The 54,576-nt window shown below is 64.5% G+C and carries 59 protein-coding genes and 1 pseudogene (2 of these 60 cut by a window edge); 22 read left to right on the forward strand and 38 right to left on the reverse strand.

Going from position 1 to position 54,576, the window contains the following annotated elements:
• On the reverse strand, positions 1-829 hold the 5' portion of the coding sequence (locus AC5P6E_RS05275) for an acyl-CoA desaturase (protein ID WP_262102639.1). Its footprint begins 122 nt before the window's first position; 829 of the gene's 951 nt are visible here — the first part of the coding sequence; it begins with the start codon at positions 827-829; the stop codon falls past the left edge of the window.
• Positions 830-910: 81 nt separating this feature from the next.
• Positions 911-1,678, reverse strand: a complete 768-nt coding sequence (locus AC5P6E_RS05280; protein ID WP_109814625.1) for a hypothetical protein — start codon at positions 1,676-1,678, stop codon at positions 911-913.
• Positions 1,679-1,811: 133 nt separating this feature from the next.
• Between AC5P6E_RS05280 and AC5P6E_RS05285 the strand changes: the two genes are divergently transcribed.
• The 3 genes from AC5P6E_RS05285 to AC5P6E_RS05295 are packed head-to-tail and all read left to right on the forward strand — an operon-like array spanning position 1,812 to position 3,810.
• Positions 1,812-2,435 (forward strand): sigma-70 family RNA polymerase sigma factor, encoded by a 624-nt coding sequence (locus AC5P6E_RS05285; protein ID WP_019337472.1) that lies wholly within the window; start codon positions 1,812-1,814, stop codon positions 2,433-2,435.
• A complete protein-coding gene (locus AC5P6E_RS05290; protein ID WP_019337473.1) occupies positions 2,432-3,106 on the forward strand; it encodes a ChrR family anti-sigma-E factor in 675 nt (224 codons plus the stop codon). Before AC5P6E_RS05285 ends, AC5P6E_RS05290 begins: the two co-directional genes overlap by 4 nt.
• Positions 3,107-3,117: 11 nt before the next feature.
• Positions 3,118-3,810, forward strand: a complete 693-nt coding sequence (locus AC5P6E_RS05295) for a Rossmann-fold NAD(P)-binding domain-containing protein (RefSeq protein ID WP_317614314.1) — start codon at positions 3,118-3,120, stop codon at positions 3,808-3,810.
• A 2-nt stretch (positions 3,811-3,812) separates the two neighbouring features.
• On the opposite strand, the gene AC5P6E_RS05300 is transcribed toward AC5P6E_RS05295, so the two are convergent.
• Genes AC5P6E_RS05300 through AC5P6E_RS05310 form a run of 3 tightly spaced genes read right to left on the reverse strand, consistent with a single transcriptional unit; the run spans position 3,813 to position 8,906 of the window.
• Positions 3,813-6,212, reverse strand: coding sequence for a hybrid sensor histidine kinase/response regulator (locus AC5P6E_RS05300; RefSeq protein WP_043395700.1), 2,400 nt, complete (start codon positions 6,210-6,212; stop codon positions 3,813-3,815).
• Positions 6,205-6,672: a response regulator gene (locus AC5P6E_RS05305; protein WP_010485778.1), complete on the reverse strand. Its 468-nt coding sequence runs from the start codon at positions 6,670-6,672 to the stop codon at positions 6,205-6,207. The genes AC5P6E_RS05300 and AC5P6E_RS05305 overlap by 8 nt, the downstream gene beginning before the upstream one ends.
• Entirely contained in the window at positions 6,669-8,906 is a 2,238-nt protein-coding gene (locus AC5P6E_RS05310) for an ATP-binding protein (protein WP_100445642.1), read from the reverse strand. Before AC5P6E_RS05310 ends, AC5P6E_RS05305 begins: the two co-directional genes overlap by 4 nt.
• 251 nt (positions 8,907-9,157) lie before the next feature.
• Between AC5P6E_RS05310 and AC5P6E_RS05315 the strand changes: the two genes are divergently transcribed.
• On the forward strand, positions 9,158-9,451 hold the full coding sequence (locus tag AC5P6E_RS05315; RefSeq protein ID WP_010485774.1) for a hypothetical protein: 294 nt from the start codon (positions 9,158-9,160) through the stop codon (positions 9,449-9,451).
• Positions 9,452-9,467: 16 nt separating this feature from the next.
• Here the strand turns inward: AC5P6E_RS05315 and AC5P6E_RS05320 are convergent, their stop codons facing one another.
• Positions 9,468-9,953 (reverse strand): TspO/MBR family protein, encoded by a 486-nt coding sequence (locus AC5P6E_RS05320; RefSeq protein WP_029550759.1) that lies wholly within the window; start codon positions 9,951-9,953, stop codon positions 9,468-9,470.
• Between the two features lie 74 nt (positions 9,954-10,027).
• Positions 10,028-12,223, reverse strand: coding sequence for an AsmA family protein (locus AC5P6E_RS05325; RefSeq protein ID WP_317614316.1), 2,196 nt, complete (start codon positions 12,221-12,223; stop codon positions 10,028-10,030).
• Here AC5P6E_RS05325 and AC5P6E_RS05330 point away from each other — a divergent pair.
• The 3 genes from AC5P6E_RS05330 (at position 12,222) to AC5P6E_RS05340 (ending at position 13,631) form a co-directional block, all read left to right on the forward strand.
• Positions 12,222-12,518 carry a hypothetical protein gene (locus tag AC5P6E_RS05330; RefSeq protein WP_495230742.1) on the forward strand — a complete coding sequence of 99 codons (297 nt, stop codon included), beginning with the start codon at positions 12,222-12,224 and terminating at the stop codon, positions 12,516-12,518. The two genes, AC5P6E_RS05325 and AC5P6E_RS05330, sit on opposite strands and share 2 nt — an antisense overlap.
• Positions 12,519-12,813: 295 nt before the next feature.
• Positions 12,814-13,011 (forward strand): hypothetical protein, encoded by a 198-nt coding sequence (locus tag AC5P6E_RS05335; RefSeq protein WP_495230743.1) that lies wholly within the window; start codon positions 12,814-12,816, stop codon positions 13,009-13,011.
• Between the two features lie 239 nt (positions 13,012-13,250).
• Positions 13,251-13,631: a DUF3653 domain-containing protein gene (locus AC5P6E_RS05340; protein WP_495230744.1), complete on the forward strand. Its 381-nt coding sequence runs from the start codon at positions 13,251-13,253 to the stop codon at positions 13,629-13,631.
• Between the two features lie 486 nt (positions 13,632-14,117).
• Here AC5P6E_RS05340 and AC5P6E_RS05345 read toward each other — a convergent pair whose 3' ends face one another.
• From AC5P6E_RS05345 to AC5P6E_RS05385, 9 genes are all read right to left on the reverse strand, one after another.
• Entirely contained in the window at positions 14,118-15,410 is a 1,293-nt protein-coding gene (locus AC5P6E_RS05345; RefSeq protein ID WP_495230745.1) for a zonular occludens toxin domain-containing protein, read from the reverse strand.
• Positions 15,411-15,414: 4 nt separating this feature from the next.
• On the reverse strand, positions 15,415-15,813 hold the full coding sequence (locus AC5P6E_RS05350) for a hypothetical protein (RefSeq protein ID WP_301655370.1): 399 nt from the start codon (positions 15,811-15,813) through the stop codon (positions 15,415-15,417).
• A gap of 235 nt (positions 15,814-16,048) precedes the next feature.
• Positions 16,049-16,342: a hypothetical protein gene (locus AC5P6E_RS05355; protein WP_495230746.1), complete on the reverse strand. Its 294-nt coding sequence runs from the start codon at positions 16,340-16,342 to the stop codon at positions 16,049-16,051.
• A gap of 578 nt (positions 16,343-16,920) precedes the next feature.
• A complete protein-coding gene (locus AC5P6E_RS05360; protein ID WP_495230747.1) occupies positions 16,921-17,190 on the reverse strand; it encodes a hypothetical protein in 270 nt (89 codons plus the stop codon).
• A gap of 197 nt (positions 17,191-17,387) precedes the next feature.
• Positions 17,388-17,522 carry a hypothetical protein gene (locus tag AC5P6E_RS05365; protein ID WP_049396927.1) on the reverse strand — a complete coding sequence of 45 codons (135 nt, stop codon included), beginning with the start codon at positions 17,520-17,522 and terminating at the stop codon, positions 17,388-17,390.
• A 307-nt stretch (positions 17,523-17,829) separates the two neighbouring features.
• Entirely contained in the window at positions 17,830-18,132 is a 303-nt protein-coding gene (locus tag AC5P6E_RS05370) for a single-stranded DNA-binding protein (protein ID WP_495230748.1), read from the reverse strand.
• 15 nt (positions 18,133-18,147) lie between these two features.
• The gene (locus AC5P6E_RS05375) at positions 18,148-19,245 is read right to left on the reverse strand and encodes a replication initiation factor domain-containing protein (protein ID WP_495230749.1); all 1,098 of its coding nucleotides are present in this window, start codon (positions 19,243-19,245) and stop codon (positions 18,148-18,150) included.
• Positions 19,235-19,411, reverse strand: coding sequence for a hypothetical protein (locus AC5P6E_RS05380; RefSeq protein WP_495230750.1), 177 nt, complete (start codon positions 19,409-19,411; stop codon positions 19,235-19,237). The genes AC5P6E_RS05375 and AC5P6E_RS05380 overlap by 11 nt, the downstream gene beginning before the upstream one ends.
• Positions 19,408-19,686 carry a hypothetical protein gene (locus AC5P6E_RS05385; RefSeq protein WP_495230751.1) on the reverse strand — a complete coding sequence of 93 codons (279 nt, stop codon included), beginning with the start codon at positions 19,684-19,686 and terminating at the stop codon, positions 19,408-19,410. Before AC5P6E_RS05385 ends, AC5P6E_RS05380 begins: the two co-directional genes overlap by 4 nt.
• A gap of 137 nt (positions 19,687-19,823) precedes the next feature.
• On the opposite strand from AC5P6E_RS05385, the pseudogene AC5P6E_RS05390 reads away from it, so the two are divergent.
• Positions 19,824-20,165: pseudogene (locus tag AC5P6E_RS05390) on the forward strand (DUF3693 domain-containing protein); the annotation flags it as partial.
• 94 nt (positions 20,166-20,259) lie between these two features.
• Here the strand turns inward: AC5P6E_RS05390 and AC5P6E_RS05395 are convergent.
• Complete coding sequence (locus AC5P6E_RS05395; protein ID WP_495230752.1) at positions 20,260-20,676, reverse strand: hypothetical protein; 417 nt, start codon at positions 20,674-20,676, stop codon at positions 20,260-20,262.
• Complete coding sequence (locus AC5P6E_RS05400; RefSeq protein ID WP_495230753.1) at positions 20,673-21,191, reverse strand: hypothetical protein; 519 nt, start codon at positions 21,189-21,191, stop codon at positions 20,673-20,675. The genes AC5P6E_RS05395 and AC5P6E_RS05400 overlap by 4 nt, the downstream gene beginning before the upstream one ends.
• 58 nt (positions 21,192-21,249) lie before the next feature.
• On the opposite strand from AC5P6E_RS05400, the gene AC5P6E_RS05405 reads away from it, so the two are divergent.
• The 3 genes from AC5P6E_RS05405 (at position 21,250) to AC5P6E_RS05415 (ending at position 24,218) form a co-directional block, all read left to right on the forward strand.
• Positions 21,250-22,134, forward strand: coding sequence for a site-specific integrase (locus AC5P6E_RS05405; RefSeq protein ID WP_495230754.1), 885 nt, complete (start codon positions 21,250-21,252; stop codon positions 22,132-22,134).
• 228 nt (positions 22,135-22,362) lie between these two features.
• Positions 22,363-23,424, forward strand: coding sequence for a ComEC/Rec2 family competence protein (locus tag AC5P6E_RS05410; protein ID WP_495230755.1), 1,062 nt, complete (start codon positions 22,363-22,365; stop codon positions 23,422-23,424).
• Positions 23,421-24,218 (forward strand): hypothetical protein, encoded by a 798-nt coding sequence (locus tag AC5P6E_RS05415; RefSeq protein ID WP_224329347.1) that lies wholly within the window; start codon positions 23,421-23,423, stop codon positions 24,216-24,218. The genes AC5P6E_RS05410 and AC5P6E_RS05415 overlap by 4 nt, the downstream gene beginning before the upstream one ends.
• Before the next feature lie 402 nt (positions 24,219-24,620).
• Here AC5P6E_RS05415 and AC5P6E_RS05420 read toward each other — a convergent pair whose 3' ends face one another.
• Positions 24,621-26,054, reverse strand: a complete 1,434-nt coding sequence (locus AC5P6E_RS05420; RefSeq protein WP_253134755.1) for a ComEC/Rec2 family competence protein — start codon at positions 26,052-26,054, stop codon at positions 24,621-24,623.
• 278 nt (positions 26,055-26,332) lie between these two features.
• The gene (locus AC5P6E_RS05425) at positions 26,333-27,043 is read right to left on the reverse strand and encodes a hypothetical protein (protein WP_495230756.1); all 711 of its coding nucleotides are present in this window, start codon (positions 27,041-27,043) and stop codon (positions 26,333-26,335) included.
• A 165-nt stretch (positions 27,044-27,208) separates the two neighbouring features.
• Between AC5P6E_RS05425 and AC5P6E_RS05430 the strand changes: the two genes are divergently transcribed.
• The 3 genes from AC5P6E_RS05430 (at position 27,209) to AC5P6E_RS05440 (ending at position 29,247) form a co-directional block, all read left to right on the forward strand.
• Entirely contained in the window at positions 27,209-27,964 is a 756-nt protein-coding gene (locus tag AC5P6E_RS05430; protein WP_495230757.1) for a tetratricopeptide repeat protein, read from the forward strand.
• A gap of 455 nt (positions 27,965-28,419) precedes the next feature.
• Positions 28,420-28,776 (forward strand): hypothetical protein, encoded by a 357-nt coding sequence (locus AC5P6E_RS05435; protein WP_019336587.1) that lies wholly within the window; start codon positions 28,420-28,422, stop codon positions 28,774-28,776.
• Positions 28,777-29,247 carry a hypothetical protein gene (locus AC5P6E_RS05440; protein ID WP_019336586.1) on the forward strand — a complete coding sequence of 157 codons (471 nt, stop codon included), beginning with the start codon at positions 28,777-28,779 and terminating at the stop codon, positions 29,245-29,247.
• A gap of 61 nt (positions 29,248-29,308) precedes the next feature.
• On the opposite strand, the gene AC5P6E_RS05445 is transcribed toward AC5P6E_RS05440, so the two are convergent.
• From AC5P6E_RS05445 to AC5P6E_RS05480, 8 genes are all read right to left on the reverse strand, one after another.
• Positions 29,309-29,977, reverse strand: a complete 669-nt coding sequence (locus AC5P6E_RS05445) for a nucleotidyltransferase family protein (RefSeq protein WP_019336585.1) — start codon at positions 29,975-29,977, stop codon at positions 29,309-29,311.
• On the reverse strand, positions 29,953-31,014 hold the full coding sequence (locus tag AC5P6E_RS05450; RefSeq protein ID WP_019336584.1) for an XdhC family protein: 1,062 nt from the start codon (positions 31,012-31,014) through the stop codon (positions 29,953-29,955). Before AC5P6E_RS05450 ends, AC5P6E_RS05445 begins: the two co-directional genes overlap by 25 nt.
• An 8-nt stretch (positions 31,015-31,022) precedes the next feature.
• Positions 31,023-33,227 carry an aldehyde oxidoreductase molybdenum-binding subunit PaoC gene (gene paoC / locus AC5P6E_RS05455; protein WP_019336583.1) on the reverse strand — a complete coding sequence of 735 codons (2,205 nt, stop codon included), beginning with the start codon at positions 33,225-33,227 and terminating at the stop codon, positions 31,023-31,025.
• Positions 33,227-34,177: an FAD binding domain-containing protein gene (locus AC5P6E_RS05460; protein ID WP_019336582.1), complete on the reverse strand. Its 951-nt coding sequence runs from the start codon at positions 34,175-34,177 to the stop codon at positions 33,227-33,229. Before AC5P6E_RS05460 ends, paoC begins: the two co-directional genes overlap by 1 nt.
• A complete protein-coding gene (gene paoA / locus AC5P6E_RS05465; RefSeq protein WP_019336581.1) occupies positions 34,174-34,821 on the reverse strand; it encodes an aldehyde dehydrogenase iron-sulfur subunit PaoA in 648 nt (215 codons plus the stop codon). The genes AC5P6E_RS05460 and paoA overlap by 4 nt, the downstream gene beginning before the upstream one ends.
• A gap of 268 nt (positions 34,822-35,089) precedes the next feature.
• Positions 35,090-35,821 (reverse strand): hypothetical protein, encoded by a 732-nt coding sequence (locus AC5P6E_RS05470; RefSeq protein ID WP_019336580.1) that lies wholly within the window; start codon positions 35,819-35,821, stop codon positions 35,090-35,092.
• A gap of 81 nt (positions 35,822-35,902) precedes the next feature.
• Positions 35,903-36,379 carry a nuclear transport factor 2 family protein gene (locus AC5P6E_RS05475; RefSeq protein WP_057504099.1) on the reverse strand — a complete coding sequence of 159 codons (477 nt, stop codon included), beginning with the start codon at positions 36,377-36,379 and terminating at the stop codon, positions 35,903-35,905.
• Between the two features lie 62 nt (positions 36,380-36,441).
• Positions 36,442-37,011 carry a TetR/AcrR family transcriptional regulator gene (locus AC5P6E_RS05480; protein WP_049409782.1) on the reverse strand — a complete coding sequence of 190 codons (570 nt, stop codon included), beginning with the start codon at positions 37,009-37,011 and terminating at the stop codon, positions 36,442-36,444.
• A gap of 169 nt (positions 37,012-37,180) precedes the next feature.
• On the opposite strand from AC5P6E_RS05480, the gene AC5P6E_RS05485 reads away from it, so the two are divergent.
• Both AC5P6E_RS05485 and AC5P6E_RS05490 read left to right on the forward strand, forming a co-directional pair.
• Positions 37,181-38,134: an alpha/beta fold hydrolase gene (locus tag AC5P6E_RS05485; protein WP_317614326.1), complete on the forward strand. Its 954-nt coding sequence runs from the start codon at positions 37,181-37,183 to the stop codon at positions 38,132-38,134.
• A gap of 237 nt (positions 38,135-38,371) precedes the next feature.
• Entirely contained in the window at positions 38,372-38,683 is a 312-nt protein-coding gene (locus tag AC5P6E_RS05490; protein ID WP_010485735.1) for a hypothetical protein, read from the forward strand.
• Positions 38,684-38,728: 45 nt separating this feature from the next.
• Here AC5P6E_RS05490 and AC5P6E_RS05495 read toward each other — a convergent pair whose 3' ends face one another.
• The 3 genes from AC5P6E_RS05495 to AC5P6E_RS05505 form a co-directional block, all read right to left on the reverse strand.
• Positions 38,729-39,028 (reverse strand): hypothetical protein, encoded by a 300-nt coding sequence (locus tag AC5P6E_RS05495; protein WP_043395776.1) that lies wholly within the window; start codon positions 39,026-39,028, stop codon positions 38,729-38,731.
• Positions 39,029-39,291: 263 nt separating this feature from the next.
• Positions 39,292-39,561 carry a hypothetical protein gene (locus tag AC5P6E_RS05500; protein WP_495230758.1) on the reverse strand — a complete coding sequence of 90 codons (270 nt, stop codon included), beginning with the start codon at positions 39,559-39,561 and terminating at the stop codon, positions 39,292-39,294.
• A 56-nt stretch (positions 39,562-39,617) separates the two neighbouring features.
• Positions 39,618-39,833: a hypothetical protein gene (locus AC5P6E_RS05505; protein ID WP_044570206.1), complete on the reverse strand. Its 216-nt coding sequence runs from the start codon at positions 39,831-39,833 to the stop codon at positions 39,618-39,620.
• 153 nt (positions 39,834-39,986) lie between these two features.
• Between AC5P6E_RS05505 and AC5P6E_RS05510 the strand changes: the two genes are divergently transcribed.
• Positions 39,987-40,268 carry a hypothetical protein gene (locus AC5P6E_RS05510; RefSeq protein WP_495230759.1) on the forward strand — a complete coding sequence of 94 codons (282 nt, stop codon included), beginning with the start codon at positions 39,987-39,989 and terminating at the stop codon, positions 40,266-40,268.
• Here the strand turns inward: AC5P6E_RS05510 and AC5P6E_RS05515 are convergent.
• The 3 genes from AC5P6E_RS05515 to AC5P6E_RS05525 all read right to left on the reverse strand — a co-directional run bounded on the left by AC5P6E_RS05515 (position 40,265) and on the right by AC5P6E_RS05525 (position 43,919).
• Complete coding sequence (locus AC5P6E_RS05515; protein WP_241883866.1) at positions 40,265-40,585, reverse strand: hypothetical protein; 321 nt, start codon at positions 40,583-40,585, stop codon at positions 40,265-40,267. The genes AC5P6E_RS05510 and AC5P6E_RS05515 overlap by 4 nt on opposite strands.
• Before the next feature lie 79 nt (positions 40,586-40,664).
• Positions 40,665-43,316: an excinuclease ABC subunit UvrA gene (locus AC5P6E_RS05520; RefSeq protein ID WP_495230760.1), complete on the reverse strand. Its 2,652-nt coding sequence runs from the start codon at positions 43,314-43,316 to the stop codon at positions 40,665-40,667.
• Positions 43,317-43,676: 360 nt separating this feature from the next.
• Positions 43,677-43,919 (reverse strand): hypothetical protein, encoded by a 243-nt coding sequence (locus tag AC5P6E_RS05525; RefSeq protein ID WP_231298714.1) that lies wholly within the window; start codon positions 43,917-43,919, stop codon positions 43,677-43,679.
• Between the two features lie 311 nt (positions 43,920-44,230).
• On the opposite strand from AC5P6E_RS05525, the gene AC5P6E_RS05530 reads away from it, so the two are divergent.
• Positions 44,231-44,623, forward strand: a complete 393-nt coding sequence (locus AC5P6E_RS05530; protein WP_109814582.1) for a response regulator — start codon at positions 44,231-44,233, stop codon at positions 44,621-44,623.
• Positions 44,624-44,747: 124 nt separating this feature from the next.
• Here AC5P6E_RS05530 and AC5P6E_RS05535 read toward each other — a convergent pair whose 3' ends face one another.
• The 3 genes from AC5P6E_RS05535 to AC5P6E_RS05545 form a co-directional block, all read right to left on the reverse strand.
• Positions 44,748-45,194 carry a Rap1a/Tai family immunity protein gene (locus AC5P6E_RS05535; RefSeq protein ID WP_260364724.1) on the reverse strand — a complete coding sequence of 149 codons (447 nt, stop codon included), beginning with the start codon at positions 45,192-45,194 and terminating at the stop codon, positions 44,748-44,750.
• A gap of 46 nt (positions 45,195-45,240) precedes the next feature.
• On the reverse strand, positions 45,241-45,870 hold the full coding sequence (locus AC5P6E_RS05540) for a hypothetical protein (protein ID WP_495230761.1): 630 nt from the start codon (positions 45,868-45,870) through the stop codon (positions 45,241-45,243).
• Positions 45,871-45,967: 97 nt separating this feature from the next.
• Entirely contained in the window at positions 45,968-46,951 is a 984-nt protein-coding gene (locus tag AC5P6E_RS05545; RefSeq protein ID WP_495230762.1) for a LacI family DNA-binding transcriptional regulator, read from the reverse strand.
• Positions 46,952-47,107: 156 nt separating this feature from the next.
• Between AC5P6E_RS05545 and ptsP the strand changes: the two genes are divergently transcribed.
• From ptsP to AC5P6E_RS05565, 4 genes are all read left to right on the forward strand, one after another.
• Complete coding sequence (gene ptsP, locus AC5P6E_RS05550) at positions 47,108-49,618, forward strand: phosphoenolpyruvate--protein phosphotransferase (RefSeq protein ID WP_495230763.1); 2,511 nt, start codon at positions 47,108-47,110, stop codon at positions 49,616-49,618.
• A complete protein-coding gene (locus AC5P6E_RS05555; RefSeq protein ID WP_248853486.1) occupies positions 49,615-50,571 on the forward strand; it encodes a 1-phosphofructokinase family hexose kinase in 957 nt (318 codons plus the stop codon). The genes ptsP and AC5P6E_RS05555 overlap by 4 nt, the downstream gene beginning before the upstream one ends.
• A gap of 87 nt (positions 50,572-50,658) precedes the next feature.
• Positions 50,659-52,362 (forward strand): PTS fructose transporter subunit IIC, encoded by a 1,704-nt coding sequence (locus tag AC5P6E_RS05560; RefSeq protein ID WP_099559343.1) that lies wholly within the window; start codon positions 50,659-50,661, stop codon positions 52,360-52,362.
• Between the two features lie 83 nt (positions 52,363-52,445).
• Positions 52,446-53,699, forward strand: coding sequence for a carbohydrate porin (locus tag AC5P6E_RS05565; RefSeq protein ID WP_495230764.1), 1,254 nt, complete (start codon positions 52,446-52,448; stop codon positions 53,697-53,699).
• 112 nt (positions 53,700-53,811) lie between these two features.
• Here the strand turns inward: AC5P6E_RS05565 and AC5P6E_RS05570 are convergent, their stop codons facing one another.
• Positions 53,812-54,576, reverse strand: partial view of an aldose epimerase family protein gene (locus AC5P6E_RS05570; protein ID WP_495230765.1) — the 3' portion only. Its footprint extends 81 nt past the window's final position; the window shows 765 of its 846 coding nt (coding positions 82-846); the start codon falls outside the window, past its right edge; its stop codon occupies positions 53,812-53,814.

Raw genomic sequence — 54,576 nt, forward strand, 5'->3', positions numbered from 1 at the left:
GGCGCACAGTGCCGGGAAAGAAATGATGGTTGTTGTGCCAGCCCTCACCGAAGGTGAGCAGCGCCAGCCACAGGTTGTTGCGGCTGTCGTCGCGGGTCTCGAAGCGGCGGCGGCCAAAGCGGTGCGCCAGCGAATTGATGGTGACGGTGGCATGGAACAGCACGATGGTGGAAATGAAGAAGCCCCAGACCAGCAACTGCGGTCCCGAGGTGTGCAGGCCAGGCGCCCAGTGCTCCAGGGCGGCGCCCAGTGCGTACAGCGCTGCGGCCAGCACGACCGGCACTGCGGTATCGAAGCGGTCGAGCCAGCGCAGCTCGGGGAAGCGTGCCAGGTCAGGTACCCGCGACAGATCCGTGGCGAAGGCTTCGCGGGTCAGGAACCAGCCCATGTGGCTGCGCCAGAATCCGCCTTCGCGCGGCGAGTGCGGATCCAATGGCTGGTCGGCGTGACGATGGTGGTGGCGATGATGGGCAGCCCACCACAGCGGACCGCGCTGCACGCTGGAGGCGCCGATGACTGCGAACACGAACTGCACCGGACGCGATGCCTGGAAGGTGCGGTGCGAGAAGTAGCGGTGATAGAACGCCGTGATGGCGAACATGCGCACTGCGTAAAGCGCGGTGGCCATGACGACCGCCGTCCATGACACGCCTACCCAGATCACCGCGATGCAGGCCAGGTGCATCAGTGCAAAGGGTACCGCGCGCATCCAGTCGATGCGTCCTGGCTGTTCGCCGGTGGTCTCTGTGGCGTTGCTGGTATCGACCCACCGCTGCAACGTACGCAGCAGGCGCCAGCGTCGACGGGGGAGGGGCGCTACAGAGGCCATGGCGGATCTCGGCGGGTGTCTTGGCTATCTGTACGCAGCAGAGCGTGCAGTGGATGCGACGCGACGCGGAAAATTTCGCCTTCACCCGGGCGTCACGGTGCAGCCGTCAACCAAGGGCTGGGTCCATACCCGCTGCCAGTCGCTTGCCGGGCGTTCGGCAGCTGGCGAGCTGAAGCGCACCGTCACCTGCGGGTAGCTGCCGCGGGCATCACGCAGGTTGCTGGTGCCGCGGAATTCCAGCAAGCGACGGTCGGCGTTGGCATAGACCAGTGACAGGCGGGGCGCGACGCCGCCGTACCAGGTGTCCAGACTGACGCCGATCGATTGGCCATCGATACCCTGCCAACGTACCGGACCGATGCGCCGCACCTGCACCGGGAAATAGCGCTGCCGTCCCGGCACCAGGAAGGGCAGGCTGATGCGTTCGCCGCGCAGCAGCGCCGGCCAGTGCGCGCGCACCGCGGCGTCGAACCCTGCATCTATCACCGCGTCCGGTGGCAGTTCAAGCTGGCGCCGCCGCAGCTCGCTGGCGGCATCCTCCTTCCAGGCAATCGACACCGAGTCGCCAGTGGCATCGACTACAGCAGCCTGGCCGCTGCGGCGGTCTTCCAGCGAGTAACCCCGTGCCTGCGGGCGGGCACTGGCGGGCAGATGCTTGCGGGCGAAGGGTTGGCCATCCGGGCACTGGTACAGCACCCAGCGCTCGGCTCCCTCCGTTGCCTCTCGCCGCCAGTGCACTTCACGGTAGAGGATGTCGCCCTGCGCGGAGGTGGCCACGCCCTCGCTTCGCAGCCAGGGTGCCGCCAGCGCGGCGTGAGGCAGGCACAGCAGCAGCCAGGCAGTGCGCATTGGTCGTGATCCGGAAGGGAGGGCTCAGGGCGTACGGCAGCGGCGGCCGGTTGGATGCACAGCGCCGGCTGCATCCAATTGCTGCCCCTGCGCGTACAGAGGACAGACCTTCACCCGCCCGCTGCGAACCCAGATGTACCCTGACGCCGCCAGCACACTCCTCAACTTCGATAGCGCACGCACCGTGTCCAGTTCCCAGCAGCCGAGCAGCGAGCCGACGAACTGGGCCGGTGACATGGACGGCGTGGCGCGCCTGCGCGACCGCGACTGTTTCATGCGGATCTACGACTACTTCATGCCGCGATTGTGCGTGTACCTGCGCGGCCTGGGTGCACCGGATGCGGTTGCCGAGGAACTGGCGCAGGAATGCCTGCTGCGCCTGTGGCTGCGAGCGGCCGACTACGATGCGGCCCAGGGCGCGCTGAGTACGTGGCTGTACCGGATTGCGCGGAACCTGCATATCGATCGCATCCGTCGCGAGCGAAGCTGGATGCAGGTGCAGTCAGCGGTGGAGGATGCTGCCACACTTGACGTGATCGAGCGCAGCAGCGCCGAGCAGTTCGCAGACCAGGCACGGCTGCGCCAGCGCATCAACGAGTTGCCCGCGGTGCAGGCGCGGCTGGTGCGGATGTCCTATTTCGAGGCCAAGAGCCACAGCGAGATCTCAGAGGCGCTGGGCATGCCGCTGGGGACGGTCAAATCACACCTGCGCCGCGCGTTTCTGCAACTACAGGCCAAAGTGGGAGGTGCGTCGTGAACCCGCATCACCACTTGCACGAATCCACCCTGATGAGCTATGCCGCCGGCGCGCTGCCGGCGCCATTGAGCATCGTGGCCGGTGCTCATCTGGAGCAGTGCCCGCATTGCCGTCACCGCCTGCGCGACGCAGAGGCGATCGGCTCGGTGCTGCTGGAGCAGACCCAGCCACCCGCAGCCGACACGCGACGCGAACAGCTGCGTGAGGCGATGCTGATGCAACTGGCCGCGGAAGCGCCGATGGCCATGGCTGGGGTCGCACGCCCCGTGCCGAAGGAGCGGCCCGAGGCCGATCCGGACCATCTTCCTGCTTCGCTTCACCCGTATTTCGGTGCGTCGCTCAGTGGCCTGCGCTGGCGCTGGATGGCGCCGGGTGTGCACTGCATCCGTGCAGAGCAGATGCCTTCGCTGATAATGCTGAAGATCGCCCCGGGCAAGTGCCTGCCGATGCACAGCCACGGCCGCAGCGAGCTGACCCAGATCCTGCGGGGCTCGTACAACGATGCGCTGGGGCTGTTCGCGCCCGGCGACGTGGCGGATCTGGATGAAGACGTGGAGCATCAGCCGGTGACTGCGCCCGGGGTTCCCTGTATCTGCGTGTCCGCGTTGGATGCGCCGTTGGTGTTCAGTGGCTGGCTGGCGCGGAAGATCCAGCGTTTCGTGAAACTCTAGCGGGGGCGACGATGGTCGGGACGGGCGCATTACGGATTCTGTTGACCGGTGCCGCAGGCCTGGTCGGGCAGGGTGTGGCGTTGGCTTGCCAACGCTCACCACATGTGTCCCGCCTGACAGCGCTGGTCCGCCACCCGGGAAGTCTGAGCGGAGCCGGCAGCGAACTGATCGTTCCGGACTTCCTGCGTATCCAGGGGCGGTTGGAAGAACTGGCCGGATTCGATGCCTGCTTCTATTGCGCCGGCGCACCACCGGTCGGCACCACTGAGGCCGAATACCGGCGCGTGACCTTGGACACGACATTGGCGGTGGCCCGTGCCTGGGCGGCTGCGAATCCCGAAGGGTTTTTTTTGTATGTATCCGGTGCCGGTGCGGACCCTCGGAGCCGGCTGATGCCGTTGAGGATCAAGGGCGAGACCGAGGTCGCATTGCAGGCCCAGCCGGTGCGTACCGTGATGCTGCGCCCGGGCGGCGTGCGGCCGGTATCGGGAACCGGCACGCGCCACGCGGTGCTCAAGCCCTTGTACTGGGGTGGCGCGCCGTTGATGAAACTGGCTGGCGCACTCGTCCCTTCACTGGTCACCAGCAATCTGGCGGTGGGCCAGGCGATGATCGCACTGGCCGGAAGAGAGCATCCGCCTGCGACGGTGGAGTGCGCGGACATCAACCGGATCGCGGCAGGCATGCGTGATCCGGCCGCGTGAGCTCAGTGCGCGGCAGCGTCCAGCGCGGTGCGTACCGCCTGCGCAAGGTCACTGCGGGTAAACGGCTTCGGCAGCAGCGCTGGGAACCGCCCCTGACTGCCCACCGCTTCGTGGTCGCGTGGATAGCCCGATGTGAAAAGCACGGCAATTTCTGGCCAGCGCTCGCGGACCTCGCGGACCAGCTCCCAGCCCGACATGCCGGGCATCACCACGTCGGAGAACAGCAGGTCGACCCTGGTGTCCGGCCGCTCCAGCAACCGCAGTGCGGATGGTCCGTCATGCGCTTCCAGTACGCGGTAGCCCAGCAGGCGCAGTGAATCAACCGTGTGCGCGCGCACATCGTCGTTGTCCTCGGCCACCAGGACGGTTTCCTCGCGCGGCGCGTAACCGGCCAGGCCAACCTGCGGCGCACGTGCTTCGCAGGGCAGGGCCAGCGGTGAGCGCGGGAACATCATGGTGATACTGGTGCCGCCGCCTTCCACCGAATCGATCAGCACGTGGCCGCCGGACTGCTTGACGAAGCCATGCACCATCGACAGACCAAGCCCGGTGCCGCGGCCGACCTGCTTGGTAGTGAAGAACGGTTCGAACACGCGCGCCAGGGTAGCCGCGTCCATGCCGTGGCCGTTGTCGCGCACCCGCAGCATCACGTACTCGCCCGGCGTTGCATCCGGGAACAGGGCGGCGTAATCGTGGTCGAGGTGGCTGTTGTCGACCTCGATCACCAGCCGGCCGCCATGTGGCATCGCATCGCGGGCATTGACCGCCAGGTTCAGTACGGAGGCCTCCAGCTGGCTGACGTCGATCTCCACGCACCAGATGTCCTGCGCGCTGCGGATCTCCAGCTGCACCAGCTCACCCAGCGCACGCTGCAGCATGTCGTGCATGTCCAGCAGGCGCTCGTTGAGGTTGGCGGCCTGGCTGTGCAGCGGCTGGCGTCGGGCAAAGGCCAGCAGGCGCTGGGTCAGGCTGGCGGCACGGCCCACGCCCTTCAGCGCATTGTCCAGCGCACGGCTGACCATCGCACCGGGTTCGCCTGCGCGCTCGTTGAGCAGCATGGCGTGCTCAACGTTGCCGGAAATGACCGTAAGGATGTTGTTGAAATCATGCGCGATGCCGCCGGTGAGCTGGCCGACCGCCTCGATCTTCTGTGACTGGCGCAGCGCATGTTCAGCCTGCAGCCGCGCGGTGGTTTCCACCGCCTCGGAAACCACGGCTGTGACCACGCCTTCGGTATCCAGCAGCGGACGGAACGAGAAATCGAAGCTGCGCCGGCCGGTCGGGAGCTCCAGCTCCAGTGCATGCAACGAACTCCGGCCCTGTACGGCTGCGGCGACGGCCCGGTCGATCAGCGCGCCGATGCCATCGGTTGTGCCGAACCAGATCGATTCGCCAAAGCGCTGGCCAATGACGTCCCCCTTGTCTGCCAGCACCGCGGCCAGTGACGCGTCATTGGCATCAACCACGCGTCCGGACAGATCCAGCAGCACCTGATGCTGGAAGCTGGATTCGAAGATCGCCTGCAGGCGCCGCTTGCTGGCCCTCAGTTCGGTGGTGCGCGCCTGCACCTGTCGTTCGAGTACCTGGTTGTCCTCGCGCAGCGCCAGTTCGGCCTTCTTCAACAGTGAAACATCGCTGCCCATGCAGATGTAGCCGACCACGCTGCCATCGGCGGCTTGCTCAGGCACGCAGTCCATCTGCACGAACCGTGATTCGCCGCTGCGGTGGATCAGTTCGACCTGGAAGCTGGTGCGTTCGCCCCGCAATACCCGCTCCAGGCTGGGCAGGGCGTGCTCGAAGGCAGAAGTCCCGCTGACATCCCGTGCCGCGCGCCCCAACAGTTCTGCAAGGCTGAATCCGTGCCAGTCCAGAAACGCCTTGTTGGCAAACCGGTAGCGATGGTCCTTGTCCAACTGGGCGATCAGCGCCGGGACGGCATCGGTTACCTGCTGCAGCTGGGCCTGGCTTTCGTTCAGCGCGGCCTGCGCATTGGCCAGCTGGGTACGCTCGTGCGCCTCCTGGCGGGCGCGGCGGATCGCATCGGGCAAGCGTTGCAGGCGTTGCTTCACCACGTAGTCGCGCGCACCGCGCGTGAGTGCCTGTACCGCCAGTTCCTCGGTCAGCGTGCCGGAAACAAAGATGAAAGGCGTCTGCGGCACGCGTTCGCGTGCCAAGGCAAGTGCTGCGTCACCATCGAAGCCTGGCAGGACATGATCGGCGAGGATCACGTCAAACGCACGGTTGTCGATGGCCTCGATGAACGCATTGCGGGTCCACAGGCGCTCGGCCTCGAAGTCGAGGCCGGCGCGCTGCAACTGTGCGCTGATCAGCTCCGCATCAAGCGCGCTGTCCTCCAGCATGAGGATGCGCAGGCGCTCGCTGCGGCGCGATCCATCACGCATTGTGCTGCCCCGAGCCGTTGGGCCGATGCGGCGGCGGCTGGTTGGTGATGCCCCAGAACATGCCCAGCCCCTGGATGGCGTCGAAGAACTCCTTGAAGTCGACCGGCTTGACCACGAATGCGTTGACGCCCAGTTCGTAACTGCGAACCAGGTCCTGCTCTTCACGCGAAGAGGTCAGCATCACCACCGGCGTGCTGCTCAGATCCGGGTCGCTACGCACCTGTTCCAGCACCTCCAGGCCGTTGACCTTGGGCAGCTTCAGGTCCAGCAGCACCACCACCGGGCCGCCGTGCATGGCGCCGGCAAACTTGCCTTCGCAGCGCAGGTAGTCCAGCGCTTCGGCGCCGTCGCGTACATGGATGACATCGTTCAGCAGCTGGCAGCGCGACAATGCGGCCAGAGTCAGCTCTGCATCCTTGGGGCTGTCCTCAACCAGGAGGATCGGCCGCAGGTCCCTCATGGGTGATCTCCTGTGGAACGGGGTAGGGTGAAGTGAATGGTGGCGCCCTTGCCGGGCTCGCCCTCGGCCCAGGTACGGCCGCCATGGCGGCTGATGATGCGGCGTACATTGGCCAGGCCGATGCCCGTGCCTTCGAACTCTTCGACGTGATGCAGGCGTTGGAACACGCCGAACAGCTTGTCCACGTAGCGCATGTCGAAGCCGCAGCCGTTGTCGCGCACGAAGAAGTGGTCTTCGTCGTCGCTGCGTTCGTGACCGACCTCGATAACAGCCTGGTCGCGCTCGCGGGTGAACTTGATCGCGTTGGCCAGCAGGTTCTGCCAGACCAGGCGCAGCATCGTCGGATCGGCTTCGACCTCCGGCAGCGGTGCGAGCGTCCACTGTACGTCGCGGCCGGCGTAGTCCAGGGCCAGGCTCCGGCGCACATCCTCGGCCAGCGCGGTCATGTCCATCCGCACACGCCCCAGGGTGGAGCGCCCCATCTGCGAGAAGCTGAGCAGGTCATCCACCAGTGTTCCGGCGGACTTGGCCGATTCCACGATCGTGTCCAGGAAGCGGCGCTCGGTATCGTTCAGGCGCTCGCCCGCCGAGCTGCCCAGCAGTTCGGAATAGCCGACAATGTGACGGAACGGAGCGCGCAGGTCGTGGCTGACCGAGTAGGAGAAGGCTTCCAGTTCCTTGTTGCTGCGGAGCAGCTGCTCGTTCAGTTCGGCCATTTCCTCGGCCTTGCGCAACACGATATCGACGATGGCCGTGCGCATCTCGTGTGCTGCGTCGCAGTCAGCATCGCTCCACGGCAGGCTGCGCTGCTGCACGGTCTCCTTCCAGGCCTCGAACGAGTTGCGCGGAGACAGCGCCACGCCCGGTGCTGCTTCCTTGCGGGGATCGCCACCCCAGCGCACGGTGCGCACCACTTCCGGGCGGAACCACATCAGGTAACTGTCATGCAGCTGCGAAATGGACACCGCCAGCAGGCCGCTGGCGACGTCGGCCAGGTGCGCGGCAGGCGACCAGTCGGCTGCCAGGTGATCGGTGCAGTAGGTTTCCTGGCCGGCCTGCTGCGTGGCCAGCCAATTCGCCAGGGCCAGCACGTCGCTGGCAGAAGGGCACTGGCCGACACGCAGGCAATCGCCCTTGTGCACGATCACCGCGCCGGCCGCGCCAGTCAGCGAAAGCAGGCTGGCCTCGTCGTCGCGCAGTGCGGCCATGAAGTCCTCATCACCGGCCATGCGTGCCAGCAGCTTGACCAGCACAGAACGCCGGGCCACGCGCTCTTCGATCGCACGCGCACGCTCCTTCAACGCAATCTGCAGCGACAGGATCTGGCCCATGAACTCGCAGGCAGTACGCACGTGGTACGGCAGGCGGCGCGGCTGCACGGTGTGACAGGACACCAGGCCCCACAGCCGGCCTTCATGCACCAACGATACCGACATCGACGCACCAGTTCCCATGTTGCGCATGTAGTGCAGGTGTACGGGCGAGACGCTGCGCAGCACGGCCAGGCTCAGGTCGGTGGGCGGCGCGTCGCGATGGTCCTCGGCCCGCATCAGCGGGGCAGGGGTGTAGTTGTTGTCCGCAATCAGGCGGACCCGGTTGCGCCGATATAGTTCGCGGGCCTGCGCGGGAATGTCCGACTCAGGGAAGCGCAGGTCCAGGTAGGACGGCAACAGGCCGTTGCCATCCTCAGCCACCACGATGCCGTTCCAGCCGGCATCGAACTGATAGACCAGGGTGCGGTCAAAGCCGGTGAGCCGCCGCATGTGCGCGGCCGCAAGCCTGCACAGGTCTTCCACGGTCGCCGCCGATTCAATGCCGGTCATCAGCTCGCGGATGGCCGGATACAGTTCTTCCAGTGAGCCCGGTTGGCCGGGAACCGGTGCTTCCAGTTCGACCAGCAGATCGTTGGCGGAACGGTGCACCAGCAACTGATGCCGGCCGAGGCCATCCAGATGCACGGCACCGACATGGGCACTGCTGCCGATCACGGCCTGCTGGAACAGGCCCTGGAACGGCGCCAGCACGCCGCCAAACACCTCGCTGACATGCTGCGTCAACGGTTCGCCGAACTGCTGCAGCAGGCCGGGATGGCTGATGGCGCGCTCGCGCACCTGCAGGGACTGCGGTTCAACGACCAGGAGCACACCATAGGGCTGGATCGCGCCGGGGGTGTGGATCGGTTCGCGCGCGCAACTGGACAAGGCAGTGTCGTGCGCGGACTCAGCAGAAGGCATCAAGGGCGGGACTCATCATTCGTGGATGGCTGGAAAGGCCCAGTGGTACATCCGGTACCCCTCAATGGTGAAGCAAAATCATGCATTCGCCTACCAGTGTATGCGTGTGAAGCGTGCTTCTGTCCAAGCTGAATTCTTCATGTGGGGACGAGGTCGAGCACTTGCAGTTTTCGCGAAGAATACATCTCCGCTGCACATCAGCTCGACAGGTCATTGCCTAGAGTGGATCCACTTCCCTGAGCGACCGCCCCGTGAACCTGCAGCCCGCGCCCCTGTCCCCGTACCGCATGCTGGCTGACAGCTGCCAGTTTGAACTGCTGGATGTGGATGCGCTGCAGGACCCGGCCAGTGGCCGGCTGCTGCACCTGTATTCGCTGGTTGCCCGCTGCCTGTCCTGCGAGACGATCTTCAAGGCGGAAGAAGGGCGGGGCCTGGTCAGCCATACTGCTGCACGGGTGGTGCGGTGCCCCACCGGCTGCGGCCAGCAGGCATTCAAGCCGGCCCTGCTGCGGACCTGGCGCCCGCAGGCCATTGCCCAGGCGTGAGCGGCAGGCGACCTTGTCACAGCAGTCCGGGATTGGCTCGCCATACCGCAAAGTTTAGCGCCGAGGCGAACGAAATCCAGGCCAGGTAAGGAAGCAGCAGCACCCCCGCAATCGGGCGGGTGCGCGCGAACGTCACGATCGTCGCGCACACCAGCACAATCAATACAAGAATGTCGGCGAAGGCAAGCGCGCCCAGCCTCCAGCCGAAGAAGAGCCAGCTCCACAGTGCGTTGACGGCCAGCTGCACCAGATAGAGCACCAGCGCGGGTCGTGCCCCACGCCAGCCACGTTCGCGCCAGGCCAGCCACGCGGCAATCGCCATCATGGCGTAAAGCAGCGTCCACACCGGGCCAAAGACGCTGGCCGGTGGTGCCCACCCGGGGAGGGCAAGGGTGGCGTAGAAGGTGGCCGCCGATGTGGATGCCCACGCGCCCAGGGCGGCCGCCGCGAAGGTGATCGTCACCCATCCCAGAAGACCGGAAATCTGTGAACTCCGCTTCATACCGTACAGCTCCCTGATGCGCATGCTCCCGTATACGCACAGAGGCCGCGAATGGATGCAGGCTGCGGGCCCTCTCAGTCTGAAGAGCCGGCGGCGCTCGTGCCTTGGCTTGCTGGCAGCAGGGAAGGCTGTTGATCAAACCACTCACGTGCCTTGGACAGATGCCATTGGCGCCGGTCACCGTCCAGCTCGATGCCCGCCCCCAGCAGTCCCCAGCGCAGGTAGAGATCGCCGCGTTTGCGCTGTTCCAGAAGATCCAGCCGCGCGCGTACCGACAGGCGATCATTCTCGGCCTGCAGTCCATCGATGACCAGATGGCCGGGGCGCCAGCGCAGCGTCGCCTGTGCCTGCACCTGACCGGAATCGAGGAGGGACAGCGTCCAGCGTGGGTAGTCGGTGCGCTCTGCGAACAGCGCGAGCAACGGACGGGCATCGCTGAGATCCAGATCCGTGGTGGCATCCACCTGGAATGGCGACTGCGCATCGATACGGCCACGTTTGAAGGCCGCGCGGCCTTTCCAGGCGGTTGGGCGCTCCGTACCCGCCACCTGCACGTTGCGTAGCTCGACCGTGGTGCCGGACAGGTCGAAATGGCGCTGGTTGAAGTCACCGCGGCGCAGTATTGCGTTCACGTCGACGTCGCCGCCCATGTCCAGCCCCGCCACCTTGGCACTGGCGTTGCGCCCCAACAGCCGGGCCGTGCCATGGCCAACGCGGCCATCGGTATCGAGGGTGGCATCACCGCTGAGTGAGCCGGTGCCGCGCAGCAGGCGCACCTGTTTTGAACCGAGATAACGGTTGTAGGCCGACAGATCTGGAATGGTGGCTTCGCTGAAGCTCAGGTGCGCGCGCACGCCCTTGCGCAGCTCCTGCAGGCGACCGTCGCCGGTCAGATCCAGCGCCAGATCACGACCATCGAACAGCCGAACGTCCTTGGCATCGGTGGGACGCGCGGTGAAGCGGGGCAGGCGGACGGCAAGCAGGGCCAGATTTGGAGCGCCTGACTTCAGTTCCCCGTGCGCGCTGGCGGCACCGGCAAGCCGGACGCCGGCGACCTCGGCAACTGCTTCGGCAGAGGGAATGTCCACCGTGCTGCCTTCGCTCAGCTCGCCGTTGCGCAGCCGCAGGTCGGCCTTCAGTGTGCCGCCGCCGTCCAGTTGCAGCCATGGCTTGCGGACGAACAGGGCAGGGATCCAGTTGAGTGAGGTGAACGTCCATTCGCCGCGCACCGTGCCGGAACTGCGCTCCAACAACTGAGCGAGGTCCTGGAAGGGGATATCACGGCCTGTGATGTGCAGGTCCGCGTCCACTTCGCTGCCTGAGCCGGGCTTTGGCGGCAGGCGGGCCTGCAGGCGCAGGTCGTTGGCCACGTTGAGCTGCAGGGCCAGCACGCCGCGATCGGGGGCGCCGTCACCCAGATAGAGCGGCACCTGCCACAGCGCGTGGTCCCTGGGCTGCAGTTGGCCGTCGATCAGGTGCAGCGCCAGCTGCAGGCGGCCGGGCACGGGCGCGCTGGAGATCTTCGGCTTTGTGACATCCGTATCCATGCGCAGTCCCTGGCTGCGGGCGTCGACCTCGAGCTGGGCATGCAGCAGCTTCAACTTGGCCAGGCCGGGCGCCTGGTCGCGATAATGGCGCGGATAGCTGAAGCGCGCGGTGAGATCCATGTCGCCCAACAGCTGCACGCCGTCATAGCTGGTGTCTGCCTTGCTGAACGAGACCTCGGAATCGAACAGTTCGGATGGGCCGCCACGCAGCTGCTTCAGGAACCCCACGGTACCCTCGCCCTTGCCGATGATCAGCAGCTTGCCGAAGCGTGCGCTGCGGATGCTGTCGCTGTGGATGGCGTCGAAACGCAAGGTCCAGCCCTGGTCGCTGCGCGGCGGTGAAGGAATGGCTTCTTCAACGCGGCTGATCTCGGCGGAAACTCCGGTGGCCTGCAGCCTTGGCACCCGCACCTCGCGCTGGAACAGGGGCAGCACCGCCAATCGGGCGCTGGCGCGGTCTGCATGCAACACGTAGACGGTGTGGTTCACGTGGCCGCGCATGTGCACGTTCCAGGCGATCACGTGGCCGGGCAACAGCGTAATGGCCGGCCCGGTGGTCATCACGAACTTGTGCGGCTTGCGGTTGGTGACCTGGTCGAACAGTGGCGTGTTGAGGAAGATGTTGCCGGCCAGGAGGTAGGCAACATACAAGCCCAGCAGGATGTAGATGGCAATGCGCCGTCGCCGGGGCAGGTGATGTACGGGCGCAGGAGGAGGGGACATGAACCACTCGAACAACGAGGACCCCCGCACTATTGCGAAGTGGGCGGCGGCAGGGTGTGAAGCCGGCGCGTCGCGCAGATTCGTTGTGACCTGCCACGCTAAATCAATTGCAACTCATCGGGATGCCGCCGGGCTTCATACAATCCTTCGCATCGAGGAAGGCCTGCGCCGGGAGATCCGCGAAGAGCTGGGGCACGCGCTGCAGATCGGTGCCGTTCAACCATGGACCTTCCGCGACGACATCCGCACCAAGCTCTATCCGGACGGTTCCAGCGAGCAGATTCACATGATCTAGCTGATCTTCGACTGCGAAGCACTGAACCGTGACGTTACGATCAACGAAGAGTTTGATGCCCATGCCTGGGTGGAACCGAAGGATCTGGGTGCGTACGACCTCAATGCGGCGACCCGGATCACGCTTCTGGCGAAGGAGCTGCTTTCGAGCTAGTGCAGAAAGGGGCGCCAGGTTGAGATGGAGGGCCTGCGGCAGCGGACTGCCATAGACCATTAACGTGACGCGTCACGCCGGACGGAAATCACGTTCCTGTCAGGGCACGTGACCGGCCGATGCAATTGGAGGCGGGAGAACGATGAAGGTCCTGCTTTGGGCACCTACAGCTTTGTTTGCCTTGCTGTCATTGAGAGCGTTGGCTTTCGTTGCCTATCAAGGACTGAATGGAGCCGCCTTTGAAGAGGAAGAGATCATTGTCGCGGGGGTCGGCTTGGTCTGCGGCTGGATCGCCTGGGTCATGCACAAGACTCTGATCGGACGATGGAGGAAGCCGTAGCTGCCAGGCCGCGAGGGGCACGCTGGGGAGGCTGGCTTCTCTTGGCTTGGCATAGCAAGGCCGGTGATTGAGGCGAGCGGTACGCCAGCGTCCTCGGGGATGCTTTTAACATAATATACATTATGCGAAATGCTGTATCGGGCTGTGGCTGCGTTCGTGTCCTCGGCGTGGCAATGGCTGGGCCTCTGGCTCGGCTCTTGCCTGCGTCCTCAGTCCCCGGCCAAGGATGAGATCGCGGCATGATTGAGTTCGACCCGCACCACCGTATCGACCTGACCGGCCCTTGGGCCGGTTTTTCTTTCATCGGTGATCGTCTGATCACGCCCGAAGGCCGCGAGTTGTTGCCCGAGGATCTGGCGTGGCTGTCGCTCACCGCCTGTCAGGCGCAGGAATGGCGCCGGATGATGGAAGCTGCCCGCTCGGCGCCGTCGATCGACAGTTCCAGAAATGTGCGCAATCGCGTTGCCGGCATTCGCCATCATCCTGCCACTGTCGTCAATCTGCGGGACGTTGTGAGCCAGCGCAAACAGCGTTCGGCGGTGGTGATGGCTGGTCCTGACGCCGAGCCACCTGCAGCAGACCTACCGGCGCCGGGGCCAAGGCGCCGCGAGCGCGTGTGAAGCGTTGCCGTAGGGGCGCTGCCCCTACACCCCGGTTCATTGCTCGCGGCAGCGCAGCCATTCGCCCTTGGCGTTTCGCAACTGTTCCCAGCCGTTGTTTAGGCGGCGCATTGCGGTGCCCCCCATACAGGCAGCGCCCAGCTGCTTTGCCTCGGCACTCCCGTAGGCTGGCATGCGAACAATCTCGCTCGATGGCGTTGGTAACCCTTGGCGACGCGCCTCGCCCTGTATCAGGGATCGCTCAATTTCCGCGCAATAGAGCCGGATGCGCGGATCAAGGTGTTGCTGGCATTTCAGCGGCTCAGCGCCAAGGTTGCTCGCCTTCGGTGTTGGCGGCGTGTACCTGGGCGCTGGCTGTGGACCGGTCGCCGAGCGTAGTTGTTGCGCCTGCGCAGGTGCCCACAGCAGCAGTAGAGCCAGCACTAGGCCTGATCGAATGTCCATTTCGCCCCCAAGGTTCGGGGGCATGGTATCCCATTGCGAAAATCAGAAGCTCGCCGGGTATGGAGGCGTCTCTGGGAACGTGCCCAAGGGGCGCTTCCCAACTGCAATTAGGGTGCTCCCGTTCGCCGCGGCGGTGGTCGGCTGTGTCTCGCTCGCGCTCGTCACAGGCGACCCCGCCGCAGCCTTTATGCGCGCGGTCGTAGCATCGGACTGCTCGCCAAACGGGTCCACGGGCCAAGTCGTGGCGATAATCTCATGCCCCTTAGCGCTCAGTAACACGCCGAATTCGGTTCGCTTGACAGACCAGCCCAGCGCCCACAGCTGCTCAGTGGTGAATCGGTCGAGTACTTGCCCGCCGCCTGACGCGCGAAACTCCACGATATCGCGCTGGCCGTACCACCCGGCGTGCCTCGCCCTGGCATTGGCCGCCATGTCCAGAATGTACTGAACGCCCGCAGGAAGCTTCTCCTTCGTCTTGGGCGTCTCGACAACCTTTGTAACCACCGTGGCCGGCTGAGCACCCGGCGCGTGCGCTATCGCGGGAATTGCGGCCTTCTGCGTCTTGACAACCTCCTTGAGCTTGCTTTCCTCGCCCGTTGAGCCGTCTGAGAAGAAGAACCGCAGGAACATCACCACGCCAATGACAAGTGCGAGGCCCATTACGATTGATGGGCCGCGCAGGGTCTTCCACAAAGTGCGCGTGTTTCCCTTGTAGACCTCATTGGACTCAATGCCCGGCTGTACGCCGTGGTAGAGCTCCCAGATGGCCGGATCGTACTTGCGGACCTCTGTGCCCACCGTTTCGTATTTGCCGGTGCCAGTGGCCGCATAGAACCGCACCGAGTACCGCTGATCGGACCCCAGCGCGTCAAGCTTGGTATACGTGTTCTTCTTCGCCATGCGGCGGATGATCAGGCGGTGCAGGTCTTTGCAGTCCTGCGAAATGATCACCATGTCCAAGCTGATATGGCCGTGCTTGGCAAAGAAGTTTGCAGTGCGCTCGGGCAGGTTGGCGCGGTTGGTCGGCCAGTATTCGTGTGCCTCATCGATCACGATCAGTGCGTGCTTCTCGATATGCGGAAACGAAATGGCGCCATCGTTGTCGGTGTCGCATACGCACCAATCAACCACTTCCTTGTCGCCCATCACGTGCACCAGCTCGCGCACCTCTTCTTCAGACATGCCCAGGTGCGCGGCGATCTTGTCAAGGCTCCCCCCTACCCCATTTAGGCGCACGTAGACATGGCGCTTAGCGCGCAATGCAGGAAGGATGTGATGCAGAACCGCCTCGTAGCTCTTTCCGCTGCGCGGCAAGCCTTCATGGCCGAAAATCATTTCGTTACGTCCACTGGAAGAGAGTGAGGAACACCCGCACAAGGCGGAATACAAGTGCAGCCGTCAACACAGCGATAGCCTCACCGACGCGCAACTGGGCGACGATGAAGGCGGTCCACGGTCCCGCAGCGTTGAGCATTGCGCAGAAGCTGATCTGTGACAGGAAATCAGGCGCTGGAATCAGGTACACGATGGCCTTGACGAACGACAACACAAGCTCGATGAAGTCGGTCTGCAGATCCGTCATGAAGTCGGAGAAGTCCGCCCACAACGACGTGATCTGTTCCTTTGCCCACGTGGTAAGGGCGGTGACCGGCCCTACCCCATCGGCATATGCCCAAGAGGCAGACAGCACCAGCACGAGTAGCGCAGCGCCAAGCACGATCAGATGATTGCGTTTCATAGCAGTGCCCACCTCAGCGCGACGATGCCCATGCCCGCAAGAAACACAAACCCGGCGTACTGGAAAAGTTGTAACAGGGGGCCGGAGCACAGCGCGCCAAGGTCGAACTTTCCGGCGTACTGCCCACCGTCCCACGTCGCGGTTGGGCAGCTGCCACCGCCGGTACAGCTACCGAAGAAGCCTTTCACCTTCGATAGGATGGGAGCGCCCTCAATGGCCGCCTTGAACTCCGCGACTACCTTCTGAACCGTCTTGCCTGACTTCTTGTAGAGGCGCCCTGTTGTCGGCCCCGGCGCACCGCCGTCACCACCTTCGCCTGTTCCAGGACCCGGTCCGGGGCCAGCGCAGCCATCAGGATCGGTGCAATCCCCGTCCCCATCCCCGTCCCCATCGCCGCCCCCATCTCCACCACCGTCCCCGCCGCCGCCACCGCCACCATCTCCACCGCCGTCCCCGCCGCCGTCACCGCCGCCGTCACCACCCCCATCTCCACCACCATCTCCACCACCGTCTCCACCACCGTCTCCACCACCCTCGCCCGGATCGGGCGTGGTTGGGGCCGGGTGGTCGTCTGTCGTACACGTGGCCCCGGTAGGCGTAAAGAGGCGTCCTGTTGGCGACTGTGCGTAGAGCGAGCCGCTGTACGCACAACCATTGCTGCATACGCTGTCAAGGCCCGTGCTACCGCCACCCTTCCAGCCAGTCTCCTCCGGGCGCTTCGCGCAGGTCAGGTCCTTGGGGTAGTAGCGTGAAATCACGACGCGGTTGATGCCGCTGTTGCAAGAGTTGATGGCAATGAGGAACTGGGCGTAGCCCTGGCCTCCCGCAGTCGGACAGAACTGATATGTCTGACTGGGCCTATCGAGCTTTGATTTTGCGACTGCTGCGGCTGAGGCGGCAGCAGCAAATGCCACCCCTTGGTCAGTACAACCCTGATCAACGTCGGGTAGATAGCTTGGACTGCACGCCTGTCCCCAGGCAGCATGAGAAAGCGCAATGGAGAAAATGAGAATCAGCCATCTCATTGCGCGGCCTCATTGAACGCTAATGCGACAGCATGCCCCGTCAGGCCTCCGATAAACGCGAATACCATGCACACCAGCATCGTCAATCCTCCTTTTCCGGTTGGCCGCAGAAGATGCATTCGCCACCGTCATAGTCATGGCCGGTGTCAGCGCACACGACCTCTTCAACCTCTCCCGCCTCATCGTCAGCGTGTTCGTCCGCGTCCTGGTCCTCGCGGTCCTCAAAGAAGCCTGCGATCTTGTCGACACACCATCGTCCGAACCAAGGGAGCGCCATCAACGTGCCGGCACCAACAATTGCTGCCACCACCTGTGCGATGGATAGCCCGAGGAACACCCCACTGAAGTCCATCACCCGCCCCTAGTAGTCAACGACGGCACGGCACTCCGTGCACCACAGATTGCCGTCGTCCAACACGATCACTTCATCGCCACCACACTCTGGGCACCAATCGTCCTGGCACTCATCGGCGCTCACGTCATCGGGCTGTGTCTGCATAGGAATCGGGGCCGGTTTCCCAGCCCCTCCCCGTCACAATTCTCCCGCGATCAGCGGAAGAAGGTGGCGACCTTGTTGGTCGCCCAGCGGGCGAAGCCCGGGGATGCCTTGATGGCACCTGCGCTGATGATTGCGCTGACTGCGCTGGCGGCTGCGAGGCCGGTCAGAATGTCACCGAAGTCCATTGCACTGCTCCTTTGTTGTGCGCGTTGTGCGCGTTAGATGGGGTGGTCAATCCCGCTCTGTACTGACCGACTTCACGACGGCGCCCACGATGTAGCCCAGCACGTTCAGTGCGAGCACCAGCGTGAACACCCCCGAGAACCAACCAGTGGCCACTTCCGGTTCGGGCCACTGGAATAGATCGATGAGGATTGAGGCCTGTGCGTGTTCTGCCGCCGACACAAGCACATACCCACCACACTGCGATGCAGGCTCCCCGGTGGGTACAAGCGTCCCCTCAGCTGTCAGAGACACGCACACGGCCATGGCTTAAGCCTGAGCAGCCGGGCGCACGGGCGCCTTCGACAGCGGACGCAGCACGGTGAACTTGCTCAGCGAGGCAACGCCCTTGTTGACCTGCAACATGGACTCGATATCGAGCTCGTATTCACCTTCGGGGTAGCCGGGCTGGCCCTTGTCCAGGCGCACATCGAACGGATAGGCAAAGCCGCCGGTTTCCAGCTTGGCCTTCTGCTTGCGGGTGGTGTACTCGACGTTGTCACCGGCATCGTTCTTGAAGCTGCCGCCGCGCTCATCGATTTCGTTCTTCAGGACAGTGACCTTGACGCTCATGTGTAGTTACCCCTTTCAGGTTGGTTGTATGACCACGCTTGTGGCCCAGTTCGCTGCTACGTCTCCTGTTGCCCACTTCGGCAGCTTTGGCGAAGTGCAGGATTTGAAGACCGCCACTGCCACTTCTTCATCTGGGCAGGTGCGGAACACGAAATTGACGAAGCCGCCGTATTGGCGCTTGAAGTGGCGACATGCGCTCTTGAACGTCGCAACCGCCGCCGCTTTAGTGACGTCAATGCGGGAAGAAATGCAGCGCAGGAAGCGCAGCACGGGATACGCCCCCAGCAGGTACGCGGCAGGGTCGCGGAGTAGATCGAGCGGCAATTCCTTGCGATTGGACGCGCGGAACTGTGCTTCATAGCGCACCCACGGTGAGGCCTTGTCGCCCAGCTCCCGACCCTTCTCATAGACGCGAAGCTGCTTCTCCGACTTCTTGCCGCCGACGTACAGGGTCTTGCCGTCCCCGCTGTCGTAGTCATCAACCAGCTGCGCCTTCGGGCGCTGACCACGATTGTCGAACTCGCCTTCGTCGTACCACTTCTGTGCCAGGCGCAAGGGGTACTTGCCCATTAGATCGTCGGCACATACGTCTAGACGGGTGATCCTTCCGCCGCAGCTTTCGAGCTTCGCTCGAAGCTCCAGCCACCGCTGCGCATGGCCGCAGCGCGCTGCGGCTATCGATTTGCACCCTTCGCCAGTTAGCTCGATGCGAGCCGTATACGTGCCATCAGCGCGACGGCAGTTGTCGCCACCCAGCTCGATCATGCCAACGAACTTCTTTTCGGCATTGATGATCTTGACGCGCCACAGGTAGAAGCGCCCTCCCCCGGCCACTTCATCCAGCTCAAAGCCCAACCCAGCGAAGAACCAGCAAAACATCTGCAACGCGACGACACGGGCGTTATCGGCGCTGTAGTCGATCCAGTTGCGGACCTCTTCAAACGAGTCGCCGTCGCGGAAGGCGAGTTCGTTGAGGACCGCGAACATGTCGACCGAGGCGGAAAACCAGTCGATGCCGACCGTCAGGGTTCCATCGGCGTTCCTGAATTCACTGACTCCCCTGTTAGACGAGGGGAGTCCCGACCCGGCCAGCACCGCGCGATCACCGGCCATTGGAACGGTCCTTGCCGAGCTTCCACAGCCGACGAAGCGCCAGCCATGCCTGCTCGATCACGATGGAGAGCAACGCCGCTCCCAGCCAAGCGGTGATGAGCGCGGCGCACGCCGCAAGACCCATATCGAACTCCGCCAGTTCGGCGAATGAGGGATACCTGCTCATGCGGCGCGCTCCTGCTCTTCGGCAAAGGCGGCTGCGGCCAGCAGATCGCCACGCTTGGTGGCGGCGATTTCGGCCTGATACAGCGTTTCGTGATTCGGGGTCCAGCCGGTTGCGGCCAGTTCGGCGCGTGCCTGGGCTACGAAGGCCGCTCCGTGTGCGCTGCGACGGGCGGACTCTCCACGCCGGTCGAGGCACCACGAAACGAGTTTTGCGCTGCCAATGGATACGGCAACGATGGCCGCCAGCAGCACGAAGGCAATGAACGGATCGATCATCCCTGCTCCCCTGCCCCAAGCCCCAAGAGAACCCGCCAGCGGCCTTGGGGTGCCGGTGGCGGGTGCAATCCAAGGTCCTTGAATCGCGGACGTGATTCAATACCCTTGAATTCCAAAAATCAAGGGCCTTGGATCATATGGACGTCAACTCGCTGCTGGACCAAGCGAAAGAGGCGTGCGGAGTGAGCTACGACAAGGACTTAGCGCCGCGTCTCGGCGTTCGGCCGTCCGCGATCAGCAACTATCGGAAGGGCGTTTCTCATCCGGACGCCGTGGTTTGCGCAACTTTGGCGGGCTTGACCGGTGTTCCATTGGCTCGCGTGCTCGGCGTTATTGGCGAAGCGCGCGCGATCAGTCGCGAAGAGAAAGCCGTTTGGCGGAAGCTTGCAGCCACCGCAATGGCGTTGTGCCTTGCGGTAGGTTTTGCCCTGCCCCACAAGGCTCAGGCGGCCGTCACGGGCTTTGAAAAGTCCACGGTCTATACATTATGCGAAATTATGGATCGACCGAGTACGCGCCTTCGTCTCCCCCCCTCAGCTGCTCCAATTCATGTCCTATTGTCGGCGCCCGCGGTCACAGATCCAGCGCTCGTTTGTGCGCAAGCGCCGCCTTCGCGCGCCAGCCCATTAGCGCTCCGCCCGCCGCAAAAGCGATCGCGTAGTGCACGCCGACGTTGGGTGCAGTGCCAACCAGTGCAATCACGCCACTGACCAGCCCGAGCACGGGATACACCATCCCCACCAGCAGCACCCGCAGTGAACGGGACCGTTCAATGCCCGCCACACCGGCGTGACGCCAGCGCACGAAGCCGTCGTGGAGCAAGGCTTGGCTGAGCGCGGCGATCCCGCCTAGCAGCACGCCGGCCAGAACGTGATAGAGCTCGTTGGAAATCCGGGCATGCAGCGCTGACATGACCGGAAAGAGCGCGATGAAGAGCACGAGCATGGTCATGTCGGCTGCGTGCGCGCGTCGGGAAATGGTGGGTGTCATCGGGTTTTCTCCTTCTGTCGTGCGATGAAGTATTCGGTGGCGTCGGGGTTTTCCCATAGGGGGCGCACGTGTGCTCGGTCAGCCTGCTGCTGTGCGGCCAAGGCATGGTCAGGCGACCAACCGTGACGCGCTCGCCAGCCCTTGGACGGACGATAAAAGTTGGCGTGCTGCAGCTCAATAAACCCTTTGCGTCTGAGGAAGGTGGGCAGCCTGGGATTCTGCACGCGCTCCACGAACAGGGCTGGCCACGGAATCAAGGTATCGCACAGTTCTACGAATTCGGTCAGCCAACCCCGGCCTTTGAGGCGCGGGTTGAGCTGGATATTGCTCAGGGTCAGCACTGGGACGTCATCACCCAGTCCGGCCAGCACCTGTCGCGCGTGCTTGATCCAGATCCGGGTGCCTGCGCGCTTGAGCTCAACAGAGTCGGGGATCTCGTCAGCCTCAACCAGTGAAATCCATTTGAAGAGCTGCAGTTCGATGCTAGGGATTTGGTTCAACTGGGCGTTGCTCATCATGGAACAGTTACCTTTGCGGGTGGTGCAGCGATCAGGATCTGTGGCGACAGATAGTATGAAAGATGTTTCTACAATTCCCGCGTTTGCCGCGCACGCGGCGCGCTACGGCATCGAGTTGACCTTGCCCGTACCCGAAGCCACCGTTCTTCAGTTCGTAGTGGATCACGTACAGCGCCGCTCGACCGACGGCGAACTGGCATGGGAGCTGCCACCAGCCGTCGACCAGGCCTTGGTAGCGGCTGGCCTCAAGGCCAAGCTCGGCCCGTGGACCTTGGCCACCGTGCGCCGTCGTGTTGCCGTCCTGTCCACGGCGCATCGGCTCAAGCAGGTGGCCAATCCCTGCGAGCAGCCGGCGATTCGGACCGCCATCACCTTGGCCGAGCTGGAGACCATGTTGGCCACCTGCGACGACAGCCTGGAAGGCATTCGTGACCATGCCCTGCTCTGCTTCGGGTTTGCCAGCGGTGGACGCCGGCGCAGCGAGATCGCCGCAGCCGACCTGCGCGACCTGCGTCGGATCGGCGAGGCGGGCTACATCTACCGCTTAGAGCACAGCAAGACCCAGCAGGCCGGCGTCACCGCTACCTCGACGCCGGACAAGCCGGTGCTTGACCGGGCGGCGTTGGCGCTCCAGGTCTGGCTGGAGGCGTCTGGAATCACTGAGGGGGCGATCTTCCGGCGGCTGTGGAAACAGCGCGTGGGCCCTGCTCTCTCCCCGGCTGCGGTTGGCGAAATCGTGCAACGGCGGGCGCGACTGGCGGGGCTGGAGGGAGATTTTGGCGGTCATAGCCTGGGATTCGTGACCGAAGCCTGTCGCCAAGGGGTAGCGCTTCCAGCGATCATGCGGCTGACCGAGCACCGATCGGTGTCGAGTGTTGTCGGTTACTTCCAATTCGGTAGCGCCACGGCCAACCCAGCCGCCCATCCTCTAGAGGATTGACTGCCGATTTTGCGGCAAGCCGAGATGATGCCAGTGTAAAACCGGACGCTACCCCAGCAGGAGGTGTTCCGAGTCTGATCAGCCGCGGGAACGAGGCGGATCTCCCTCTAACCATCCGTCACGCCAGCGCGGTGGCGCCAGCGGCACCTCATCCCCATACATTCATACGGCGTGAATGAGTCATGAAAACCTGATAAATTGCAACCAGCGCAATAGCCAAGGTAGGCCATGGTTTACGAAATTGACTTTCTTCCTGTCGGTGAAGGCTCTGGGGATGCGATCGTTGTTCGTTACGGGCATGCATCTACCGGCTACTGGTTGCACGTTGTCGACGGTGGCCGGACAGAAACAGGCGACACCATTATCCGCCACATCGACACGTTCTATCCCGGATATCACATCAGTCATATGGTGGTAACGCATGCAGACAACGATCATGCATGCGGCTTGGTTCGCGTAATGGAAAAGAAGGTCGTCGAGCATCTCTGGATGAACCGCCCCTGGCTTTACGCGGCAGAGATACTTCACCACTTCCACGGCAACTATACTCTGCAAGGCTTGATCGATGAGATCAAATCTAGGCACTCCTACTTGGTGGAGTTGGAGCAGCTTGCGATGGAGCAAGGAACGCAGATTCACGATGTTTTTCAAGGTGACAAGATCGGTCAATTCACCGTACTGGCGCCGTGCAAGCAGCGCTACATCGACTCTATCCCTGACTTCGGCAAGACACCAGACAGATACTCTGCCGAAGCAACTGCAGATGGTAAATTCGGCCTACTAAGAGCACTATTGGAAGGCGGAAAGAAGCTTTTGGAGAATTGGGATGTTGAAACGCTCGCTAAGAGCACACGAACTTCAGCTTCCAACGAGAGCTCCGTCGTTCAGTACGCAAGCCTCGAAGGGAAGGGTGTGCTTCTGACCGCGGATGTGGGACCTATCGGTCTAGAGGAAGCGGCAGCGTATGCAGCTCAACTTGGGTTGGATAGACCTAGGTTTGTTCAGGTGCCGCACCATGGCAGCCGACATAACGTTACTCCTGCCGTTTTGGATTCATGGCTTGGCTCCAAGAAACCGCCCGGAACCGTTATTGGTACTGCATACTGTTCTGTGGGATCCAATAAGGCTGACTACCCGCGCGCACAGGTAACCAATGCGTTTATACGCCGGGGGTTCAAGGTGTATGCTACGCGCACAAAGTGGCTCTCGCATTCACACGGTGGAGGCCACCCGAATACCGTCCCTGCGGTTGCAGAAGTCTTCTCTTCCGAAGTCGAGCCTGTTTCATGAACGGCCTCAGCGCCTTCGACACCTACGCACTGAGAGCCCGACTGTTCCCTGCGATCATTGCTGCCGCGCCGGCGTTTGCCGCGTTGGCTCTGCTTATTTCGTGGAAGAGCTTTGGGCTCTCACAGGTAGTGTCTTCAATTGGTCTTTTAGTCCTTACCTATGCAATTGCTGATGCCGCCAGGGCGCGTGGCCGAGCCATAGAAGGAGCACTCCACAACGAGCGCGGGGGGTTGCCCTCTGTCACCCTGTTTAGACGCAGTGACCTCACCATCAGTAGTGGATCCAAGGACCGTTATCGTGTCTTTCTCGGACATGTGCTTGGCATTGATGTTCCAACTCCGGCGCAAGAGCAGGAATATCCTGAGATAGCCGATGATTTCTACGCTCAATGCGGCGTGTGGCTGCGCCAGCATACTCGTGATAGTCGACGGTTCCGGCTGCTATTTGGCGAGAATGTTACCTATGGATTTCGGCGCAACCTGCTGGGCGTCAAAAGAATCGCGCTTTTTTTAAATGCCCTCGTTGTGCTCTGCTGCATCGCTCTGCTTTGGCGCATTGGATGGACGCTTGATACGGGTCAGGGAAGTCGCATCATAATGGTGTTGCTCGTAGCAATCGCGCACGCGGCATACATGCTATTGGCCGTTAATCGAGATGTGGTATGGGATGCGTCCCGTGCGTACGGACGCGAACTCATCCTGAGCTGTGAAGCCTTTCTGCCGCGCCCAGAAAAAGCCATTAAGGCATCCGTGCCTGCACGAGTACGCCGTCGCGGCGGCCGAGCGGATGGCTAAGGCACACGTAATCTGTGTTTCCCGGAAAATGGTCCGACCCTAACGCAATCGGAAATGAGCTCTTGCATACGTCGGCGCCCAGGTGCCCCGGCTATCCTCGTCCATCCCGCGAATCCGCACTGCGCGGCGCCGATTGTCGCACTATCAGGCACATGGCAAGCGCTGGCTCCAGCGTTGCAAGCGTAGGTCGACGCCTTCCGGCAGCGGCAAATCGGTTTAATGCTTAACCCCGATAGATCTTCCTAATCCCCCGCCCCACTGATTTCCGCCACCGGTCGGAAGCGAACACCTCCGTTTCTCTAACCGCGGCCCTCTGGCCTTTATGAGTGAAAGCCATCGACGCTTTTGACTATCAAGCTCTATTCGGCCACACACTCCCAAGCCTAAGCGAGACGTTTGCGCTCAGGTTTGCGGAATCGACATGGTCTTTCCACACGTAAGCAGGTGAATCGGAGCGCTCGGCATGCCGAGCCAGCCCACTCGCGCTCCGCCGATGTGATCAACCAAATGGACAGCGGTAGCAAGCACGTCACCATCTAATCCGGCAACTGTACTCCCCGGGTCCGATGGCAGCATCGGGGAGACCCAGCTACCATGCTTCCAGCCTTCGCTCTGATGCACGATGACCGATTCGATCGTAGGGTGTTGCACTTTTGTCTTGCCATGCGTGTTCCCTGGCCCGAACGAGTACAGCAACCTTGCGTAGTCGTGTGCAGGCCTTGCCGGCGGGACACTCTTTGGCGACATCTTCGCGCCATGATGCGGCGCCACTATCACCGAGATGTTCTCAGGAAGATCGCCTGGAATCAGGTTGTATGGCGCATCTCCCATTAGTAACCAAGTTCTGTCGAGTTCCTTATTAGTTACGATAAGGACTAGCCCGGATTCGTTCTTGTTGTTCAGAGCGCCTTTGCACTGTCTGATCTCGAGCTGAGGCGCCCCCCACGTTACGGTCCCGTAAGGAGGAAAAATCAGGAGCTTCCCTCCGGCGGCAAGAATCGATGCAGCGAATGTGGCGTGGCTTTGGCTGATGGTCTGACATGGAACTATCCACGTCAACTTCAGCAGGTCCGTATCCAGCGTTGCCGCAGTCCAATGGTCTGCATCCCAATGCGAGAGGATCACCAAAGGCTTATCACACGTACAGAACTGAATGCCTGGCGGACACGTTTTCTTGTTCCCGTACACGCCACAACCCACATCAAAGTAAAGACGCGGAAGACCGCACTTGCAAGTCAGCGCGTTCGCCGACCCCTGTCCTATGTCAAGCATCAGCAACTGCTCAATCGGACATCCTCTGGGGAGTTCAGCGGAAATTTGAGCTTCTGTGGCCTTCGGCCACAAGCTCATGTCGAATACCCTGTCCAGAGCGGTAGCCGGGACCCCTTTTTGGGTCAGGCTTTCTATCCATGCTTGGACCGGATTGGCAAAGGCGCCTGCGAATACGAAGGCCTCTATCTCACCTCGCGGAGCAAGCTCGATCTGAACCCACTGCGCGCCATCCCTCAGCAGGCTTACATACTCGTGCGAGGTGGGGACGGTTATCTCGATCCGATAGAGAGGCACTTCGTCTAAGCCGGAAACTATGGGGTTATCGGCGATCTCACCTCCACCTTCGAACAACTGCGTCCAATAGCGCTTTACTTCCTGTTCTGCCCTATTGAGGTCCAGCGGGCCACCCTCCCTGAACCCTCGCCAGCTTGCGTCCATCGCATCAAACGCGATCGTCACTTCTTCAGCCTCATCGAAGTAGATGGGCTCGAACTGATCGACCCTCGCATATGCCGTCTGCGGGTATTCGGACTCCGTGGATTCGGTGCTAAAGAACCTATTCATGCATCAACCTCCTTGTGATTGCCTTCTTATCGTCAAGCCACATCGAACTCAACCCAGAGATTAGGCTCGTGACGAACAGACAGGATTGATCCGGGTGGAACTTCGAAATTTGGGCTACCGTTTGGGGAACTGATCCAGCGATCAGGGTTGCACCCCGTCACCACGGCCACTTTTGAGTCCTAGGTGGCTTTACCTACCCTCGATAAACATCCCTTATCGCTACTCCCCGTGCTGAAGTGCACAGCCACTCTCAGCTTGGCGCTTGCCGAGATCCAACCCTATTGGGCTGCCGGAACAGGAATCACACCCTTTCGCAGAATCTCCAATCTCCCAACATCGCCAACAGGCACAAGCACTGTAGCCTTCCGCGCCGGTTCCCACAGTGCATAGCTGTCACCAAGACGACCAATCAGGCTAAGGTCGCCCTGCACCTTTCCATCAACAGTCACAGTCGTCACGTGCTTGCCGCCGCCAGAGGAAATCTTCTCGGCACGCTGGGAGCCAAGCATGCTTGACGCTATCGAGACGTAGACCAGCATCACCAAGGCGTAGATCAGCCAAGGGGAATCTTTCACTGCGGTGGGCACCACCGGCGAAAGATGCACGATCAACGCACAGATGACCGTCAGAAGTACCCCTATCAGAAGAGGCCACGTGTTCGACCACCAAAGCAGCATCCCTAGGGCAGTGAGGAAAAGCACTGGAAACAGCCATGCGAACAGCTTGCTTTTGGAGCTGCCGCTCGTGACCTTTATCTCCACCCAGCCGCCAAACAGCGAGGCCAGCAGCATGAGAAATAACACCATGCCGATCCCCGCAAGCCCTGCCAGCGCAAGCTCACTCACCGCAACAAACTGAAAGGGATCCAGGCCGAAGTGCCCCCAATACGCCTTCAGATAGAAGGCCCCTTGAATCAACCCGAACGTGACGAGCGCCGAACCCCATCCAGCAACATCAGCCATGGTTAGCGTCTTTTGCGTACGTTCCATGTATCCCCTTCCATCGATGCAGCCCCGCCACATAGTGGCATGCTGCGCTCCGCTCTGCAGAATCCATCCTATTAACGTGACGCGTCACGCCCGATCACCCCGCCCATTGGCGCCCCACCCCTCCCCCACTATAGTTCCACCCCTTACAAGGACGAGGCACCCCACATGCCCTATATCGGAATCGGACTCCACGTACTGGCCGCCATCTACTTCGCGGTGCACGCCATCCGCTCGGGCCAGAGCCTCTACTGGCTCATCCTGCTCTTCTCGTTCCCGCTGCTCGGCAGTGTCGTCTACTTCCTGGCGATCTATTTTCCGGAAGTCCGTCACTCGCGCGGCGCCCGGCAGGTCGTCCGTTCCGCCAAGCAGCTCATGGACCCGGGTCAGGACCTTCGCAGCGCCCGTGCCGAACTGGCGCGCACGCCCACCGTGCAGAATAGGGTTCGCCTGGGCATGACGCTGCTGGATGCCGGCCAGGCCGAGGAAGCCAGAACCCTGCTTGAACAGGCAGCCAGCTCGCTGCTGGGCGACGATCCTTACATCCTGACCGGCCTTGCCCGTGCCCGGCTCGAGTCCGGGCACGCGGCGCTTGCGGTGGAGACGCTGGACGGCCTGTTCGCCCGCCACCCGGATGTGCGCCGCAAGCCGGAACAGACCCTGCTTTACGCGCAGGCACTGGCGGCTGCCCAAGCGCCCGGCACCCGTGCCGCGTTCGAGCGGGCCGTGGAATGCGGACACGATGCCGCCGCTCGCTGCCTCTACGCCGAATGGCTGATGGCGCAGCCGCAACCCGACGATCGCGAGCAGGCCCGCAGCCTGTTCGCCAGCATCGTCGACGATGCGCAGCACTGGTCGCGCCATGCACGGAGCCACAATGCCGCATGGCTGGAGCGAACCAAGGCGGCGCTGAAGGGTTACTGACGCCAGGCAGCCTTTGGCAATTCTGTCGTATCCGCCTCGTTCACGACCTCGCCGGGCGGATGCCGACACTCTGCCGGCTTGCACCACTGACACCGACGACAGCCTTGCAGCACAAGGCTCCCGCCTCATTGCGCCGCATGCAACGATTCTGAAAATGTTGAATGTGGTGACGGCATCAGCCTTACTGCATTGGCATCGCGCACAGCCGGGCGTATTCCTTTCCTCGCCACCGAAAACAGGTGGCCGGGATTCGAAACCCCGGTAGTTCGCTGAAGTAAACGCTTGCCAGCCGGCATCACCCTGTGTGGTGCCGGCTGGCAATCCGTCGGCCGGCCATGGCGGGCGGTGCGTGGAGGCCTTGTGCCTGCCGGTTCAGCGAACACCGGGTTTCGAACCACGCATCGTCCGCCACCTTTATCGGTGGCGGCTTCTGCATGCACGCAAGGAGCCCCGCCATGACCCAGCCCCACTCCCCTGCCCCGCACCCGATCCACGACGCGCCCGCCAACGGCCCCGCGTTGGACCCGAACACCCTCATCGCCCTGCTGCACAGCATCGGCGCCGGCGCCGCCTCCGATGGCCAGCCGTGGCCTGAACGCCATCAGATGCCGGGCCGGCGCATCGCCTTGGCGGACACCGACTGCTCGCTGGCCGGGCTTCGCGTGGTCCTGGAGATTCTGCTGGCCGCGCAGCGCGCCCGCGAGAACGGCGAACTGGAGCAATACGTCGGCCCGCGCGTGATGGAGGGCCTGATCATGGCCGGAATCGGCCTTACCGCACACGCCAGTACCCGACTGTATCCGGAGGGTTGAGTGGCGTGGTGCCGCTGGGCGGCCAACGCGCTCTGTCTTGTGGTGGTGGTTGCGGCACAGGCGCTGTGGCCAGCGCCGCCGGTGCCCTCGCCTGTCGCGTTCCAAAACATCAACGACGATCGATTCTCACAGCTGCGCCGCCAGGCGATGCAGTTCGTGGACTCTCGGCCACGACAGGGCTTCCAGTTCGTCGAGCGGCATCGAGATGCCGCGTTCCAGGTTCATTGCCGAGGCATACCCGTGCTGTGGCTGGAGAGGCGCCCGCAACATCTGCTGTTGTGGGCCTCACTGGACGCGAAGCAGCGGGCGCCCGCCGTTGTGCGGTTGCAGGCGCTCCTCCAATGGCAGTTGGAGCCGTTGGATTACCTGGAGCAGGTACTGGCTAACGTGCCGGAGCCTGTTCTGTTCGATCGGGTGCTGCAGATTCTTGCTGGTGATGTGCCTGATGGGGCGCGATGTGGCGTGCCGTAGTCGAGGATGGCTCGACTCTACAGGGCTGCGGGCAGCGAGGGTTCGGGCTCCGGCCCTACCGCTAGTCACCTGCGCGACGGGCGTTGGCACCGTGATCGTGCGACTCAACCCCAGCATCGATCCAGCCCAAATGCCGCGCACGCGCAAGATCTTCTGGCGTATCGATATCCAGGCCCAATTCCGGTGCCTGCAGGACATGCACCGTATCGACAGGAAGTTGCCGCAGAGGCGCTCCGAAGCCGCGGTCACCGGTTGCACCCGCAGAGTTGAACCATGCGCGCGGCACTACTGCAGGAATGCCAAGCGCGTCTCCATGACGGGTGCCAGCGCACCCTGATGCCGAGGCGCGGGCACCGGAAAGCAGCGCCTGCAGATGGGAGCGCTCGATTGCGGGCTGGTCGCATGCCACGACCATCACCGCGGTCACCGTGGGCAGCAGGTGCGCGCCGGCAACCTGCAGGCTGCTCGCCAGGCCGCGTTCCCAGTGGTGGTTGGTTACCGGAGTGGCGTCCAGCCCGGCAATGCTGGATGTCACGGCCTGTGCGTTCGCGCCCACCACGACCAGGACCTGCGCTGGCGCGAGCTCCCGCGCCAACCGCACCACGCGATGTACCAGGGTCTCGCCCTGCCGGGTCAGAAGCTGCTTGGGCTGGCCAAGTCGGGTGCTCCCGCCGGCAGCAAGCACGACGACCGCATGCGCGTCAGTCACCTGCAGTGCGCGCTTCGCCATTGCTGCAGCTGCGCGGCGATGCTGAGCGAAATCGCCTCTGGCCCTCGGCCGCCGATGTCCAGGCCGACCGGTGATCGAAGTCTCGGGGAAAGGCGGTGGCGCTGATCCGGTGTCAGCAGCTTGAACAGGTCCTCGCGCCTTCGCCGCGGACCCAGCAGTCCAATGAACGCAACTTTGGTATCAGCCAGGGCCACCAGCGCCTCCCGGTCCAGTTCGAAATCGTGATGCATCACCAGTGCCGCGTCGCACGGGTCGCCATGAAGGGCTTCGGCAGGGTTGGTCTGAAGATGCGCATCCGCGCACTGCCCGGCTGAGGCCCAGCGCGCTCGCCGTTCGGCCACGCTGACCCGCCACCCCAGGCCGCGCAGCAGCGGAACCAGGAAGGGCGTTTCGGGACCGCCCCCCAACACCAGGGCCCGCGGAAGCCGGGGCAACGGCAGACGCCAAGCACCCTCGCCAAAGGGCTGCGTACCCTCCATCGGATGCAGCTGCCACGCCTGCTCGTGATTGCCGGCACGGAAAATGACCTGCCCCGACGTGCGAAGGTCGCGCTGGAGTGACACACCCTCGCGCAACCAAGCCTCGATGACGTCGTCGATGCCGGCCATGGCACGCAATGGCAGGAGCGCAATCCGCAGCCGGCCGCGGCAGCCGAGCGCGGACCCGCTCAACAGGTCGTCGTCACTGCGGGTGTCGATCTCGATCCAGTCGACCCGCCCTGCCGCGCTCACCTGCTCCGCGCGTCGCGCGAGCTCGGGCTCCAGGCACCCGCCGCTGAGCCAGCCAACCTGGCCGCCGTTGCAGAACAGCACCATGTCGCCGGCACCGGCGTAAGTGGAGCCATCGGTTTCCAGCACCAGCGCGAGCACGGCGTGCTCCCCCGCGCGCATGCGCGTCAAGGCCGTATCGAGCACGCCGCGCGGGCTGCCTTCGGTGAGGAAGCTCGGCGGTGCGGACAGGTCCTCGGCAAGATCGCCGGGCTCCCCTCCGCCTGCGGCGGCGGCCTCCAGAGTGGTCGAGGCTACGGGTCGGTCCATGCGCAACGTCAACCCACGTCGGGCAAGCCGGGCAGCAGCTTGTCCAAGGTAATGGGATAGTTGCGCACGCGCACGCCGGTTGCGTTGTAGATCGCATTGGCGATCGCGGCGCCAACCCCGCAGATGCCCAGTTCACCCACACCCTTGGCCTTCATCGGCGAGATCACCGGATCCAGCGTGTCGAGGAAGACCACCTCCTGGTACGGGATGTCGGCGTGCACGGGAACCTCGTAGCCGGCCAGGTCGTGGTTGATGAACAAGCCAAGCCGTTTGTCGACCACCAGCTCCTCCATGAGGGTCGCGCCCGCACCCATCACCATCCCGCCGATGACCTGGCTGCGTGCAGACAGCGGATTGAGGATCCGGCCGCCATCGCATACGGCAAGCATGCGGCGGATGCGCGTCTCTCCCGTGTAGGCATGCACGGCAACCTCGCAGAAATGCCCTGCATAGGTGCCGACGTCGTAGCCTTGCTTGAAGTCGCCGAAGGCAATGCCGTCCTCTGCCGACAGTGTCCCCGCCTCCGTCAGCTTGATGGTCCGCCCACCCGCCTGGATGCGGCCATTGGCGAAGTCTGCGGTGTCGCCGTCGAAGCCCAGTTTCTCGCCCACCTTGCGGCGCAGGCTGACGCACGCCGCGTACACACCCGCGGTGGAGCTTGCCGCGCCCCACTGGCCGCCGGAACCGGCGGAGGCAGGATGACGGGAGTCGCCGAGGGTCACCTGGACCCGGTCCAGCGGCACGCCCATGGTCTCGGCTGCCGTCTGCGCGATGATCGTGTAGGAGCCGGTGCCGATGTCGGTCATGTCGGTCTCGACAATCACCCCGCCCTGGCCGTCAAGCCGGACCCGCGCCGCCGACTTCATTGTCGGTGCGCCGCGATAGCCCGCAGACACGCCCATGCCGACCAGCCAGTGCCCTTCCCTGACCTGCGCCGGCCTGGGGTTGCGCTTGTTCCAGTTGAAGCGCTCCGCGCCTTCGCGCAGGCAGCGCACCAGGTTGCGGTCGGAGAACTTCTTGGACGGATCGCCGGGTACCACCTCGGGCTCGTTGAGGATGCGGAATGCGATCGGATCGAGACCCAGCTTCTCGGCCATCTCGTCCATCGCCACTTCCAGCGCCATGTGGCCCGGCGCTTCGCCCGGTGCGCGCATCGCATTACCTTCGGGCATGTCGAGCGTGGCGATGTAGTTGGCCACCAGGCGGTTGGCGCCCGCATAGAGCTTGGGCGTCTGCAGGGTGCCGTTTTCGCCGTCCTCGCCGTTGATGTTGCCCGACCAGTTCTCATGGGCGATGGCGGAGATCCGGCCATCCTTTCCGCAGCCGATCCGCACGCGCTGGAGAGTGGCGTGCCGGTGCGTGGTGTTGTTGGGCATCAACGGGCGTTGCAGCGCGATCTTCACCGGTCGCCCGACCTGCTTGGCCGCCAACGCGGCCAGCACCGCGTCGGCACGGATGAACAGCTTGCCGCCGAAGCCGCCGCCGATATAGGGCGAGTCCACGCGCACCTTGGCAGGATCGATGCCGAGGATCGCCGCCATGCCCTGCCTGGCCCAGTCGATCATCTGATTCGCCGTCCACAACGTGAGCGTGTCACCCTCCCAGGCGGCGATGGTGGCGTGCGGCTCCATCATCGAATGACTTTCGTCGGAGGTGTGGTAAGTCTCGTCGAGCTTGACCGCCGCGCTCGCGTAAGCGGTGTCGAAATCGCCGAGCGTCTGCCGGTCGGGCTTGCCACCGCGCCCCTTTGCCAGCGGCGCGGACGGTGCCAGGGCGGGAAAATCGAAGCGGCCCTTGCCGCGCTCGTAGCGGGTACGGATCAATGCCGCGGCGGCGCGGGCCTGCTCGAAGGTCTCTGCCACCACGCAGGCGATGGCCTGATGGTAGTGGGCCACCTCGGCTCCGCCGAACAGCGGCGCATTGTTCCAGTTCGATGTGCCGACCGGCTTGGTTTCCGGTGCGGTGATGACCGCCAGTACGCCGGGCGCGGCACGCGCGCGGGAGGCATCCATCGAAATGATGCGCCCCTTGCCGATGCCCGCGCCGACGATGTAGCCGTAGGCTTGGTTCGGCGCCACGTCATGGCGCTCGTAGGCATAGGGGGCGGTGCCGGTGGTCTTGCGTGGACCGTCGATGCGCGGCGTCGACTTGCCGACGACCTTGGCCTTGTCGAACAGGTTGTCGCCGGCGGGGGCGTTGAATTCAAGGGGCATCAGCGCTCTCCTTCCACCAGCACCGCTGCGAGGGTGCGCTCTGCGAGCGCGATCTTGAACGCGTTCTCCGGCGTCGGACGGGCACCGGCGAACACCTGCCGGGCCGCGGCCTTCACGCCGTCGCGCAGCAGGGGTTCGGCTGCCTCGACGCGCCACGGCTTCGGCGCGACCCCACCGAAGGCGAACCGCGCCGAGCCATCTCGCTGCACGACCGCGGCGACCGACACCAGTGCGAACGCATAGGACGCGCGGTCCCGCACCTTCTGGTACACGTGCCGACCGCCCAGAGGTTCCGGCAGCGTGACGTGGGTGATCAGCTCACCGCGCTGCAGCACGTTGTCCTGCTGCGGCCTGTCGCCGGGCGAACGATGGAAATCGGCAATCGGGATGCTGCGCGTACTGCCGTCCCCCCTGACGGTCTGGATCGAGGCGTCCAGCACCCGCAGGGCCACCGCCATGTCGCCCGGATAGGTCGCGATGCAGCTGTCCGAGGTGCCGATCACGCCCATCTGCCGGGAGAACCCCTCGAGTGCGCCGCAGCCGGATCCGGGCAGGCGCTTGTTGCAGGGCAGATTGGGGTCGTAGAAATACGGGCAGCGCGTGCGCTGCAGCAGGTTGCCGCCGGTGGTGGCTTTGTTGCGCAACTGCCCGGAGGCGCCTGCCACGATCGCGCGGGTCAGCACCGCGTAGTCGCGGCGCACGCGCTCATGCGAGGCCAGCGCGGTATTGGTGACCAGCGTGCCGATGCGCAGGCCACCCTCGTCGGTGGGTTCGATCCTGTCCAGGCCGATGTCCTGCACATCGACCAGGTGCGCTGGCGTCTCGACCTCCAGCTTCATCAGGTCGAGCAGGTTGGTCCCTCCGGCCAGGAACTTCGCGCCCTCGGTACCGGCGACGGCCCTGGCGGCCTCGGCCGGGGATTTCGCGCGTTCGTAACTGAAGGCCCTCATGAGCGCCTCCCTGCAGAGGTCACGCCAGCGACCTCTGCCATCGCCTCGGCAATATTGGAATAGGCGCCGCAGCGGCAGAGGTTGCCGCTCATGCGTTCGCGCATTTCCATGTTGGTGGCCTGGGGCCGTGCGCTGACGTCCGCCTGTACATGGCTGGGCACACCCCGCTTGATCTCGTCCAGGACCGCCACCGCCGAACAGATCTGCCCCGGCGTGCAATACCCGCACTGGTAGCCATCATGCTTGATGAAAGCGGCCTGCATCGGATGCAGGTCATCGGGAGTTCCGAGGCCTTCGATGGTGGTGATGGCATCGCCCTGGTGCTGCACCGCCAGGCTGAGGCAGGCATTGATGCGCTCACCGTTGACCAGCACGGTACAGGCACCGCATTGACCGTGGTCGCAGCCCTTTTTCGTTCCGGTCAGCTTCAGATGTTCGCGCAGGGCATCGAGCAGCGTGGTCCGGGTGTCGAGTTCAAGCTCCCGCCGCTCGCCGTTCACGGTCAACGCCACCGTGCTGATGACCGGCGGCCTGGGCGGCGGGGGCGCCGCCAGTTCGGCGGCGAGCGAGGAGGCCCCCGGTGCGGCGGACATCGCCACGGTCGTGACGCCGCCGGCGATCACCTGGCGACGCGTCAACTTCATTCCTTCATCACAACTTGGCACAGTGACCTCCTGGCGTTCGGGGAAACCCCGTGGCTGGATGGACGCGCTCATACTACCGAAGGGCTACTATGCCCATCTGCGGGGTACAGGCCTGTGAAGTCGGCGAAATGTACGAACATGATGCAGCAAGCCCGAAGAAATCGGCTGCATCCAGCCACAGCGCGGCACTCTTGAGCCATGCGTATGCCTCACTGGATTACTCACAGTCCTGTTTGTCCCTCAGCATGAGGAACATGATGGCCCGACGCTACAAAGGCGTTTGCTGGGAGGGCTCGGGTTCGTGGATGGAGCCCTCCAACAAGGCAACGTAGGTATCAAGCCTGGTGCGAAGGCCGATCAGCATCCAGCCCAGCAGGTACAGCAGCACCATGGCGAAGATCAGTAGTGCACCCAGCGGGCCAACATCGAAAGCGCCCGCCCAGTCGCCCCATTTCCATCCGCGGAACTGCAGGTAGAGGGCAATCAACAGCGGGAATGGTCCCAGCCGCTGCAGGCCGCCATACATCATGCCCATGCGCTCAATCATGTTTGTGCGCAAGGTGCTGACGAACTTGAGTCGCCGCTCGCGCTGGACGCGCGGGAATCCGCGAAGCTCGGTCACCACCGCTTGCCAGTGAGCGAAGTCTTCATCCATCTCCCGGGCGTGCGAGAGCCGCGGCTGGCTGAACTGGCGAATGCCCCTGCGGGCGGCCAGTACGCCACCGACAATGAACCCTCCGATTTCGATTGCCAGGCAGGCAACAACCACCTGGAGCACTACGCCAAGAGGCAGCCATCGATCCGGAAGCTGCCCCATGAGAATGCCGATGATCGCCGCACCCACGCCGATGCGAAACGCCCACGTCTCCACCCTGCCCGCCTTGGGGTAGATGCTGTGCTCAACCAGTCCCTGCACCCGCTGGTAGAGCCAGTGGAATGTCAGTTCCTGCGAATCGGTCTTTGCCGACTGATCGAATCCGCCCCTTGCCTGCATGTCCATTGCGCCCCCTTCCCCCGGCCGGCGCAGACGCCGGCCACCCCATCGTACCTGAGCGCGCTTGGGATGGCGCCCAAGCGGGAATCACATACCCAGCTCCGACAACCCCGGATGATCATCCGGGCGACGCCCCAGCGGCCAATGGAACTTGCGGTCGCTCTCCTTGATCGGCAAATCGTTGATGCTCGAGAAGCGGCGCTGCATCAGGCCGTCCGCTCCGAATTCCCAGTTTTCGTTGCCATAGGAACGGAACCAGTTACCGGAGTCGTCGTGCCATTCGTACGCGTAACGGACAGCAATGCGGTTCTCGGTAAAGGCCCAGAGCTCCTTGATCAGGCGGTACTCGAGCTCCTTGTTCCATTTGCGTGCCAGGAACTGCCGGGCTTCCTCCCGGCCATTGGTGAATTCGGCACGGTTACGCCACTGGGTGTCGAGCGAGTAGGCAAGCGACACCTTGTCGGCATCGCGGGAGTTCCAGCCATCCTCGGCAAGACGCACTTTCTGGGTGGCCGATTCAAGGGTGAACGGAGGAAGCGGCGGACGGGTTTGTTCAGCGGACATGGGGAAACCTCCAATCGAAATGGATACACGGGTTGCTTCAACGGATCTGGGGTACCCAGGCGCTAACGCTTGGCCTGTTCCAATAACAGCTTCGCGACATCCTTCGCGGTGTCTGCGGCGTCGTAATCACCCATCACGCGCGACAGGGTGATGGCGCCTTCCATCAGGACCAGCAGCTGACGGGCCAGGTCCGCCGGCTGCTCCACATCCAGTTGTTCGGTAAGTTCCAGCGTGTAATCGAGCAACTTCTGCTTGTGATTCCGCGCGATCTCCCGGATCGGATCGGCAGGGTCGCCGACCTCGCCCGCGGTATTGATGAACGCACAACCACGATAGCCCTCGGACTGGAACCAACCCTTGAGCACGGTGAACATGCCGAGGATGCGTGCTTCCGGGGTATCAGCCTTGTCGCACTCCTGCCGGAACCAGGCCAGCCAACGCACATCGCGCGCACTCAGCGCGGCAGCGGCCACGTCGTCCTTGTTCTCGAAGTGGCGGTAAATGCTCTTCCGCGCCACGCCGGAGGTCTTCACCAGCAGGTCCATGCCGGTGGCGTGGATCCCGTTCTGGTAGATCAGCGCCTCGGCCGTGGCCAGGATCTTCTGGTGGGTGTCGGCGGTGGCCTTGCTCATGGCTGCAAGGTAGAACGCGCGTTCTACCTTGTCAACAGGCGATCCCGAGCGATTCGCGAGCGCACATCCGTGCAAGACGATCTATCAAGAAATCCGGACAGTTCATCACCCGAACGCCTGATTTCAGGCGCAAAGTACGCCTCACCACCCACCCATGAGAGTTCCCCGCATGAACACCTTCACCCGTACCCTGGCCGTTGCCGCCCTCGCCCTCTCGGTCCAGGCCGGCCTGTCCGCGCAGGCCGCCGAACCGGCCACGCCGGCGGCAGTCACCAGCGTCGCGCGCACCGCCAGCTACATCACCACCGCCGATGGCGTGCAGCTGTACTACAAGGACTGGGGCCCGAAGGACGGCCCGGTCGTGACCTTCAGCCACGGCTGGCCGTTGAACTCGGACAGCTGGGAATCGCAGATGATCTTCCTGGCCGATCATGGCTACCGTGTCATCGCGCATGATCGTCGCGGCCACGGGCGTTCCAGCCAGCCGTGGGACGGCAACGACATGGATCACTACGCCGATGACCTGGCCACGGTGATCAATACGCTGGACCTGCACGATGTCACCCTGGTGGGCTTCTCCACCGGTGGTGGCGAAGTGGCGCGCTACATCGGCCGGCATGGCACCGGGCGAGTGAAGAAGGCGGTGCTGATCAGCTCGGTACCGCCGTTCATGCTGAAGACCGCCGACAACCCGAACGGCCTGCCGATCGAAGTGTTCGACGGCATCCGCAAGGCACAGATGGATAACCGCGCGCAGCTCTACAAGGACATCCCGTCGGGCCCGTTCTACGGCTTCAACCGTCCGGGCGCGAAGGTCTCGCAGGGGCTGATCGATGCGTGGTGGGCGCAGGGCATGCAGGGCGGCCACAAGAACACCTACGATTCAATCGCTGCGTTCTCCGCCACCGATTTCCGCGCGGACCTGAAGAAGTTTGATGTGCCCACCCTGGTCATCCACGGCGACGACGACCAGATCGTGCCGATCGATATCTCAGGCCGCCAATCGGCAAGGCTCATCAAGGGCGCCAGGCTGATTGTCTACCCGGGTGCGCCGCACGGCCTGACCGACACCCACAAGGACAAGGTCAACCAGGATCTGCTGGCGTTCCTGCAGGAAAAGTGAGTGACCGGGGCTCTGTTGTGATGGCAGAGCCCTTCCTTCCCAGAAGCAGGGCTGGCACCGGAGAAGCGCCGGGTGCCGCGCCAGTGCACGATTGCGGGCGTAGGATTTCAGGCCAACGATGGAGCGTGTTCCGCACTTTGATGAAGGGTTAACCTCCAACGGAGGACACTGCGCCCTCACGGCTCTTCTCCGGCGCAGAATCCTTTGCTCCCGTGTCCAGCCCAAGACGACACGGCCATGCACCCTCCCAATGCCTTCCGGATCCATGCGATCCAGCCCCTTCTTGCGCGCAATGGCGCCATCGTTCGCCTCGATCAGTTGCGATCCACCTGCAAGAGCTGCGGCTTGCGCTCATCAATGACTCAGGACGAGGGCATCAAGACGAGTCCATCGGGTACGACGCTCACGTGCCCAGCGTGCGGTGCCACGGGGCTGATGGACGAGGTGGAGATATGGCACCACTGGCTCGAACAGTGCCGGCGTGAGCGGATGCTGGCGCTCTTCGATCCCGCGCCTGACGAACCACTGGAGCCTGGTGTCCCCGAATGAGAGCGGCTGTCATGGACTGTTCGGCCGGCGCCTCAGCGCCGCGCCTCAGCCGTCGCCCGGGTGCCGCCCCGCCAGGCTGCCCATCGTGAAGGCGTAGCCGGCCTCCTCCAGCAGCGCTCTCATGCGCAGCTCCACGCGCCGGGGGGAAAGCAGGCTGTTGGGCGCATACAAGGCGTAGACGTAGCCGGCGCCGTCGATGATTTCACGGCGCACGGCGCAGTCGTTGGATTCCGCCGCCTCGGACCAGACAGACATCAGCTTGGCCGGACTGATGGACTGCCCGTTGCGAAGGCGAAAGAACAGCCAGCGCACTCCCAGGGAATGGGCTGGATTCAACCTAGCCACTGAGAGCCTCCAATGCGCCGGAAGAGATCCGTGAGAACCTCAGGATCCAATCGTGGATGCTCGTCTTTTGAAGATCGCGGAAGGTCGATGCGCGTGGGACCCTTCACCAGTGCAGGCAGATCGGACTGAAGGTCGATCCACCATCCCGCAGGCAGCCGGAGCCCTGTGCCCGTTCTATCGTAGATGCAGATCGGAAAAGTCATCGCGTTGCTCCTGAATGACTCGAGCATACGCTTGCGCGATGTCAGGTCCGGATGCGACGCCTAGGGAGATGCCGCATCGGCGCGCTTTGCGCATTCGAATACGTGTGCTTCGTCCTGCTGGACCCTGCGGAACGATTCCAGCCAGCCGAACGCTGCACCACGATTGTGAATCGTATCGCCGAGCCTGCCGGTCAGGCACCGTGCGCACTCCATCCCGCCAGGGCTGGGCGCGTGGCAGCAACGGCATTGCGCCATTGTTGTGGTTTTCTCCGGGCGACACTGGTACATGATCTTGGTCATCAGGCTGATCGCCTGGCTTTGTGCGGACATGCACGCTCCCTGTCTGCTGCGGAAGCAGCCGCGCGGCGCGCGGCTCCTCCTGTTCCTCAGCGGCGGGTATCGCCGCCGAGACCGCCCTTCTTTTCATCCGCTGGCTTCGGGCTCTCGCGATCCTTGTTGTCCTGCTGCTGTTGCTGTCCTTGCTTGCCGGGCTCCTCCCCGCCGGGTTCGCCCCCCTCGCCCTGCCCCTGCTGTGCAGGCTGTTCTGCTTCAGCGGACGCGTTGGAGCGGTCATTCCTGTTCTGTTCGGGGACGCTGTTCATTTCGATTCTCCGCCGCAGCAAGTCTGCTGCCGATTGACTGTGGGCGTGTCGCCGTTACGGGAACGTACGGGGACGCGTCCCATATGAACAAGGGTCATGAACAGGCCCGCAGCAACAAGCGTGTACAGTGGAGTTTCGAAAAGGGGTAACGCCATGATCCATGGAAGAAGCAAGCACGTTGTCGACGTCGAGCGCGAGCTGGCCCACTGGAAAATCGCGTTCAACCTGGGCGCCCTGCCCGCGATGAGCTTCCGATATGAAGTGGCGCCCGTTATCCGGCTTGCCTGCGATATCTATGTGAGAGATCCGCATGGCACCCGGTCGGCATGGATCGAAGCTCTGCAGGGCAGGCTTGCGAAGCGATCGAGCCTGCGCGGCCATCCTGGCGCAGCGGAGATTGCCGATCGGTGCTGGTCCCTGCTTGGCTGCGCCTAGGCGCGGCTGGCTGCGTGATTCCGCTCGCGCATCAACTCATCATTCAGTACGTGGACAATGGACATCACCGCGTCGGCAAGTCCACGAGAATCGCTGATGGATCCGTAGAAGTAGATCCTGGCGCCTTCAATGCGAACATCCGCCAGCTGGAGCTGGGACGCCAGGGCCCTGCACTTGATGAGGAACATCTCTGTCCAGCGAGCGCCCGGCGCCACATCCAGCAGCGCGGTGATGGCTTCGTCGGTGGATGCGTCTACACGCTCATGCAACAACGGGACATCGAAGCCGACGATTCTTGGGAGCATGGAAGCGTTCACCTGACCATCCTCTCGCTGATGGGCGCTGCGAGTACTCCCACAGTACAACAGAATGCATGCAGCCCCGGATGAGATGGCGTCAGCTGGCCTGCCCCAGCTCGCGCGCAAGAAACGGCGCAGTCCTGCTTCCCTTGGCGCGGGCCACCTGTTGCGGCGTGCCCTTCGCCACGATGGTGCCACCCGCGCCGCCTGCACCTGGCCCGACATCAATCACCCAGTCCGCCTGTGCGACAGAACGCATGTCGTGCTCGATCATCACCACGGTGTTGCCAGCCTCAACCAGCCGTTGCAGCTGCGCCAGCAACCTGTCCGCGTCAGATGCATGAAGGCCGGTGGTGGGCTCATCCAGCACATACAGCGTGCGCCCGCGCTGGCTGCGCTGCAGCTCGGTCGCCAGCTTGATGCGCTGTGCCTCACCGCCTGAAAGCTCGGTGGCCGGCTGGCCCAGCCGCAGGTAGCCCAGACCGATTTCCTGCAGCAACTGCAGCGGGCGGGAAATGGCGTCTTCTTCGGCGAAGAACGCCTGCGCCTGGTCCACCGTCATCTGCAGGACCTCGGCGATGGTGCGGCCATTCCACAGCACCTTCAGGGTGGCTTCGTTGTAGCGGGCGCCATGGCAGGTGGGGCACGGCGCATAGACGCTCGGCATAAACAGCAGTTCGACACTCACGAAACCCTCGCCTTCGCAGGTCTCGCACCGGCCCTTGGCCACGTTGAACGAGAAGCGCCCCGCATCGAATCGACGGCGACGCGCGTCGGGTGTCGCGGCGAAGAGCTTGCGCACGTGATCGAACAGGCCGGTGTAGGTGGCCAGATTGGATCGTGGCGTGCGGCCGATGGGCTTCTGGTCGACCTGCACCACGCGCTGGATGGCGTCCACGTCGCCGGCCAGCTGGCCCCGCGTGGCTTCGATCACGGTCGGTCCGTCCGTGGGTGCGCTGTCGGCGCTGTCGTCCACCGGCTCATGCCCCAGGTGCAGCAGCATCAGCTCGGGCAGCGCCTGCGCCATCAGGCTGGACTTGCCCGACCCGGAAATGCCGGTCACTGCGGTCAGAAGCCCCAGCGGCACCTGTGCGTCCACGCCCTGCAGGTTGTGGCGGTGGATGCCCTGTAGCTCCAGCCAGTGCCCGGCGCTGCGCTGGTGGCTGGCAGGTGCAGGCACCTGATCGAACAGATAACGTGCCGTGCGCGAATCCTTTACCTGGCGCAGGCCATCGGGTTCGCCGCTGTAAAGCACGCGCCCTCCCCGCTCGCCGGCCTCCGGTCCCACGTCCACCAGCCACTGCGCGCGGCGCATCAGTTCCAGATCGTGCTCGACAACGAACACCGAGTTGCCGCCGTCGCGCAGCCGGTCCAGCGCGTCGTACAGCGCCTGGCTGTCAGCCGGATGCAGGCCGGCCGAGGGTTCGTCGAGCACGTACAGCACGCCAAACAGCAACGAGCTGAGCTGCGTGGCCAGCCGCAGGCGCTGCAGTTCACCGGCCGACAGCGTGGGCGTGGCGCGATCAAGTGAAAGATAGCCCAGGCCGAGCTCGCGCAGTTGCCGTACACGCGCCATAACCCCGCCCGCCAGCCGCTGGGCCGCCAAGCGCTTTTCTTCGGACAGGGCCGAGGTCAGGCGCACGTCGGGGGCGCCCTCGTGGGTCGCGCGGCCACTTGCTGCCCGCCGGGCACGATCGCGGGGTGTCGCACGCCTGCTGGCACGTGCGCCCTTGTTGTGTGCGCCGAAATCACCCTGCGCGATGGGCTCCAGGAGGTCCGCCAGGTGATCCAACGGCAGCCGCATGAACTCGCCGATATCCACACCGGCAAAGGTGACCGAAAGCGCCTCCGGTTTCAGGCGCTTTCCGTGGCAGGCCGGGCACAGCTTGCCTTCCATGTAGCGCGACACACGCTTGCGCATCAGGGCGCTCTGGGTGTTGGCAAAGGTGTGCAGCACGTAGCGGCGTGCGCCGGTGTACGTGCCCATGTAGCTGGGCTCCTGCTTGCGCTTGAGTGCGGTACGGGTCTCGGCCGGCGTGAAGCCGGCATAGACCGGCACGGTGGGCGTCTCCTCGGTGAACAGGATCCACTCACGGTCCTTCTTCGGCAGTTTCTCCCACGGCACATCGATGTCGTAGCCCAGCGTGACCAGAATGTCGCGCAGGTTCTGGCCATGCCATGCCGGTGGCCAGGACGCGATGGCGCGCTCGCGGATGCTCAGCGACGGGTCCGGCACCATCAGTGCTTCAGTCACTTCGTAGACATACCCCAGGCCATGGCAGGTGCTGCAGGCGCCCTGTGGGGTGTTGGGCGAGAAGTCTTCGGCGTACAGCATGGGCTGGTGGGCCGGGTAGGCTCCCGCCCGCGAAAACATCATGCGCACCAGGCTGGACAGCGTGGTCACGCTGCCCACCGAGGAGCGCGCATTGCTGGCGCCGCGCTGCTGCTGCAGGGCGACCGCCGGGGGCAGCCCGTCGATGGCATCCACATCGGGCACGCCCGCCTGGTCGATCAGGCGGCGCGCATAGGGTGCGACGGATTCGAAGTAGCGCCGCTGCGCCTCGGCGAAAACCGTGCCGAAGGCCAACGAGGACTTGCCGGATCCCGACACGCCGGAGAAAACCACCAGTGCATTGCGTGGAATGGAGACGTCGACATCCTTGAGGTTGTGCTCGCGCGCACCGCGGACCTCGATGCAGCCGCTGGCCGCGGCAGCGCATGACGATTCGCCAAAGGGGGTGTTGGACATCTCGGTGTTCCTGAAGGCAGTGGGCCGGACGCGCATGGCTGCGTCCAGTGGGACATTCTCGCCGCTGGGGGGTGAAGGGTGTGAACTGAAGGCGTGCTCGGAAGGCGCAGCAGGCGTGTACTCGCGCCTTTCGTAAGGAGTGTGCGCAGCGTTTCTTCAGCAGCACGAAGGCCGGGCATTGCGGGATTGCGTCCTACGGCATCATTGCCGCGATGGCCAGGCAGCCGGGCTACAGGACGCCCTGCCGCTGCTGCTGGAGACGCTGGAAAAAGAAAAGGCGGCCGACGAGAACGTGCATCGCAGCAGGACGATGGGCGGACCGCCATCCACCAGCAACGCTGGGCCGGGCCCGGTCTGCAGTCAGGTCGTCATCGTGCCGGACAGTGCCGTGCCGGCGCTCGGGCGCTGGAGGCCGGCACCCGAGGCGAATGCACCTTCCGTCGCCATCAGTGCCTGGGCTACCCGATGTTGCGCGCGATGACCGCCTCCCTCAACCCCCACGACATACACGAAACGCCCATCGAACTTGGCCTGCGCGCCCTCCAGGGCGTCGTCAGCCTGCAGGACTCGCCTCAACGACTTCATCCACGTCCGTTCAGGCATGCGATCCAGCTCCACTACGATTGCAGCGCCGCCGCAGTCCAGTGGCATGCATTCGACACGCAGCACGCGCGGAGAGCGAGAGGCAGCGTCGGTTCCGGATAGCGGCATGACAGGAGCTCCAGTGTGGGGACGGCGGCAGTATCCATGGCACGTGCCAAGACGCTGTCAACGCACTCCAGCCGGTCCTCCACGCCGCCTCCACGGTGCTGCCAGCGCGCTTCAAGGGCTTCGCATCGGGCTGACAACCCGCACGCATCACGTTGATGCAGCACAGCACAGACTGGGTTCCCGTCGCGACACAGGCTACACACATGCAATCCGGATTGAACCAGCGCAGATGCAACCTGCTGCTGGTGGAAGACCAGCTCGACCTGGCAGCACTGATGGAACACGCATTTGAAGACGCAGGCGACCAGGTGACACACGCGTACAGCGTGTTCGACGCGCTGGGACTGTTGGACACCCAGCGGTTCGACGGCGCCGTGCTGGATGTCGAACTCCGTGACGGCGTGGTGTTTCCCGTGGCTGATCGCCTGGCGGAGCTCGGCATCCCCTATCTGTTCGTCTCTGCCGTCTACAACCAGCTGGTGCCGCAGCGCCACCGCCGCGCAGCTTTCGTGGCCAAACCCTTCCACATCGATCAGTTGCGGGAGACCGTTCGACGCGTGGTGGGGGACGCCCGTACCGAGCCGTCCGCGCACTGATTGCACCGCTCCGGCTACAGACGGAACATGCAGTGTGGCCCGCGCGGATGCCGGCTGCCATGAGCGCATCGTGCCGCGCGCGTGTAGAGCACTCGTACAGTCGCCACGCGGGTGGCGGCCTGTGTCATCCATCTTTGCCGGGCTCGGCACTGCCATGCGGTGTCGTGCCGCCACCGCAAGGAAACGCCGCCCGCAGCCCTTCGACAACCAGAGGAGACGCATCCTGCTGCAATCGCTCGCGGGGCAGTTGCCGGAGATGGGAAGAAACACGATCCACCAGCTCATGTGGAAGGATCTGGCCCTGCCCACACCACTGGCCGCGGCTGGCATCGGCAACGCCCTGGATATAGGCGCTGGCGCGAGCGCTGGACAGGTTCCGGCACTGCTCGCCGTCGCAGAACCCATCAGCGCCTTTGCCCTGCAGCAGGGTGATGAGTTCGGCTCCACTGACAAGCCAGGTGCGTGCCGGTTGCGTTGTTCCGGCGAAGGCGTGTCCAGCCAGAGCGCAGAGGCCAAATGCGAAGAGCCGACGCATGCGGCGGCGCACGTGGGGCGCGTGATGTCCTTTCATGTCGGGGCCCTTGGCGGTCGTCTCTGTGGGTTCCACGCGGCGTTGGTCAAAGTCGATCGAGCTGGTTGTGCGGATGAAACTCCGGGTCGTCCTGGGCTTCCAGCATGGCCTCCACCAATGTCTCGAAGGGCGCGGTCGCGGTATCCAGGTCCGTGGAAGGCAGGAAGCCGGAGTCCCCCTGGCCGACCAGCGCAATCGCGGCAACGGTCTCCCGCTCACCTTCCTCGGCCCATAGGTAGTCGTGGATCAGTGCCACGCCCCGGTCGCCCGCCTTCAGGAAGTCGGCGGCGCCTCGTGCCACAGCGAGAAACGCGATGAGATCGTAGAGGCTTTCCGAATATGTCAGCGATCCTGCAACAAAATGCGTGCTGCTGCGGTCATAGGCGGCAACCCGGATATTTTCAGCCTGTGCAGAGGCCAGGAAGGCTTTCAATGCGGCGCGATTGTCGGGGTAGCGAGCCAGCAGCACCTGGCAGTCCGCGAGCAGGTGATCCAACGCCTCGTCGCTTGAAGAGGCCAGGTATTCGCCGTTGCCCAGGTGCCACTGCCCGGCGATGCATCGCCAGTCGGACCATCGGGATGCTGCGGGCACGGGCGCCGCCAGCCATCTGGAGAGATCTTCGTGGCCCAACTGCAGGCGGAGCAGCGCTGAATAAGGCTCTGACAAGGCGATCATCCATCGTGTCTGCGTGTACAGATGGCTTGTAACAGACAACGGCTGTCCCGCCAACACCCGGACGGCGCTCCCAGGGTCGCCGCAATCGGGCGTCGAACTATCGCGCAGCCGTCGACCCTCTGACCACGCACCGGCCCTTCATCACAAGTCGGCGCACCGGCAGCTCCGGCGTGCGCAGGCGTTCAAGCAGCATCGACATCGCGGCCCGCCCCATCTCCTCAACCGGTTGCTCAAGCACGGTGATGCCCGGCACGACCAGCTCGGTCCAGCGTTCGTTGTCGAAGCCGGCCAGTGCCAACGCGTCTGGAATCGCCAGCCCTGCGCCGCGGGCGGCTTTCAATGCCCCCATCAACAGCAGGCTGTTGCTGGTGACCAGTGCCTCGGGGCGCGATGGCGCGGCCAGCCACTGCTCGACTGTCGCGATGGCGGCTTCGGCCGTGGGTTCAACCTCCCGGTAGTCCGGCTCCAACCCATGCGTGCGCATCGCAGCAAGATAGCCGTCGCGTCGCTCGGCCGCAGTGGTGCTGGTGCTGCCGAACAATCCGCCGATACGGCGATAGCCGCGCTCGACCAGGTGTTCGACCAGCCCCGCCATCGCCGCTGTGTTGTCGAGGACGACGCTGTCGATCGAGCCACCGGGTGCGGCACGATCGACCAGCACCGTCGGATAGTCCAGCGTGAGCCGCTCAAGTCGACCCACCGTGGTCCGGGTCGGCGCGAAGATCAGGCCGCTGATGCGCTCTTCGTGCATCAATTGCAGATACAGCGCCTCCCGCTCCGGGTCCTCATCGGTGTTGCAGAGGGTCACGCGCAATCCTTCGCGATAGGCCACCTCTTCCACCGCGCGGATCAGCGCAGTGAAGAACGGGTTTCGGATATCTGCCACGATCAAGCCGATGATGCCGGTGTGCCGGGAGCGCAGCCGTCTTGCCTGCAGGTTGGGTCGATAGCCGGTCTGGCGGATCGCCAGCTCGACCCTGCGGCGCACGTCCTCGCTGACCGGACCGCCCCCGAGCACCCGTGACACCGTGGATTTGGAGACCCCCGCCACGCGTGCGACGTCGTTGATGCTGATGCTCATTGGAAACGTTCCCGGAAACGTGCGCTGTTCATGGCCGAATGGCTGTCCAGGACAATCCTAACGCCAAAGGACTATTGGCTTTTTGTGCAGTGCACATTGAAATGCGGAGTGGGAACGTTCCCAATATGTCCCAGCCACCCCTTCCCGGAGCCCGCTTTGTCGCCCCTGACCTCCCCCTCCCCCGTCAGCCGGGAACTGATCCGCCTGGACGCGCGGGCACAGGACAAGACCGATGCCATCGCCCAGGTAGCCCAGATGCTGGTCGCCGCCGGCTGCGTGGCGCCGGGCTACGAGGCCAGCATGGGACGCCGCGAAGCGCTGGCGAACACCTTCCTCGGCCATGGTGTGGCGATCCCGCATGGGCTCGGCGAGGACCGCCACCTGGTGCGCCGCGACGGCATCGCGGTGCTGCAGTTGCCGGAAGGCGTGGAATGGAACCCCGGCCAGACCACCCGCCTGGTGGTTGGCATTGCTGCCCAGTCCGATACCCACATCACCCTGCTGCGCAGGCTGACCCGCCTGATCCAGGACGAGGCCGCGCTGCAGCGGTTGTTCACCACCCCCGATGCGAGCGACATCGTCAATGCGCTGGCCAGTGATGTCGCAGTCACGGCAGCCCACGTGCCGGTGGCGGACCTGGCCGAGCGTTTCGACTGGACCATCGCTTACCCCAGTGGACTGCACGCGCGCCCGGCCACGCGCTGGGCCGAGACGGCGCGGGGTTTCACGGCCCGTGCGCAGGTGCGCGCGGGCGATCAGGTGGCCGATGCAAAGAGTCTGGTTGCGCTGCTGCAGCTCGGGCTTCGCGAGGGCGATGCCGTGAGTGTTTCTGCCGAGGGCGCCGATGCGCACGCCCTGCTGGCCGCACTGCGCAAGGTCATGGATGGGCTGGTGGCGCAGGAAAAGACCGATGCAGAGCGTGCAGCACAGCGAAAGGCGGCGCCGGTCGCGGGCTGGAATCCGCCCGAAGCGCAGGCGGCGATCGTCGGCATCGGCGCCAGCCCCGGGCTGGCCATCGGCCAGGTGCATGTACTGGCCAGCGCGCAGGCCGATGTTGCCGATCGCCCTGCCCCGCTCGGCGAGGGCGGCGCACGCCTGCAGGATGCACTGGGTCGCACCCGCCAGCAGTTGGCCGCGCTGCAGGACGACACCCAGCGCCGCCTTGGCGCTTCGGATGCTGCGATCTTCAAGGCGCAGGCTGCGCTGCTTGACGACACCGACCTGATTACCCGCACCTGCCAGCTGATGGTTGAAGGTCATGGTGTCGCCTGGTCGTGGCACCAGGCCATCGAGCAGATCGCCTCCGGGCTGGCGGCGCTGGGCAATCCGGTGCTGGCCGGGCGCGCTGCCGACCTGCGCGATGTGGGTCGGCGCGTACTGGCGCAGCTTGACCCCTCTGCGGCCGGTGGCGGCCTGGCCGATCTGCCGGCGCAGCCGTGCATCCTGCTTGCCGCCGACCTGTCGCCCTCGGATACCGCCAACCTCGACACCACCCGCGTGCTCGGCCTCGCCACCGCACTGGGCGGTCCCACCTCACACACTGCAATCCTCTCGCGCACGCTCGGCCTGCCGGCGCTGGTTGCCGGTGGCGCCGAACTGCTGGCGATCCAGGCCGGCCGCGAGGCGATCATCGACGGCAGCAGCGGGCGGCTCTACCTGTCCCCCTCCGAGGCAGATCTTGCTTCGGCTCGCGCCTGGATCGCTGGGCAGCAGCAGATCCGCGCGCGAGAAGCGGCGCAACGTGCGCAGCCAGCGCAGACCACCGATGGCCATCGCATCGACATCGGCGCCAACGTGAACCTGCCCGAGCAGGTGCCATTGGCGCTGGAACAGGGCGCGGAAGGTGTCGGCCTGATGCGCACCGAATTCCTGTTCCTCGAACGCGGCAGCACGCCCAGCGAGGAGGAGCAGTACGCAACCTACATGGCGATGGCCAACGCGCTGGACGGCCGTCCGTTGATCGTGCGCGCGCTCGATATCGGTGGCGACAAGCAGGTCGCCCACCTGGAGCTGCCACACGAGGAAAACCCGTTCCTCGGCGTGCGCGGCGCGCGCCTGCTGCTGCGCCGCCCGGATCTTCTGGAACCGCAGCTGCGTGCGCTGTATCGCGCAGCCAAGGACGGTGCACGCCTGTCCATCATGTTCCCGATGATCACCTCGGTGCCCGAGCTGGTCGCTCTGCGCGCCATCTGCGAGCGCCTGCGCACCGAACTCGAGGCGCCCGACGTGCCGATCGGCATCATGATCGAAGTGCCGGCCGCTGCCGCCCAGAGCGATGTGCTTGCCCGCCACGCCGACTTCTTCTCGATAGGTACCAACGACCTGACCCAGTACGTGCTGGCGATCGACCGCCAGAATCCGGAGCTTGCCGCAGAGGCCGACAGCCTGCATCCGGCCGTGCTGCGCGCGATCCGCGCCACGGTGGACGGTGCACGCACGCAGGGGCGCTGGGTGGGTGTCTGCGGCGGCCTGGCCGGCGATCCGTTCGGTGCGATGCTGCTGGCGGGACTGGGCGTGGACGAACTGTCGATGACCCCGAACGACATCCCGTCGGTGAAGGCACGCCTGCGCGGCACTGCGCTGGCCGATCTGCAGAAGCTCGCAGACACCGCTCTGGACTGCGAAACCGCTGAGCAGGTACGCGCGCTCGATGGAGCAGGCGCATGAATATCCGCGCAGTCACCGTCACGTTGAACCCGGCGATCGACCAGACCGTGCGGCTGGCCGGCCTGCGGCCGGGCCAGGTGCACCGCGCCCGCAGCAGCCACGACGATGCAGGAGGCAAGGGCATCAATGTGGCCGCCTGCCTGGCCGACTGGGGCGTGCCGACCACGGCGCTGGGCGTGCTCGGTGGTGGCAACGACGGTGTGTTCGGCACGTTGTTCTCGGCGCGTGGCATCGTGGATGGTTGCCTGCGTATTCCGGGCAGCACCCGCACCAACATCAAGCTGGTTGACGAGGACAACGGCGAAACCACCGACATCAACCTGCCCGGCCTGGCACTCGACGGTGCCGATCTGGATGCGGTGTCGCGCCGGCTCGCTGCCCTGCTGCGGCCGGGCCTGCCGGTGGTGCTGTCCGGCAGCCTGCCGTCCGGGCTGCCGGCCGATGCATGGGCGCGATTGCAGGTACAGGCCGGCACCGCCGATGCGCGCGTGCTGCTGGACACCAGCGGCGACGCACTTGTGGCTGCCTTGAGTGACGCCGCGGGTGCGCTGCCCTACGCGGTCAAGCCCAATCGCCACGAACTGGAGGCCTGGACCGGCACCCAGCTGCCGGACCGCGGCGCCCTGCGTGTCGCTGGCCAGGCGTTGGTCGAACGCGGTGTTGCGCTCGTAGCGATCTCGATGGGCACCGACGGCGCGCTGTTCATTGATCGCAGCGGCGCGCTGGTCGCACGACCGCCGCGACTGGCCCAGGGCAGCACGGTCGGTGCGGGCGACGCCATGGTCGCCGGCATCGCTGCCGCGATGCTGGAGTCCTCCCTCGATCTGGCCGGTTGCGCACGGCTGGCGACCGCGTTCTCGATGAGCCGGCTGCAAAGCGGTGACGCACGACGGCTGGACCCGGCGCAGGTACGCGCATGGGCCGGCGATGTACTGATCGAGCGGTTGGATTGATCCCTCCTGCCGGAGGCACGGCGGCTGGCTTCACGCCAACCTCAGCGCCCTCGGCAAGGACGAACCCGAAGAATTCCAGGAGTTCCCATGCACGCTTCCACCGTAGTCATCGCCGCTGGCGAGCGCAGCATCGAGGCGGTTCTTGCCGCCGAAGCGCTGCGCCGCGCCGCCCGCCAGCGCGGGCTCGAGCTGATGATCGAGATCCGCAGCGACCAGGGCGTGACCGGCGCACTGCCTGCATCGAACGCCGCCGCCGCGACGCACCTGCTGCTGGTGGGTGATGGTGAGGCGGACATCGCGCGCTTCGCCAATGCTGAGATCGCGCATGCCAGCCTGGGCGAAGTACTGGACGACCCGGTTGCGGCGCTCGCACCGCTCGCGGCCGCACATTCAAACGACGCCGGCACGAATGCGGACAAGCGCATCGTTGCCGTTACCTCCTGCCCCACCGGCATCGCTCACACCTTCATGGCGGCTGAGGGGCTGCAACAGGCCGCCAAAGCGCTGGGCCATGCAATCCGGGTCGAAACCCAGGGCTCGGTCGGCGCGCAGGACGCGTTGAGCGACGAGGAAATCGCGGCTGCTGACCTCGTCCTGATCGCCGCAGACCGCGAAGTCGATCTGTCGCGCTTCGCTGGCAAACGCCTGTTCAAGAGCGGCACCAAACCGGCGATCAACGACGGCCAGAACCTGATCCGCAAGGCGCTGGCCGAGGCCGGCGTGCAGGCAGGTACGGCAACTTCAGGGCGCACGACCGAAAAGACCAAGGCCACCGGGCCCTACAAGCACCTGATGACCGGCGTGTCGTTCATGCTGCCGTTCGTCACTGCCGGCGGCCTGCTGATCGCACTGGCATTCGCACTCGGCGGCATCTATGCCTTCGACGATGCCCACAAGGGCACGCTGGCCTGGTCGCTTTTCCAGATCGGCGCCAAGTCCGGCTTCATGCTGATGGTGCCGGCACTGGCCGGCTACATCGCCTACTCCATCGCCGATCGCCCGGGCATCGCCCCGGGCATGATCGGGGGATTGGTGGCAGTCAACATGGATGCTGGCTTCATCGGCGGCATCCTGGCTGGTTTCATCGCTGGCTACGGCGTGCACTGGATCAACCGTGCGCTGCGCCTGCCGCGCAGCCTGGAAGGCCTCAAGCCGGTGCTGATCCTGCCGGTCCTGGGCACGCTGCTGGTCGGCCTGTTGATGATGTACGTGATCGGCACGCCGGTCGCCGGCCTGCTGGCCTGGCTGACCGACTGGCTGCGCGGTATGCAGGGCGGCAGCGCGATCCTGCTTGGCCTGCTGCTGGGCGGAATGATGGCAGTGGACATGGGCGGGCCGGTCAACAAGGCGTCCTACGCGTTCTCTACTGCATTGATTTCCAGCCAGGTCTACACGCCGATGGCGGCGACGATGATCGGCGGCATGACGCCGCCGCTGGGTATTGCACTGGCGACATGGCTGTTCAGCAACCGCTTCACCGCCGAGGAGCGCGGCACGGCCGGTGCCGCCGGCGTGCTTGGCCTCAGTTTCGTGACCGAAGGCGCGATCCCCTACGCCGCGCGTGATCCGCTGCGCACCATTCCGGCGCTGATTCTTGGTTCTGCCGTGGCAGGTGCAATCTCGATGGCCGCTGGCGTCGAGCTGAAGGTGCCGCACGGCGGCGTGTTCGTGCTGCCGATCCCGAACGCAGTCACTCACCTCGGCATCTACCTGCTGGCACTGCTGGCGGGCGTGGCCGTCACTGCAGTCGCGTTGCGCATCCTCAAGAAGCCGGTCACCACGCCGGCCTGATCCACCCCATCGCCAAGCCCCCTCCACCGCCCCTGCGCACGCAGGGGCGCAGCGACCTGCGCCCTGCACAAGGACCCTCGCCCATGACCCGCTCTTCCCGACACATGTTGCCGATGGCGATCGCGCTTGCCCTGCCATCCCTGGCGACCACCGCAGACGCGAGCGACGTCTTCACTCGCAGGCTCGCCTACACCGGCGAGGCGGCCGCCACGCTTGACGGCGGCAAGCGCAGCGGCACGGCCTATGCCGGCCAGCTGATGTTCGGCGCCGACGTGAACCTGGACGCCGCGTTCGGCTGGCGGGGCGCAACGATCAAGGCCTACGGCATCAACCGCCACGGCACCAATCTCGCCAACAGCAGCACGGGCAACAGCACCTCGGTGCAGGAGATCTACGGTGGCCAGGGAACGCGCCTGGCTAACCTGACGCTCGAGCAGAAACTGCTCAACGACCGACTGGTGCTGGAAGCAGGGCGAAGCGTCGCCAACATCCATCATCTCGGTTCGGAGTTGTGCCAGTACTTCCAGGGCAACTCGGCCTGCGGTAACCCGACCTATGTGTTCCGCACCAGCAGCTTCACATGGTGGCCGGTATCGAGCTGGATGGCTGATGCCACGGCATGGGTGACGCCGGATGTCTACGTACGCGTGGGCGCATACCAGGTCGACCCGAGCCAGGCCGAAGATGGCCAGCACGGCCTGAAATGGAGCACGAACCAGGCCACCGGGTGGATCGTGCCGTACACGATCGGCTGGCGCAGCCCGGCATCGGCGCGCTTGAAGGCCCGCTATGAACTGGGTGGCTGGCAGGACAACTCGACCTATCGCGATCCGCTGCGCGACGCCAATGGCATGCCGGCGCTGCTCAGTGGCCAGGAGTACGCGACACGCCACGGTCGTTCCGGTGCGTTCGCCCGCTTCGAACAGCAGCTTACCGGCGATGGCAATGGTCGTGGCCTGACCCTTTTCGGCGCCGCGCTCAAGGGTACCTCCGGGCAGTTGATCGAGGATCACTTCCTGCAGGCCGGGCTGGTGCAGAAAGGCACGTTCGCCCGGCGGCCGCAGGACAGCATCGCTTTCGTCGTGACCCAGCAGAAGTACAGCAGCATGGCGCTGGAAGACCTGCGCCTCGCCCGCGCCGCAGCCGGTGGCAGCGGCACCCCGCACGGGAGCCAGGTGATGATGGAGCTGAGCTATGGCATCCAGCTCACCCCGCAGCTTCGTGTTGCACCGAACCTGCACTACATCGTGCACCCCGACCAGTTCAATGAGCCCGCACGCCAGCACGACCTGCCGGATGCGCTGATCGCGGGCATGCGGATCGACTGGAACCTGTAGGAAATGTCAGGTGCTCCTGGGCGCGGCCCGTGTCAGGCACCGGGTCCACGGCCGGTCCAGGCGGCGTACCGACCGCCCGGCACCCGGATGATCGCCTGCCCTGGCCGGGGTTTCAGGTGCTGTCCGCCGCCCACGCCAGGTCGAACGTCAACGCGAGGCGCTGGCCGGGCTCCAGCCGGTGCGGCGCCAGCGTGAAGCCGTCCGGCGGACCGCTCTGCGGCTCGACACAGGTGGCGTGCGGCGTGCCGTCGTAGACCACCCAATGGTCGTGGTCCGAGCGCAGCCGCAGGCGCTGGCCTTCGCGTATCAGCGTGATGTCGCTGTCGGCGATGAAGCAGTCATCCCAGGGACCGGTAGTGGGATCCACACAGGGCAGCGTGGCAATACCTTCCTCGTCCCGCGGGTACATCGCACGAGGCGTGAACAGCAGCCGGTCCGGCTTCCGGAACCAGGGATGCCAGCCCAGCGCCGCCGGCATCGCCTGCTCGCCGGCCTGGACCGAAAGGCGCATCTGCAGGGTGTGGGCCTGCAGCTGCAGGTCCAGCATGGCAATGCCACCGAAGGGCCAGTAGCCGTCGCGCGGCAACGCCAGCGACAACCTGGCTGCCGCCGCATCCAGCCGGTCGATCTGCCACGGTCGCGAGAAGCCCAACCCATGAATGGCATGCCCGTCGAAGTTGAGCGGCAGCCGATGCGGCCTGCCATCAAAGCGGAACGTTCCATGGCGGATGCGACCGGCCCAGGGCACCATCGGGTAGCAGCCCCAGGCGATCGCAGCCGCCCCGCCCTCCTGCGCGTCCACCAGCCACTCCACGCCCTGGTAACGCAGGTGCGCCACGCGCCCGCCCGCCCCTGCGGCGAGCGCAACCTCCAGTTC

The organism is Stenotrophomonas sp. YJH_SMC_16 (genome assembly GCF_059367875.1).

Coding starts and splice junctions, on each gene's coding strand:
- paoC (WP_019336583.1), bottom strand. CDS start 33,227: ATGCCCCTTGAATTCAACGCCCCCGCCGGCGACAACCTGTTCGACAAG.
- AC5P6E_RS05310 (WP_100445642.1), bottom strand. CDS start 8,906: ATGCCTTCTGCTGAGTCCGCGCACGACACTGCCTTGTCCAGTTGCGCG.
- AC5P6E_RS05565 (WP_495230764.1), top strand. CDS start 52,446: ATGACCCGCTCTTCCCGACACATGTTGCCGATGGCGATCGCGCTTGCC.
- AC5P6E_RS05385 (WP_495230751.1), bottom strand. CDS start 19,686: ATGATCGATCCGTTCATTGCCTTCGTGCTGCTGGCGGCCATCGTTGCC.
- AC5P6E_RS05405 (WP_495230754.1), top strand. CDS start 21,250: ATGAAAGATGTTTCTACAATTCCCGCGTTTGCCGCGCACGCGGCGCGC.
- AC5P6E_RS05395 (WP_495230752.1), bottom strand. CDS start 20,676: ATGACACCCACCATTTCCCGACGCGCGCACGCAGCCGACATGACCATG.
- AC5P6E_RS05285 (WP_019337472.1), top strand. CDS start 1,812: ATGTACCCTGACGCCGCCAGCACACTCCTCAACTTCGATAGCGCACGC.
- AC5P6E_RS05330 (WP_495230742.1), top strand. CDS start 12,222: ATGAACCACTCGAACAACGAGGACCCCCGCACTATTGCGAAGTGGGCG.
- AC5P6E_RS05425 (WP_495230756.1), bottom strand. CDS start 27,043: ATGGAACGTACGCAAAAGACGCTAACCATGGCTGATGTTGCTGGATGG.
- AC5P6E_RS05335 (WP_495230743.1), top strand. CDS start 12,814: ATGAAGGTCCTGCTTTGGGCACCTACAGCTTTGTTTGCCTTGCTGTCA.
- AC5P6E_RS05505 (WP_044570206.1), bottom strand. CDS start 39,833: ATGAACAGCGTCCCCGAACAGAACAGGAATGACCGCTCCAACGCGTCC.
- AC5P6E_RS05500 (WP_495230758.1), bottom strand. CDS start 39,561: ATGTCCGCACAAAGCCAGGCGATCAGCCTGATGACCAAGATCATGTAC.
- AC5P6E_RS05415 (WP_224329347.1), top strand. CDS start 23,421: ATGAACGGCCTCAGCGCCTTCGACACCTACGCACTGAGAGCCCGACTG.
- AC5P6E_RS05470 (WP_019336580.1), bottom strand. CDS start 35,821: ATGGACATGCAGGCAAGGGGCGGATTCGATCAGTCGGCAAAGACCGAT.
- AC5P6E_RS05445 (WP_019336585.1), bottom strand. CDS start 29,977: ATGGCGAAGCGCGCACTGCAGGTGACTGACGCGCATGCGGTCGTCGTG.
- AC5P6E_RS05535 (WP_260364724.1), bottom strand. CDS start 45,194: ATGAAAGGACATCACGCGCCCCACGTGCGCCGCCGCATGCGTCGGCTC.
- AC5P6E_RS05320 (WP_029550759.1), bottom strand. CDS start 9,953: ATGAAGCGGAGTTCACAGATTTCCGGTCTTCTGGGATGGGTGACGATC.
- AC5P6E_RS05435 (WP_019336587.1), top strand. CDS start 28,420: ATGACCCAGCCCCACTCCCCTGCCCCGCACCCGATCCACGACGCGCCC.
- AC5P6E_RS05525 (WP_231298714.1), bottom strand. CDS start 43,919: ATGCCTGAACGGACGTGGATGAAGTCGTTGAGGCGAGTCCTGCAGGCT.
- AC5P6E_RS05300 (WP_043395700.1), bottom strand. CDS start 6,212: ATGCGTGATGGATCGCGCCGCAGCGAGCGCCTGCGCATCCTCATGCTG.
- AC5P6E_RS05295 (WP_317614314.1), top strand. CDS start 3,118: ATGGTCGGGACGGGCGCATTACGGATTCTGTTGACCGGTGCCGCAGGC.
- AC5P6E_RS05360 (WP_495230747.1), bottom strand. CDS start 17,190: ATGGACTTCAGTGGGGTGTTCCTCGGGCTATCCATCGCACAGGTGGTG.
- AC5P6E_RS05430 (WP_495230757.1), top strand. CDS start 27,209: ATGCCCTATATCGGAATCGGACTCCACGTACTGGCCGCCATCTACTTC.
- AC5P6E_RS05305 (WP_010485778.1), bottom strand. CDS start 6,672: ATGAGGGACCTGCGGCCGATCCTCCTGGTTGAGGACAGCCCCAAGGAT.
- AC5P6E_RS05325 (WP_317614316.1), bottom strand. CDS start 12,223: ATGTCCCCTCCTCCTGCGCCCGTACATCACCTGCCCCGGCGACGGCGC.
- AC5P6E_RS05365 (WP_049396927.1), bottom strand. CDS start 17,522: ATGGACTTCGGTGACATTCTGACCGGCCTCGCAGCCGCCAGCGCAGTC.
- AC5P6E_RS05350 (WP_301655370.1), bottom strand. CDS start 15,813: ATGAAACGCAATCATCTGATCGTGCTTGGCGCTGCGCTACTCGTGCTG.
- AC5P6E_RS05485 (WP_317614326.1), top strand. CDS start 37,181: ATGAACACCTTCACCCGTACCCTGGCCGTTGCCGCCCTCGCCCTCTCG.
- AC5P6E_RS05475 (WP_057504099.1), bottom strand. CDS start 36,379: ATGTCCGCTGAACAAACCCGTCCGCCGCTTCCTCCGTTCACCCTTGAA.
- AC5P6E_RS05410 (WP_495230755.1), top strand. CDS start 22,363: ATGGTTTACGAAATTGACTTTCTTCCTGTCGGTGAAGGCTCTGGGGAT.
- paoA (WP_019336581.1), bottom strand. CDS start 34,821: ATGAAGTTGACGCGTCGCCAGGTGATCGCCGGCGGCGTCACGACCGTG.
- AC5P6E_RS05345 (WP_495230745.1), bottom strand. CDS start 15,410: ATGATTTTCGGCCATGAAGGCTTGCCGCGCAGCGGAAAGAGCTACGAG.
- AC5P6E_RS05370 (WP_495230748.1), bottom strand. CDS start 18,132: ATGAGCGTCAAGGTCACTGTCCTGAAGAACGAAATCGATGAGCGCGGC.
- AC5P6E_RS05560 (WP_099559343.1), top strand. CDS start 50,659: ATGCACGCTTCCACCGTAGTCATCGCCGCTGGCGAGCGCAGCATCGAG.
- AC5P6E_RS05480 (WP_049409782.1), bottom strand. CDS start 37,011: ATGAGCAAGGCCACCGCCGACACCCACCAGAAGATCCTGGCCACGGCC.
- AC5P6E_RS05545 (WP_495230762.1), bottom strand. CDS start 46,951: ATGAGCATCAGCATCAACGACGTCGCACGCGTGGCGGGGGTCTCCAAA.
- AC5P6E_RS05280 (WP_109814625.1), bottom strand. CDS start 1,678: ATGCGCACTGCCTGGCTGCTGCTGTGCCTGCCTCACGCCGCGCTGGCG.
- AC5P6E_RS05510 (WP_495230759.1), top strand. CDS start 39,987: ATGATCCATGGAAGAAGCAAGCACGTTGTCGACGTCGAGCGCGAGCTG.
- AC5P6E_RS05540 (WP_495230761.1), bottom strand. CDS start 45,870: ATGATCGCCTTGTCAGAGCCTTATTCAGCGCTGCTCCGCCTGCAGTTG.
- AC5P6E_RS05450 (WP_019336584.1), bottom strand. CDS start 31,014: ATGGACCGACCCGTAGCCTCGACCACTCTGGAGGCCGCCGCCGCAGGC.
- AC5P6E_RS05420 (WP_253134755.1), bottom strand. CDS start 26,054: ATGAATAGGTTCTTTAGCACCGAATCCACGGAGTCCGAATACCCGCAG.
- AC5P6E_RS05375 (WP_495230749.1), bottom strand. CDS start 19,245: ATGGCCGGTGATCGCGCGGTGCTGGCCGGGTCGGGACTCCCCTCGTCT.
- AC5P6E_RS05380 (WP_495230750.1), bottom strand. CDS start 19,411: ATGAGCAGGTATCCCTCATTCGCCGAACTGGCGGAGTTCGATATGGGT.
- AC5P6E_RS05400 (WP_495230753.1), bottom strand. CDS start 21,191: ATGAGCAACGCCCAGTTGAACCAAATCCCTAGCATCGAACTGCAGCTC.
- AC5P6E_RS05520 (WP_495230760.1), bottom strand. CDS start 43,316: ATGTCCAACACCCCCTTTGGCGAATCGTCATGCGCTGCCGCGGCCAGC.
- AC5P6E_RS05555 (WP_248853486.1), top strand. CDS start 49,615: ATGAATATCCGCGCAGTCACCGTCACGTTGAACCCGGCGATCGACCAG.
- AC5P6E_RS05460 (WP_019336582.1), bottom strand. CDS start 34,177: ATGAGGGCCTTCAGTTACGAACGCGCGAAATCCCCGGCCGAGGCCGCC.
- AC5P6E_RS05530 (WP_109814582.1), top strand. CDS start 44,231: ATGCAATCCGGATTGAACCAGCGCAGATGCAACCTGCTGCTGGTGGAA.
- AC5P6E_RS05340 (WP_495230744.1), top strand. CDS start 13,251: ATGATTGAGTTCGACCCGCACCACCGTATCGACCTGACCGGCCCTTGG.
- AC5P6E_RS05490 (WP_010485735.1), top strand. CDS start 38,372: ATGCACCCTCCCAATGCCTTCCGGATCCATGCGATCCAGCCCCTTCTT.